The sequence below is a fragment of the Thermoanaerobacter sp. CM-CNRG TB177 genome, from assembly GCF_018588165.1.
Lineage (GTDB): Bacteria > Bacillota > Thermoanaerobacteria > Thermoanaerobacterales > Thermoanaerobacteraceae > Thermoanaerobacter > Thermoanaerobacter thermocopriae.
In genome coordinates, this window is record NZ_JAFCAC010000055.1 from 1 (window position 1) to 42,952 (window position 42,952).

Annotated in this window: 47 protein-coding genes, 3 tRNA genes, 1 pseudogene and 1 riboswitch; of the genes and pseudogenes, 23 read left to right on the forward strand and 28 right to left on the reverse strand. The window is 37.6% G+C overall.

The annotated features are described in order from the left end of the window. Together I4N53_RS05610 and I4N53_RS05615 are read right to left on the reverse strand one after the other, a co-directional pair. A partial coding sequence (locus tag I4N53_RS05610) for an AAA family ATPase (protein ID WP_214495800.1) occupies positions 1–525 on the reverse strand: 525 nt, incomplete at its 3' end. 305 nt (positions 526–830) lie between these two features. After that, positions 831–3,317 (reverse strand): O-antigen ligase family protein, encoded by a 2,487-nt coding sequence (locus I4N53_RS05615; protein WP_214495801.1) that lies wholly within the window; start codon positions 3,315–3,317, stop codon positions 831–833. Positions 3,318–3,513: 196 nt separating this feature from the next. Here I4N53_RS05615 and I4N53_RS05620 point away from each other — a divergent pair, with 196 nt between their 5' ends. The 5 genes from I4N53_RS05620 (at position 3,514) to I4N53_RS05640 (ending at position 8,760) form a co-directional block, all read left to right on the forward strand. Then, complete coding sequence (locus I4N53_RS05620; RefSeq protein WP_214495802.1) at positions 3,514–4,524, forward strand: ABC transporter substrate-binding protein; 1,011 nt, start codon at positions 3,514–3,516, stop codon at positions 4,522–4,524. 84 nt (positions 4,525–4,608) lie between these two features. Continuing rightward, positions 4,609–5,355, forward strand: a complete 747-nt coding sequence (locus I4N53_RS05625) for an ABC transporter ATP-binding protein (protein ID WP_013150004.1) — start codon at positions 4,609–4,611, stop codon at positions 5,353–5,355. After that, complete coding sequence (locus I4N53_RS05630) at positions 5,348–6,160, forward strand: ABC transporter permease (RefSeq protein WP_013150003.1); 813 nt, start codon at positions 5,348–5,350, stop codon at positions 6,158–6,160. Before I4N53_RS05625 ends, I4N53_RS05630 begins: the two co-directional genes overlap by 8 nt. 71 nt (positions 6,161–6,231) lie before the next feature. Continuing rightward, positions 6,232–7,863, forward strand: coding sequence for an NAD+ synthase (locus I4N53_RS05635; protein WP_214495803.1), 1,632 nt, complete (start codon positions 6,232–6,234; stop codon positions 7,861–7,863). 33 nt (positions 7,864–7,896) lie between these two features. Further along, a complete protein-coding gene (locus tag I4N53_RS05640; protein ID WP_214495804.1) occupies positions 7,897–8,760 on the forward strand; it encodes a DMT family transporter in 864 nt (287 codons plus the stop codon). A gap of 45 nt (positions 8,761–8,805) precedes the next feature. Here I4N53_RS05640 and I4N53_RS05645 read toward each other — a convergent pair whose 3' ends face one another. The 15 genes from I4N53_RS05645 to I4N53_RS05715 form a co-directional block, all read right to left on the reverse strand. Then, the gene (locus tag I4N53_RS05645) at positions 8,806–9,219 is read right to left on the reverse strand and encodes a F0F1 ATP synthase subunit epsilon (RefSeq protein ID WP_013150000.1); all 414 of its coding nucleotides are present in this window, start codon (positions 9,217–9,219) and stop codon (positions 8,806–8,808) included. A 10-nt stretch (positions 9,220–9,229) separates the two neighbouring features. Continuing rightward, on the reverse strand, positions 9,230–10,615 hold the full coding sequence (gene atpD / locus I4N53_RS05650) for a F0F1 ATP synthase subunit beta (protein ID WP_012994740.1): 1,386 nt from the start codon (positions 10,613–10,615) through the stop codon (positions 9,230–9,232). A 14-nt stretch (positions 10,616–10,629) separates the two neighbouring features. Continuing rightward, entirely contained in the window at positions 10,630–11,514 is an 885-nt protein-coding gene (atpG, locus tag I4N53_RS05655; RefSeq protein ID WP_013149998.1) for an ATP synthase F1 subunit gamma, read from the reverse strand. Beyond that, entirely contained in the window at positions 11,514–13,034 is a 1,521-nt protein-coding gene (atpA, locus tag I4N53_RS05660) for a F0F1 ATP synthase subunit alpha (protein ID WP_214495805.1), read from the reverse strand. The genes atpG and atpA overlap by 1 nt, the downstream gene beginning before the upstream one ends. Positions 13,035–13,057: 23 nt before the next feature. Continuing rightward, on the reverse strand, positions 13,058–13,591 hold the full coding sequence (gene atpH, locus I4N53_RS05665; protein WP_013149997.1) for an ATP synthase F1 subunit delta: 534 nt from the start codon (positions 13,589–13,591) through the stop codon (positions 13,058–13,060). Next, positions 13,579–14,070: a F0F1 ATP synthase subunit B gene (atpF, locus tag I4N53_RS05670; RefSeq protein WP_013149996.1), complete on the reverse strand. Its 492-nt coding sequence runs from the start codon at positions 14,068–14,070 to the stop codon at positions 13,579–13,581. The genes atpH and atpF overlap by 13 nt, the downstream gene beginning before the upstream one ends. A gap of 38 nt (positions 14,071–14,108) precedes the next feature. Then, positions 14,109–14,330 (reverse strand): ATP synthase F0 subunit C, encoded by a 222-nt coding sequence (gene atpE / locus I4N53_RS05675; protein ID WP_012994735.1) that lies wholly within the window; start codon positions 14,328–14,330, stop codon positions 14,109–14,111. A 73-nt stretch (positions 14,331–14,403) separates the two neighbouring features. Continuing rightward, the gene (locus I4N53_RS05680) at positions 14,404–15,060 is read right to left on the reverse strand and encodes a F0F1 ATP synthase subunit A (RefSeq protein WP_013149995.1); all 657 of its coding nucleotides are present in this window, start codon (positions 15,058–15,060) and stop codon (positions 14,404–14,406) included. A 290-nt stretch (positions 15,061–15,350) separates the two neighbouring features. After that, the gene (gene yihA / locus I4N53_RS05685; RefSeq protein ID WP_028992013.1) at positions 15,351–15,929 is read right to left on the reverse strand and encodes a ribosome biogenesis GTP-binding protein YihA/YsxC; all 579 of its coding nucleotides are present in this window, start codon (positions 15,927–15,929) and stop codon (positions 15,351–15,353) included. Then, positions 15,919–18,255: an endopeptidase La gene (gene lon, locus I4N53_RS05690; protein ID WP_214495806.1), complete on the reverse strand. Its 2,337-nt coding sequence runs from the start codon at positions 18,253–18,255 to the stop codon at positions 15,919–15,921. The genes yihA and lon overlap by 11 nt, the downstream gene beginning before the upstream one ends. Before the next feature lie 94 nt (positions 18,256–18,349). Beyond that, positions 18,350–19,624, reverse strand: coding sequence for an ATP-dependent Clp protease ATP-binding subunit ClpX (gene clpX / locus I4N53_RS05695; protein ID WP_214495807.1), 1,275 nt, complete (start codon positions 19,622–19,624; stop codon positions 18,350–18,352). A 21-nt stretch (positions 19,625–19,645) separates the two neighbouring features. Beyond that, on the reverse strand, positions 19,646–20,233 hold the full coding sequence (gene clpP / locus I4N53_RS05700) for an ATP-dependent Clp endopeptidase proteolytic subunit ClpP (RefSeq protein ID WP_012994730.1): 588 nt from the start codon (positions 20,231–20,233) through the stop codon (positions 19,646–19,648). A 5-nt stretch (positions 20,234–20,238) separates the two neighbouring features. After that, complete coding sequence (gene tig / locus I4N53_RS05705; protein ID WP_214495808.1) at positions 20,239–21,537, reverse strand: trigger factor; 1,299 nt, start codon at positions 21,535–21,537, stop codon at positions 20,239–20,241. Between the two features lie 725 nt (positions 21,538–22,262). Next, positions 22,263–22,625, reverse strand: a complete 363-nt coding sequence (locus tag I4N53_RS05710; protein WP_214495809.1) for a sigma factor-like helix-turn-helix DNA-binding protein — start codon at positions 22,623–22,625, stop codon at positions 22,263–22,265. A gap of 133 nt (positions 22,626–22,758) precedes the next feature. Then, on the reverse strand, positions 22,759–23,823 hold the full coding sequence (locus I4N53_RS05715) for a hypothetical protein (RefSeq protein WP_214495810.1): 1,065 nt from the start codon (positions 23,821–23,823) through the stop codon (positions 22,759–22,761). A gap of 89 nt (positions 23,824–23,912) precedes the next feature. Here I4N53_RS05715 and I4N53_RS05720 point away from each other — a divergent pair, with 89 nt between their 5' ends. The 11 genes from I4N53_RS05720 to I4N53_RS05770 all read left to right on the forward strand — a co-directional run bounded on the left by I4N53_RS05720 (position 23,913) and on the right by I4N53_RS05770 (position 30,013). Then, positions 23,913–24,101, forward strand: coding sequence for a helix-turn-helix domain-containing protein (locus tag I4N53_RS05720; RefSeq protein ID WP_214495811.1), 189 nt, complete (start codon positions 23,913–23,915; stop codon positions 24,099–24,101). Further along, complete coding sequence (locus I4N53_RS05725; protein WP_214495812.1) at positions 24,102–24,686, forward strand: CHC2 zinc finger domain-containing protein; 585 nt, start codon at positions 24,102–24,104, stop codon at positions 24,684–24,686. Further along, positions 24,662–26,386: a hypothetical protein gene (locus tag I4N53_RS05730; protein ID WP_214495813.1), complete on the forward strand. Its 1,725-nt coding sequence runs from the start codon at positions 24,662–24,664 to the stop codon at positions 26,384–26,386. The genes I4N53_RS05725 and I4N53_RS05730 overlap by 25 nt, the downstream gene beginning before the upstream one ends. Before the next feature lie 110 nt (positions 26,387–26,496). Next, positions 26,497–26,667, forward strand: a complete 171-nt coding sequence (locus I4N53_RS05735; RefSeq protein ID WP_214495814.1) for a hypothetical protein — start codon at positions 26,497–26,499, stop codon at positions 26,665–26,667. Further along, a complete protein-coding gene (locus I4N53_RS05740; protein WP_214495815.1) occupies positions 26,664–27,299 on the forward strand; it encodes a hypothetical protein in 636 nt (211 codons plus the stop codon). The genes I4N53_RS05735 and I4N53_RS05740 overlap by 4 nt, the downstream gene beginning before the upstream one ends. After that, entirely contained in the window at positions 27,283–27,729 is a 447-nt protein-coding gene (locus I4N53_RS05745) for an ImmA/IrrE family metallo-endopeptidase (protein WP_214495816.1), read from the forward strand. Before I4N53_RS05740 ends, I4N53_RS05745 begins: the two co-directional genes overlap by 17 nt. Further along, on the forward strand, positions 27,729–28,211 hold the full coding sequence (locus tag I4N53_RS05750) for a hypothetical protein (protein ID WP_214495817.1): 483 nt from the start codon (positions 27,729–27,731) through the stop codon (positions 28,209–28,211). The genes I4N53_RS05745 and I4N53_RS05750 overlap by 1 nt, the downstream gene beginning before the upstream one ends. After that, entirely contained in the window at positions 28,205–28,969 is a 765-nt protein-coding gene (locus I4N53_RS05755; protein ID WP_214495818.1) for a terminase large subunit domain-containing protein, read from the forward strand. The genes I4N53_RS05750 and I4N53_RS05755 overlap by 7 nt, the downstream gene beginning before the upstream one ends. Further along, a complete protein-coding gene (locus I4N53_RS05760) occupies positions 28,966–29,562 on the forward strand; it encodes a hypothetical protein (protein WP_214495819.1) in 597 nt (198 codons plus the stop codon). The genes I4N53_RS05755 and I4N53_RS05760 overlap by 4 nt, the downstream gene beginning before the upstream one ends. Before the next feature lie 14 nt (positions 29,563–29,576). Beyond that, entirely contained in the window at positions 29,577–29,768 is a 192-nt protein-coding gene (locus tag I4N53_RS05765) for a hypothetical protein (RefSeq protein WP_214495820.1), read from the forward strand. 50 nt (positions 29,769–29,818) lie between these two features. Then, positions 29,819–30,013: a hypothetical protein gene (locus tag I4N53_RS05770; protein ID WP_214495821.1), complete on the forward strand. Its 195-nt coding sequence runs from the start codon at positions 29,819–29,821 to the stop codon at positions 30,011–30,013. A gap of 32 nt (positions 30,014–30,045) precedes the next feature. On the opposite strand, the gene I4N53_RS05775 is transcribed toward I4N53_RS05770, so the two are convergent. After that, a complete protein-coding gene (locus I4N53_RS05775; protein ID WP_214495822.1) occupies positions 30,046–30,231 on the reverse strand; it encodes a helix-turn-helix domain-containing protein in 186 nt (61 codons plus the stop codon). Between the two features lie 157 nt (positions 30,232–30,388). Here I4N53_RS05775 and xerC point away from each other — a divergent pair, with 157 nt between their 5' ends. Then, positions 30,389–31,585 carry a tyrosine recombinase XerC gene (gene xerC, locus I4N53_RS05780; RefSeq protein ID WP_214495823.1) on the forward strand — a complete coding sequence of 399 codons (1,197 nt, stop codon included), beginning with the start codon at positions 30,389–30,391 and terminating at the stop codon, positions 31,583–31,585. Between the two features lie 234 nt (positions 31,586–31,819). Here xerC and I4N53_RS05785 read toward each other — a convergent pair whose 3' ends face one another. The 3 genes from I4N53_RS05785 to I4N53_RS05790 form a co-directional block, all read right to left on the reverse strand. Further along, positions 31,820–31,999: a DUF4926 domain-containing protein gene (locus tag I4N53_RS05785; protein ID WP_214495824.1), complete on the reverse strand. Its 180-nt coding sequence runs from the start codon at positions 31,997–31,999 to the stop codon at positions 31,820–31,822. A 17-nt stretch (positions 32,000–32,016) separates the two neighbouring features. Beyond that, positions 32,017–32,124, reverse strand: coding sequence for a hypothetical protein (locus I4N53_RS12655; protein WP_370623304.1), 108 nt, complete (start codon positions 32,122–32,124; stop codon positions 32,017–32,019). 380 nt (positions 32,125–32,504) lie between these two features. Then, a tRNA-Leu gene (locus I4N53_RS05790) sits at positions 32,505–32,589 on the reverse strand. Positions 32,590–33,184: 595 nt separating this feature from the next. Here I4N53_RS05790 and I4N53_RS05795 point away from each other — a divergent pair. From I4N53_RS05795 to phoU, 6 genes and pseudogenes are all read left to right on the forward strand, one after another. Further along, positions 33,185–34,354 (forward strand): ABC transporter substrate-binding protein, encoded by a 1,170-nt coding sequence (locus I4N53_RS05795; protein ID WP_013149988.1) that lies wholly within the window; start codon positions 33,185–33,187, stop codon positions 34,352–34,354. A gap of 68 nt (positions 34,355–34,422) precedes the next feature. Beyond that, complete coding sequence (locus I4N53_RS05800; protein ID WP_041591693.1) at positions 34,423–35,307, forward strand: branched-chain amino acid ABC transporter permease; 885 nt, start codon at positions 34,423–34,425, stop codon at positions 35,305–35,307. 10 nt (positions 35,308–35,317) lie between these two features. Beyond that, positions 35,318–36,286, forward strand: a pseudogene (locus I4N53_RS05805) (branched-chain amino acid ABC transporter permease). Next, a complete protein-coding gene (locus I4N53_RS05810) occupies positions 36,261–37,028 on the forward strand; it encodes an ABC transporter ATP-binding protein (RefSeq protein ID WP_013149985.1) in 768 nt (255 codons plus the stop codon). Before I4N53_RS05805 ends, I4N53_RS05810 begins: the two are co-directional and overlap by 26 nt. A gap of 2 nt (positions 37,029–37,030) precedes the next feature. Next, positions 37,031–37,750, forward strand: coding sequence for an ABC transporter ATP-binding protein (locus I4N53_RS05815; RefSeq protein WP_013149984.1), 720 nt, complete (start codon positions 37,031–37,033; stop codon positions 37,748–37,750). A 243-nt stretch (positions 37,751–37,993) separates the two neighbouring features. Further along, complete coding sequence (phoU, locus tag I4N53_RS05820; RefSeq protein ID WP_013149983.1) at positions 37,994–38,647, forward strand: phosphate signaling complex protein PhoU; 654 nt, start codon at positions 37,994–37,996, stop codon at positions 38,645–38,647. Positions 38,648–38,716: 69 nt separating this feature from the next. Here phoU and thiM (I4N53_RS05825) read toward each other — a convergent pair whose 3' ends face one another. The 7 genes from thiM (I4N53_RS05825) to I4N53_RS05855 form a co-directional block, all read right to left on the reverse strand. After that, entirely contained in the window at positions 38,717–39,517 is an 801-nt protein-coding gene (thiM, locus tag I4N53_RS05825) for a hydroxyethylthiazole kinase (protein ID WP_028991754.1), read from the reverse strand. A 127-nt stretch (positions 39,518–39,644) separates the two neighbouring features. After that, the gene (gene thiW / locus I4N53_RS05830; RefSeq protein WP_214495825.1) at positions 39,645–40,136 is read right to left on the reverse strand and encodes an energy coupling factor transporter S component ThiW; all 492 of its coding nucleotides are present in this window, start codon (positions 40,134–40,136) and stop codon (positions 39,645–39,647) included. After that, complete coding sequence (gene thiM / locus I4N53_RS05835; RefSeq protein ID WP_214495826.1) at positions 40,129–40,923, reverse strand: hydroxyethylthiazole kinase; 795 nt, start codon at positions 40,921–40,923, stop codon at positions 40,129–40,131. Before thiM (I4N53_RS05835) ends, thiW begins: the two co-directional genes overlap by 8 nt. A gap of 1 nt (position 40,924) precedes the next feature. After that, positions 40,925–41,560, reverse strand: a complete 636-nt coding sequence (thiE, locus tag I4N53_RS05840; RefSeq protein WP_013149979.1) for a thiamine phosphate synthase — start codon at positions 41,558–41,560, stop codon at positions 40,925–40,927. A 3-nt stretch (positions 41,561–41,563) separates the two neighbouring features. Further along, entirely contained in the window at positions 41,564–42,358 is a 795-nt protein-coding gene (gene thiD, locus I4N53_RS05845; protein WP_214495827.1) for a bifunctional hydroxymethylpyrimidine kinase/phosphomethylpyrimidine kinase, read from the reverse strand. Between the two features lie 56 nt (positions 42,359–42,414). Beyond that, positions 42,415–42,517: riboswitch (TPP riboswitch) on the reverse strand. A 136-nt stretch (positions 42,518–42,653) separates the two neighbouring features. Continuing rightward, positions 42,654–42,729, reverse strand: a tRNA-Lys gene (locus tag I4N53_RS05850). A 79-nt stretch (positions 42,730–42,808) separates the two neighbouring features. After that, positions 42,809–42,885, reverse strand: a tRNA-Arg gene (locus I4N53_RS05855). Positions 42,886–42,952 lie beyond the last annotated feature (67 nt).

Below are 42,952 nucleotides of genomic sequence, written 5' to 3' on the forward strand. Positions count from 1 at the left end.
ATTGGCAAAATGGTCATATTCGTCTATTATTAGATAAATCTTTTTACCTACTTTCTCTACTTCTTCAATTAGTTGGTTTATTATTGATTTTATATCTGATTTCTTTTTGATATGCTCTTTTATTTCGTCTATGTCTTTAAACATGTTTCGGTATTTGTTTAAAAAGCTGCTTATTGAATCAATTAGGTTTTGTTTAAAGGATTTTTCTAATCTTTCTCTATTGCCTGTATCTAATCCTGAAAAGTCAAGCTCTAATACCATATAACTGTTCTTTAGCTTTGTTGGCTTCTTTCCTATATATAAGTCGCCAAATAGTTTCTCAAAGTCTTCCTCATTGTTTATGTCATAATAGTTCTCTAATGTGGAAAGAAAGAGACTTTTCCCAAATCTTCTCGGCCTTATGAAAAACAGGTATTTGCTGTTTAGATTCTCTATCTTCTCTATATACATCGTCTTGTCTACGTAAAGATATCCTTCTTCTCTCATCGCTCTGAAATTGGACATCCCATAGGGTATTTTCTTCATTCTTACCACTCCTAATTTTCCTTATTTTGCGCTTTTTAACTGAGATTTTTCGTGGTACTTTACTACTTAGAAAGATAAAATGAAAGTAATGGTTCAAAATAATAAAGAAGTAATATTTTATCAGTTAATTAATTATACCATACTTTACAAAAAAAGACACACTTTATAGTGTATCTCGATGTCCAATTTACTGGGGAGTCGTGAGATGACAAAGTAAGAACTGATGAAAACATATAAAAACCTTTGCTGACTTTATCATACCATTTCTATTATGAGTAATCAAGATAAAAAAGAGAGATACACTTTTATTGTATCTCTTGAAGTACCTTTTTGGATTCTTCTATTATCTTTTTGGTCGTTTCAGTCATAGGTTTGGGCTCTAAGGATTTGGAGTTTGCTTTGTCAAACATTTTTTGCACATCAACCGCTTTTTGCAAAAATTCCTTTGCCTTTTCTTTATCTCCATTGTTTAAATAATACATACCAACCTTGTTATAAGCATCAGCTAATTGCTGATAATTTTCTGGCCTCAATGGTTGTACTTCTACCGCTTTTAATACGTATTTAAGGCCAAGGTCAATTTGTCCATGTGCAAGGTAGAAAGCCCCTAATTGTGCATTAAGTTGAGAATTGAAAGGCTCTAACTGCACGGCTTTTTCTTCCTCAAACATCGCTTTTTGAAGCTTTACAGCATCCTTTAACTGGTCACCAAGGGCAGTTAAAATTTGCCCGTATGCCATTCTGTATTTTGCATTCCATGGGTCATAGGATACTGCTTTTTCGTAATTTTGTTCTGCCAAAACAAAATTTTGTTGTCTCAAAAAGTTATCCCCTTTTACAGCATAACTTAACGCTACTGACATAGAACCAGACATAAACATTACAACGAAGGCTACTAGTATTGCTAAATAGTTTAAGTAAATCTTTTTGTCTTTTATTTTAAATTTTAGTATATCCAAAGAATTTATTACACCAATTAATGCCCAAAGTGCAATAGATACCGCAGAAAGCGACAGGTCAAAATCCATTGCAGCATGAGCATAAAGACTTACTACGCTTACTATAACAGCAGCAATTAAAATTCTGCCTTTGTCCTCTAAATATCCTTTATATACTCTGTACATGCTCCTGAAAAGTGACACTAACAAAAATACTATAGCGATAGCTCCAATAATACCGGTATCTAAAAGCACCTGCATGAAATAGTTATGGGTTTGTGTAGTCCAATACAGGTAAGATTGGTATTTAAAATATAGTGATGACCATGCGCCGCCACCTGCTCCAAATATAGGATAATCTTTGAAAATTTTAAACCCGTCTTTATAAAATTGCATCCTTTGTGAACTACTGCGGCTGGTAAAGTCTATATCTTGTACACGGGATGCAATATCCTCTGGCAAGTATTTATATTTTAACATTATGTTTTGTATTTCATGAGGAGCATTTTTAGGATATATTTGTGCTTTTGTAAAAGTTACTGACGTATTTTGGAAGTTATTCACAAATGTTATGGCAAGCCTTTTTGTGTCTTTCAAAGTAGTAAATTCTATTGTTTTTTCTCCTACGAAATTGTCTTTGTCGTAAAATTCTGCAATTTTAGTAGATTGGTCATTTTCATTTCTACTGTTTATTATTATACCGTAAGCCCAATCCTTATTTGAGGGATTTTTAGCTGTAACTTCGTATTTTAACACATATATTCTATCAGGTTCTGCACTTACAAACCTTGTCACACTTTTTATACTGTCAGGCTCCTCTGCATCATGTTTTAAAGTCAAAGGGACTTGTGTCGTAAAAACTATATACCCTGCCGCTAACACAAAAACTCCAGTTACTGCAGCAATAGCTATTCCTGCTCTTACATTTATTTTATTGACAATACTTACAATAAAGCTTATTGCGTATGTAATAATTAGTGAAGCAAAAACCCCAATCAAATACCATTTGATTAAGGTAGAAGCTACACCGCTGGCAACTGCCGAATTAAACTTTACTATAGGAAGTGCTGAAGCAATCACAACTCCCACAAAATATATAAAAGGTTCTATTCTTTTGCCCCTTGGCATCAAAAGCATGAGGATAATGCCAAGGAAGGGAAGCATAAGCCATGCGCCGCGAGACAAGGTAAACACATAAGCATAAAACTGTGTATAAGCGGTCACTCCGTATATTGCCTTTAAATATTTATTATCAGTGTAAGAAATTAAAGCTAGATTGACAAGGAAAAAAGCCATCAAAAATGAAGCTGTTGTATTGGGGTATTGAAAAGTAGAGTTTATCCTGCCTCCTACCCATGAACCGTTGTAATGAATGAGATTAACTGAAGACCCAAGTCCCACAATTGCCACAACAAAAGAGCTTAAAACTAGCACGTTTAACAACATAAAAATTTTTTTGTTATCTCTTACGGTTCTACTAGCCATAAAATATATGAACAAATAGTCAAAATATCTCAAAACTTCACCTATGCTCGCTCTTATATTTACCGCAAAAAAAGTAGAGATTATGTATGCCCCTACAAGAGATAAAGCAGCATAATCTAGGATAGTACTCACTATAGGTTCTTTTTTCACAATTTTAAAGCTAACCCATATAATAAATACTGCAGAAGTCAATGCAATCGTAGGGAACATTTCTTTTTCAAAGTACATGCCTCTAAAAAAAGGTGGATAAAATACAAGAATTAAAAGGAGTATGTAAAATACTGTATCTATGCCTATTAAACTTCTAGACACATTTTTAGCTTGTTTTTTTATTGTCTTTCCTTTTTTTGCAGCTACTTTTTGTGCCATCTTCAATCCCCTTCTCTTGTAGCATTTTAATCCATTAAGACCACAGTATATACATATTCGACAAAAATTTCACTTTTCCTTCTTTTTATCAAATATCATTTACAAATTTAAAATCGCAAAAAGGCACAATTTGTGTCAATCACACATTTTAACTGCAAGAATATAATAAAGTGAAAATAGAAAAAGGAGGATGGATATGAGGCTTAAGTACTTAATTGTATTCCTTTTAGTATTAGCCTTAACAGTTTCTTTATTTGCAGGATGTACAAATAAAAGTCAAAAACTTACAAAAATCAATTTCATAGAGACAGTTCATTCTATCTTTTACGCTCCCTATTACGTAGCTGTAAGCCAAGGCTTTTTCAAAGAACAGGGGCTAGAGCTTGTCATTACAACTGCTCAAGGGTCAGACAAAGCTGCAACAGCTGTTTTGTCTGGCACAGCAGACATAGGGCTTCAAGGGCCCGAAACGACTGTATACGTACTTAAAGAAGGAAGAGATGATTATCTTGTAAATTTTGGTCAATTGACAAGAAAAGATGGATCTTTTCTCTTGGGAAAAAAGCCTGAACCGGACTTTAAATGGGAAAATTTAAGAGGTAAAAAGGTAATAGGCGGGAGACCCGGTGGGATGCCTCAAATGACACTGGAATACATTTTAAAAGAACACGGCATAAACCCAAAGACAGATTTGACCCTTATCACCAATCTTCAATTTACAGCCACAGCCGGTGCCTTTATGTCCTCTGATGCAGATTATGTGGCATTATTCGAGCCTACGGCTTCTTTAGTCGAAAAGGAAAAGGGAGGATACATCGTTGCATCAGTTGGCGCCTCCAGTCATGAAGTTCCTTATACCACTTTTAATGCAAGAAAAAGCTATATTGAAAAACATCCTGATATAATACAGCGTTTTGTGAATGCAGTATATAAAGGGATGCTATGGGTAGACTCTCACTCCTCTAAAGAAGTAGCGGAAGCAATTAAGCCTTTCTTCCCAGATGCTGATGTAGACCTTATGGCGACAGCAATTGATAGGTACAAAAGTCAAAACACCTGGGGCACCACTCTAAAAATGAAAGCTGAGGACTTTGATTTCCTACAAAATATACTTTTAGATGCAGGTGTAATAAAAGAAAAGGTGGACTCTCACCTTCTAATCAACAATACTTTCGCTGAAAAAGCTGAAAAAATGATCAAAAAGTAAAGTTTTAAATTGTGCTCAATATGTCCGTCCCATATTGAGCACAACTCCCATTTTATTAACTTCGCATAGAAGGGAGTGTCTTTTATGAATAAAATAATGGTCAGCCTCAAAGACGTATCCTTTAATTATCACACCTTAGAGGATGAAACGGAAGCTTTAAAAAATATTTCTTTTGATGTGTACGAAGGAGAATTTGTAGGGATTATAGGCCCTTCTGGTTGTGGTAAATCTACTCTTCTTTCGATTATTTCCGGCCTTTTAAAGCCTTCTTACGGAAGTATAGAGGTAAATGGAAAAATAGGCTATATGCTTCAAAAAGACCACCTCTTTGAATGGCGAAATATATGGCAAAATGTGCTACTTGGACTTGAAATACAAAAAAGCCTAACAGAAGAATCCAAAAAATACGCAGAAGGTTTGCTTATAAAATACGGCCTTAGAGAGTTTAAAAACTATTATCCCAATCAATTGTCAGGAGGAATGCGGCAAAGAGCCGCTCTCATAAGAACATTGGCTTTAAAACCTGATATACTTTTATTAGATGAAGCTTTTTCTGCTTTAGACTACCAAACAAGACTTGCTATATCCGATGAAGTGTATAAAATTCTTAAATACGAGCAAAAAACTGCGGTCATAGTAACCCACGATATCTCAGAGGCAATTTCTATGTGTGACAGAATTATAGTTCTATCAAATAGGCCTGCCCATGTTAAAAAGATTTATGACATTATTTTAACCTGTGAAGACCGCTCTCCAATAGGGTGCAGAAAAGCCCCTGAGTTTAGAGAATATTTTAATTCTATTTGGAAGGAGTTGGATGTCCATGTATGAAGCAGCAACCCCTTATATTTCAAAAGAGCACAGGGAATTTTTAAAAAAGGTAAAGAGAAAAAACATATTGGTGCGAATCACTCAATTTACAATACTAGTCCTCTTTTTTGCAGCATGGGAAATTGTAGCAAGATACAAAATTGTAGACCCTTTTTTGGTCAGTCAGCCTTCAAGAATGTTAAAAACTATGATGACTTTAAGCCAGAATGGTTATTTTTTTATGCACATATGGGTTACTTTGAGTGAAACGATAATAGGTTTTACTCTTGGCACAATAATTGGCATGATAATCGCTATACTTTTGTGGTGGTCAGACTTTTTGTCAAAAGTTGCAGAACCTTATTTAGTAGTACTCAATAGCCTCCCTAAAATTGCATTGGGTCCTATATTTATAGTTTGGATGGGAAATGGAGAAGCTCCAATAATTACAATGGCTCTCGCTATTTCACTGATAGTCACTATAATAAGCTTACAAACGGGTTTTAAGGAAGTTGACGAAGAAAAAATAAAACTTTTAAAAACTTTTGGTGCCACAAAAATGCAAATACTTACAAAATGTATTCTTCCTGCCAGTGTTCCAACGATTATTTCCGCCATAAAAATAAATATCGGACTTTCCTGGGTGGGAGTAATTACAGGAGAATTCTTAGTTTCTAAGGCAGGTTTGGGATATTTGATTGTCTACGGCGGTCAAATTTTTAAGTTGGATTTAGTAATGACAAGTGTCTTGATCCTCTCAATACTATCTGCCTTGATGTATATTTTTATAGTGTATCTTGAAAAAAAGCTGATAAGGTGGAGATAGAAAACAGTGTTTTTTGTCTTTTTATGTGCTAAAATATGTATTGTAGTACTATAACTGCGGGGTGAAAACTAATGAAAATCGCATTGGCACAAATAAATCCAGTTGTAGGAGATATAAAAGGAAACTTCGAAAAGATAGTAGAGTTTATAAATAGAGCAAAATACCAAAAAGCTGACCTTGTGGTGTTCCCTGAACTAGCTACTGTAGGCTATCCTCCTAAAGACTTTTTGTTTATGCAAGATTTTTTAAAGGCCAATGAAAAATATATAAATGAAATAGTTTTACCTGCTACTTATCAAATTGGAGTAATACTGGGTACTGTAAGGCAAGACACAGAAGGCAACCTTTATAATTCTGCTTTTTTTATTTATGACGGTAAAATAGTCGAGGTTTTTGACAAGACTTTACTTCCCAACTATGACGTGTTTGATGAAAAAAGATATTTCAAACCAGCACAATTAAGAAAGGTAGCTTCTTTTAAAGGAATAAAATTAGGAGTTAATATATGTGAAGATATATGGAAAGATTATGTTTTTGAACCAAATGTAGATTATTCTGTTGATGTTTTAGAAGAGCAATATAAGTTAAAGCCTGATATTTTTATAAATATTTCGGCATCTCCCTATTACCTGGGTAAACAAAACATGAGAGTAGAAATGATAGAGAAAAAGATAAAAAAGTACGCAATTCCTTTTATCTATGTGAATCAAGTTGGTGCAAATGATGAGTTGATATTTGACGGTTCTAGTTTTGTAGTAAATGAAGAGGGCAAAAGAGTGGTACAACTTAAAGCTTTTGAGGAAGACATTAAAATTGTCGATATTGATGAGTTGAAAAATTTTAAAGAGCTCCCCGAAATGAAAGAGGATATATCATGGGTATATAATGCTCTTGTCCTTGGTGTAAGAGATTATTGTAAAAAATCAGGTTTTAAAAAGGCAGTAGTAGGCTTAAGCGGTGGAATAGACTCGGCAGTAGTTTGTGCTATCGCAGTAGAAGCTTTAGGAAAAGAAAATGTTCTTGCCGTCTCAATGCCCTCAAGATACTCCTCTGAAGGGAGTAAAAGTGATGCAAGAATACTGGCTGAAAATTTGGGAATTGAATTTAGAGTAATCCCAATAGAGCCCGTGTTTGAAAGTTATTTATCCGTTTTCAATGGTGATAACAGCGCCATAGGTGACCTGGCAGAAGAAAATATACAAGCAAGAATAAGAGGTAATTATTTAATGTTTATATCAAATAGGGAAGGGCACATTGTTTTAACTACCGGAAATAAATCAGAATTGGCAATGGGATATTGCACTCTTTATGGAGATATGAGTGGAAGCCTTGCACCAATTGCAGATGTCCCTAAGACGATGGTATATGAGCTTGCGAAATATATAAACAGAAAAAAAGAAATAATTCCAATTTCTATAATTGAAAAAGCCCCTTCTGCAGAATTAAGACCTAATCAAAAAGATGAAGATTCATTACCTCCTTATAAGATTTTAGATGAAATACTGAAAATGTATATAGAGGAAAACAGGTCAGTAAAAGAAATAGTAGAAAAGGGATATGATGAAAAATTGGTAAAAGATGTTATAAATAAAGTCAACAGAATAGAGTACAAAAGAAAACAAGCAGCACCTGTACTCAAAGTCACCACCAAAGCCTTTGGAATAGGAAGGCGTATGCCAATTGTTCACAACTTTAAACTATAGCTTTATTTTAGTAACATACGAGGAGGAGATAGCTTGTCAACGCAACTTAAAAGCGACATTGTGCTTATCTTAGTAACTATGGTGTGGGGAACTACATTTATAATAGTCAAAAATGCTATACAGACACTTCCGGTATACAACTTTCTTTTTATACGTTTTTTATTAGCTTTTTTGCTTCTTACAATAATTTTTCATAAAAAATTAAAAACCATTGACAAAAAAACATTGGCTGTTGCTTCGGTAATTGGGGCAATGCTTTTTTTAGGTTATGCCTTTCAGACAATGGGACTTAAATACACTACAGCATCCAAATCAGGGTTTATAAGCGGCTTTAGCGTAGTATTAGTACCAATTTTAGAAGCAGTGTTTCTTAAAAGAAAACCTTCAAAATCTTCAATTTTGGGAATTGTACTTGCTTTTATAGGACTTATACTGCTTACTGCAAATATTGATTTATCTATTAACATAGGTGACTTTTTGACGCTTTTGTGTGCTTTTGCGTTTGGAATGCAGATTGTTTTAATAGCAAAATATGCCTCCACCTTGGATACATACTTGCTCGCTACTATTCAAATAGGAATAGTTGCACTTTTAAGCGGCATTATAACTTTGTTACTTGAAAAGCCTTTTGTACCTACATCTTTCAATGTATGGGCAGCAATTGTAATAACTGGTGTTTTCGCTACGGCCTTTGCTATTGTTGCACAAAATACAATGCAAGCCTATACTACTGCTACCCATGCCGCTTTGATATTTGCATTAGAACCAGTTTTCGCTGCAATAGCTGCTTTTTTAATTGGGGGTGAAGTAATGTCTTTTAGAGCAATACTAGGTGGAATTTTTATGTTTACCGGTATAGTTCTTTCTGAACTACCTGAAAAAGAAACAGGCAAATAACAAAACCTCCTACTGCTTTTAAATTACCAGTAGGAAGTTCTATATTTACATACGGTGATATTTACTTGCAATGTTGAGCCTCGTTAATGCTCTTTTTAAAGCGGCTTCCGCCAAAAGATGTTCATGTTTACTTCTTCTTTGTCTGAGTTTTTCTTCTGCCCTTTCTTTAGCCGCTTGAGCACGAGCTATATCAATTTCTTCAGGCCACTCCACTGCACTGGACAAAATTGTCACACTATCTCTTTTAACTTCCATAAAGCCACCGGAAATAAAGGCTTCTCGCCACTGGCCATCTTCTTTGATCTGCAAAGTACCTGTACCTATGGCTGCTGTCATGGGGATATGGCCTTTTAAAATACCTATTTGACCAGTGGTTATAGTAACTATTATCTCTTCCACATCCCCTTCATAAAATTTTCTATGAGGAGTTAAAACCTCGAGGTGAAAATTTTTATCCATTCATTCCACCTCATTTCATCTTTTCAGCTTTTTCATAGACTTCGTCAATGTTTCCTACCATGTAAAAAGCGGCTTCTGGAATATCATCCATTTCTCCCTCTACAATCTTTTTAAATCCTCTGATGGTCTCTTTCAGTGGCACATATTTACCAGGTATTCCAGTAAAAGTTTCTGCTACAAAGAAGGGCTGGGATAAAAATCTCTGTATTTTTCTCGCTCTGTAAACAATGAGTTTGTCTTCGTCTGTCAGCTCTTCCATGCCCAATATGGCGATTATATCCTGTAGTTCTTTATATCTCTCCAAGATTTCTTGTACCTTTCTTGCCACAGAATAATGCTCTTCTCCTACTATATGGGGCTCTAATATGCGGGAAGTAGAATCCAATGGATCAACAGCAGGATATATTCCCATTTCAGCAATACTTCTTGACAAAACAGTTGTCGCATCCAAGTGAGTAAAAGTGGTAGCCGGAGCAGGGTCAGTTAGGTCATCGGCAGGTACATAAACAGCTTGAACTGATGTGATGGAGCCTTTTTTGGTAGAAGTAATTCTCTCTTGCAAAAGCCCCAACTCTGTTGCCAAAGTAGGCTGATATCCAACTGCAGAAGGCATTCTTCCTAAAAGTGCCGAAACTTCTGAACCTGCCTGAACAAATCTAAAGATGTTATCTATAAATAAAAGTACGTCTTGGTGTTCTTCATCTCTGAAATACTCTGCCATTGTAAGCCCTGCAAGAGCTACTCTCATCCTGGCACCCGGTGGCTCATTCATCTGCCCAAATACAAAAGCGGTCTTGTCGAGAACTCCTGATTCCTGCATTTCATGCCATAATTCATTTCCTTCACGGGACCTTTCACCAACGCCTGTAAAAATTGAATAGCCACCATGCTCTATCGCAACATTTCGTATAAGCTCCATTATCAAAACAGTTTTGCCAACACCAGCCCCACCAAAAAGCCCTATTTTGCCCCCTTTCGGATAGGGAGTTAGTAAATCTATAACTTTTATACCTGTCTCCAAAATTTCAGTAGCAGGGCTTTGCTCTTCAAAAGGAGGTGCTTTTCTGTGAATCGACATGTATTTTACATCATTGACTTCCCCTAATTCATCAATCGGCTGCCCTAACACGTTAAACATCCTACCTAAGGTTCCTTTTCCCACAGGAACCATTATGGTATTACCTGTATCTATACATTCCATTCCTCTTTGTAAGCCATCAGTTGGAGCCATCGCAATACATCTTACTATATTGTCACCTACGTGCTGTGATACTTCAACAATTAATTCTCTATCCCCCATAGGTATTTTTATAGCATTGTTTATAGGTGGAAGTTCTCCTTCAAATTTTATATCAACAACAGGACCAATGACCTGTGTAATATATCCCTTCTTCAATCTATCATCTCCTTTTATACAGATGCCCCTGCTATTATTTCTGAAAGTTCCTGAGTAATAGAAGATTGCCTCATTTTATTGTATTCCAATGTAAGTCTGTTTATCATCTTGTCAGCATTTGACGTTGCACCATCCATTGCTACCATCCTTGAAAAATGCTCTGAAGCAAAAGCTTGAACGAGTATGCTGTATATTAGACCTTTTAGATACTCAGGAACAAGTACGTTAAAGACTTCTGCAGCAGAAGGTTCGTATACCATGTCACTATCAATTACTACTTCCTTCTTTTCAGGTTTCCCTTCCTTAGCTAATTCCATAAAATTATCAATATCCAAAGGTAAAAGCCTCAAGGCTCTTACCTTTTGCACAAGTCCTTGCATTTCAGTATAGACAATAGATATTTCGTCCACCAGTCCTTTATCATATGCATTTAGTATGAAATCTGTTATTTCCCCTGCTGCAGCTGTTGTTGGATTTTGAGCAGTATATAGAAATTCTATGTCTACATTGTATCCTTTTTTCACAAAGTAGTGTCGCCCCACTTCACCTATTACAACAATTGAGTCTACCTTTTCCCTGTCAATTATTTCTTGGGCTGTTTTTATGACATTGTGATTGTAAGTGCCGCAGAGGCCTTTATCTCCTGTTATGACTATCAGAGATTTTCTCTTATCCTTTTTGTCTTGCTCTTTTTTCTCAAGATACCGAGAAGTAACTTCCCCGGTGTGAAGCAATATATCCCTCATAGTAAGCAAAACCTTATGATAATAAGGTCTTACATTGTCTAACATGACTTTTGCCTTTTGAAACTTTGAAGCTGATATCAAATACATAGCTCTTGTAATCTTTCTGGTCTCTTTGACGCTTTTGATACGTAAGGCTATATCTCTTTTTCCCATCAGCTATCACCCTTTGGGGCGTACTTTTGTTTGTATTCCAAAATTGCAGCTTTTAACTTTTCCTCTGTCTCAGAGGTTAAATCTTTTGTTTCCCTTATTGACTGTTTTATTTCGGGATAATTTATATCTAAAAATTCTAAAAGTCCTTTTACAAAAGGTCTCACTTCTTCTACCTCAATATCAGTTACATATCTATTCATCACAGTATATATGGCAATTACTTGATCTTCGACCGGCATTGGCTGATATTGAGGTTGTTTTGTGATTTCAATTATCCTTTCCCCTTGTCTTAAAACGTCAAGGGTCGCTTGGTCCAAGTCAGAACCAAAACGAGCAAAAACCTGTAATTCTCTATACTGAGAAAGTTCTAGCCTTAAATGGCCTGCCACTTTTTTCATCGCCTTTATTTGTGCAGCACCGCCTACTCGGGATACAGATAATCCCACGTTTATAGCTGGCCGTATCCCTGCATGGAAAAGCTCTGATTCAAGATATATCTGTCCATCCGTAATCGAAATTACATTTGTTGGAATATATGCCGATATATCCCCTGCCAACGTCTCAACAATGGGAAGAGCAGTCAAAGAACCTCCGCCGTATTCATCTGCAAGTCTCGCAGAGCGTTCAAGAAGCCTTGAGTGAAGGTAGAACACATCACCAGGGTATGCTTCCCTTCCCGGTGGCCTTCTCAAAAGCAAGGATATAGTTCTATAAGCTATTGCGTGTTTGGACAAGTCATCATAAACTACTAATACATCTTTACCCTGGTACATAAAATGTTCTCCTATGGCACATCCTGCGTAAGGTGCAATATACTGAAGCGCAGCTGAGTCACTGGCAGTTGAGGCAACAACTGTTGTATATTCCATAGCGCCGTGTTTTTGAAGCATATCTACAATCCCTGCAATAGTTGAGGCTTTTTGTCCTATAGCAACGTATATACAATATACACCTTTGTCCTTTTGATTTATTATAGTATCTATGGCTATTGCAGTTTTGCCTGTCTGTCTATCTCCTATTATTAACTCCCTCTGCCCTCTTCCTATTGGAATCATGGAATCTATGGCCAAAATGCCTGTCTGTAAAGGTGTATCAACAGATTTCCTCTTGATGATCGGTGGAGCTGGATATTCAATAGGGCGTTCTGCCTCATAGTTTATTGGCCCTTTGCCATCAATGGGTTGCCCTAGAGGATTTACTACTCTTCCTAGCATTTCTTTCCCAACAGGCACTTCCATGATTTTTCCTGTTCTTTTTACTGTATCCCCTTCTTTAACTTTTTCAGGGTCTCCAATGACTACAGCACCAACTGTGTCTTCTTCAAGATTTAAGACCATTCCCACGACTCCGCTTTCAAACTCCACCATTTCTCCCAACATAGCATTGTCAAGGCCATAAATTTTGGCAATTCCATCTCCTGACTGAATAACATGACCAATTTCTCGTGTTTCAATGTTGAAATCAAAATTTTTTATTTTTTCTTCTATAACTGAACTTATTTCTTCGGGTTTTATGGCCATATTTTCACCTTCTTAAACTGAGTTTACACTGCTTGTTTAATATTTTTAAGAAGTGCATTAAGCCTTGCTTTTATCGAACCATCAATTACAGTGTTTCCAATGATGAGTTTTAAGCCACCTAATATATTTTTATCGACTAATGGCTCTATGTTTACGCTTTTTGACAGCTTTTTTTCTAATCTTTCTTTAAGCCTTTGCAATACGTCCTTACTCAGTGGATGGGCGGAAATAACTTTTACATCCACTATATTAAAATAATCTTTATACAAACTCGTAAATTGATCTATAATTTCCCCAATCATGTTTTCTCTTTGTTTTGATATTATGACTTTTATAAAATTTACTATTTCTCTATCAAAATCTTTCAAAATTTGTTCTACAAATTTTATCTTTTTGGTTTTATCAATGCTTTTATTATTAAAAATTTGTTTTACCTTGTCAATTTGCAAGATTTCCATTACTTTCATTAACTCGTCGCGATATTCCTTCAATTTATTTTGCTCTTTTGCTACATTAAAAAGGGCATAAGCATACCGCTTAGCAATCACTTGTGCCATGATGCCCCAGCCTCCTCGATTACTTCCTCTATGATGTCTTCATCATTAATTGGAATCTTTTTCTCCAGCACACGAGAAGCGGCATCAATGACCAGTTGAGATAATTCTTCTCTTAAATCGTGCATTGCTTTAACCTTTTCCAAACTCGCTTCTTCCTTAGCTCTCTCTATTATAGCCTTAGCTTCTTTGTTAGCATCATCTATTATTTTGTTTGCTCTTTCTTCCGCAAATTTTTGCGCCCTTTCAATAATGGCTTTTTTCTCATTGTCTGCATTTTGCAATATTTCCTCATATTTTGCTTTTAAATTGTAAGCCTCCTGTTTTTCTCTTTCTGCTTCTTCCAAAGAAGACTTAATCTTGTTTTCTCTATCTTCAAGAAATTGCGTAACAGGTTTAAATAAGAGCCTTTTTAGTATATAGTAGAGAACAAGTATGTTGATTATTGTAAAAATGAAAGTCCAAATGTTAAAAAAGCCCAACTTTTTTCCCTTCTTTCATCAGGAAATCTCTTTTGAGCTTATGGCTTTAATATTATTATGAGGAATGCTACCAGTAAGCCATAAATAGCTGTTGCCTCAGCAAGAGCACCACCTAATAAAAGAAGCTGCATAATCCTCCCACCTGCTTCGGGTTGCCTTGCCACAGCCTCTACTGCCTTCCCTGTAGCAATACCTATACCAATACCTGCTCCTATACCTGTTAATGCAGCAATACCTGCGCCAATAACTGTCAAATCCATTTAAATCATCTCCTTTTCATTATTAATTTATTATAATTTTTAATTCTTTGTCGTTTATTATTAAGTTTGTCATTCATTCTTCTATCGCTTCTTGAATATACAGCATTGTCAAAAACACAAACACCAGCATTTGTAAAAGACCATCAAAAAGGTCAAAGTATATGCTAAATACCGCAGGAAGTACTATTGGGACGGCTCTTTCTATAAGTCCCATTATTGTAACAGCTGCAAATATATTGCCAAAGAGTCGGGCTGCCAGTGACAAAGGTCTTGTAAATAAATCTAAAACATTAATAAAAAAATTTATTGGAGACTTAAAAAAGTATTTTGCATACCCTTTAACTCCTCTTGCTCTTATGGAAGCTATAACAACAGTAACAATTGACATAAGGGCAAGAGCAGAAGTCGCACTTATATCTTTAGTAGGAGGTGCTAATCCAAAAATGCTTATAGTGTTGGCCAAAATCAAAAAAGCTGCTACAGTTCCTAAATAAGGAGTATAATCTTTCCAATAGTCCCCTAAAGAATTCTTTACAAATTTATTAAATCCCTCTATTATAAGCTCTACCATATTCTGTGTACCTTCAGGCACTAGTTTCCATCCTTTTGTAACTGCAGAAGTAGCAACAATCAATACAGCCATTATAATCCACTCAACTACTACTGTCATTGTAACAGGTATGCCGCCAAATAGAGGTATTGTAAACACTACCGGTGATTGTATTTGCACTTAATTCGCCTCCTTTTTCTTAACCCCCCAACACATATAATTATAAACCCGTAATGTAAAATCTTCAACCCAAAAATTTCTGATACAAAATATTTCGCATATCAAAATATTTTCTGTCAATATTTTAACTATCAACAGAATTTCACCCATAAATTATACCTCTTATAAATTTTTAATACAAATTGTTTATAACATTTAAAATACACTATCTGTAACTAATTTGTCAAAATTTTAAATAATTATTCTTCTCGTCAATTAAATTTCTCGCAAAATCGCTCAAAATCTCATTTTTACACATTCTTTTCAAAAATTGATAACACTTGTGATACTCCAATCTTTTCTAACGCAGAAAATATTACAACCTCTTCTCGATTAATGTTAAAAATTTTACAAACATCTTTCACCGCTTTTTGGGCTTGTGATTTGCTTACTTTATCCGCTTTAGTTAGTACTACAGTAAAAGGTAAATTTTTATATTTAAACCAATTTATCATTAATAAATCGTCTTCAGTTGGAACTCTTCGTATGTCTATTAAAAGTAATCCATGTCGTAAATTGCGAGAGGTGTTGAGAAAAGTTTCTATATTATGCGCCCATTGTTTTTTCATTTCTTTTGAAACTTTTGCATAGCCATATCCAGGCAAATCTACTAAATAAAATTTGTTGTTTATCAAATAAAAGTTTATACCTCGAGTTTTGCCAGGTCTTGAACTTGTTTTTGCAAGATTTTTTCTATTTAGTACTGTATTTATCAATGTAGATTTGCCCACGTTTGACCTCCCAGCAATTACTATTTGGGGAAGATCGTCTTTTGGATACTGCTCCTCATTAAAAGCAGATCTGGTAAATTCCACAGTTTTAATTTTCATAACAGCCCTCCTTAACCAATGCAAAGTCGAGGACCTCATCAATCCTTTCCACAAACTTGAATTCCAATTTTCGCTTTACACTTTGAGGAATCTCATCTAAATCCCTTTTATTTTCCTGAGGAAGTATTACTTTTGTTATCCCTGCTCTATTGGCTGCTAAAACTTTTTCTTTTACTCCCCCAATTGGAAGGATTTTGCCCGTCAAAGTTATTTCTCCTGTCATCGCTACATCTTTCCTCACAGGAACTTTTTTAAGAGCGGAAACCATAGCTGTCACCATAGTTATTCCTGCTGAAGGACCATCTTTTGGAATTGCACCTTCAGGTACGTGTATATGTATATCAACATTTTTGTAAAAATCTTTATCTATATTTAGTTTATTGGCATTTGCCCTTATGTAACTAAGACCAGCTTGGGCAGATTCTTTCATTACATCTCCTAATTGTCCAGTAAGATTGAGTTTTCCGCTTCCTGGCATTATAGAGGCTTCTACAGTTAAAATTTCTCCTCCTACCCTTGTCCATGCAAGTCCAAAAACTATCCCTATTTCGTCTTTTTGGTTCGCTTTGTCAGTACGGTAAATAGGTTTGCCTAAGTAAGACTGTAAATTTCTTTTTCCAACTTTTATTACTTGTGCGTTTTCTTCCACTATCTTCTTTATAGCCTTTCTTACAATTTGTGATAGATTTTTTTCTAAACCTCTTACTCCTGCTTCACGAGTATATTCCGAAATTATTCCGTAAATAGCAGATTCTTGGATTATTATCTTGTTATCTGGCACCCCATGTTCTTTTAAAATTCTAGGTATTAAATAGTCTTTTGCAATGTGAAGTTTTTCTTCTTCAGTGTATCCAGAAACATATATAATTTCCATTCTATCTAAAAGAGGTGCAGGTATAGTATCTGTAGTGTTAGCTGTTGTTATAAACAGGACCTTTGAAAGGTCAAAAGGTAAATCAAGATAATGGTCTCTAAAAGTGGAGTTTTGTTCTGGATCAAGGACTTCAAGCATTGCAGAGGCAGGGTCACCTCTAAAATCTGAACTCATTTTGTCTATTTCATCCAACAAAAACACCGGATTTTTTGACCCAGCTATTTTTATGGAATTTATAATACCCCCTGGTATAGCTCCTACATAAGTACGCCTGTGTCCCCTTATTTCTGCCTCATCTCTTACCCCACCAAGAGATAATCTAACAAATTTTCTGTTCATTGCTCTGGCAATAGACCTACCTAATGAAGTCTTACCCACACCTGGAGGACCTACAAGGCATAAAATTGGACTTTTAATTTTGTTGTAAAAACTTCTAACTGCTAAAAACTCTATTATCCTCTCTTTTACTTTCTTCAATCCATAATGGTCTTCATCCAATATTTTCTGTGCCCTTTTCAAATCTAAAATATCTTCTGTTTCATAATTCCAAGGCAAATCCAATATCCAATCTAAATATGTTCTCACCACAGAAGCTTCTGCCGAACCAGGCGCCATCTTGGAAAGGCGTTTTAATTCCTCTTTCGCCTTTTTTCTAACCTCTTCGGGTAAATCTTTTTCCTCTATTTTCTTTTCATACTCCTCAACTTCTTGATCAATCTCATCTGTCTCTCCTAATTCAGCTTTTATAGCTTTTAATTGTTCTCTTAAATAATATTCTTTCTGCAATTTATCAATTCGACTTCTAACTTTTGCATTTATTTCTTTTTCAATGCTTAATATTTCTAATTCTTTCATCAAAAATTCTAAAAGAGTTTCTAATCTTTTATTTACATCAAAGCATTCCAAAAGCTGTTGACTTTGATTCGTATTTAAAGATATATGAGCAGCAATCATGTCTGCTAGTCTTCCAGGTTCTTCTATATTTAATACACTATACAAACTCTCTATAGGCAGTCCCGAAGTCATATTTACATATTCTTTAAAAGCTGAAGTAACGCTTCTCATTAAAGCCTCAAGCTCTGGCGTTTTCTCAATTTCTTTTTGCTCTTCCTTTTCTATCACTTCCACTTCAAAAAAATCATCATCTCTTGTTATTTGTTGAATTTCAGCACGACTTATCCCTTCTACCAAAACCCTTATAAGTTCTCCTGGCAGTTTTAACATTTGCTTAACTTTTGTAATAGTTCCAACTTTGTAAACGTCGTCAACAGTCGGGTCTTCCACCTCCACTTCCTTTTGTGTTGTAACAAATATTAGCTGGTTTTTCATAAAAGCTTCTTCTAATGCCCTAATTGACTTTTCTCTTCCTATATCAAAATGTAGTACCATGTACGGAAAAATAGTTAATCCTCTTAAAGGAATCATTGGTAATATATACTTTTTTTCTGTCATATCTTCACCCTCTTTTATGCAATATAATCCAACCCCCCTTTCCCTTCACTTTTTTAGTATGCGAAGGAAAAGGGGGATTAATGTAAAAATTTCATTACGAAACAGATTCTGTCTTTTTTATTTTCTTTTTAGCTTTTTGAGCATCTGAGTAAACCAATGTCGGTGGAGCTTTCTTTAATACCGTCTCTTCAGTAATAATGCATTTTTCTATATTCTCACTAGAAGGTATCTCATACATTACGTCCAGCATTATCTCTTCTAAAATAGCTCTTAAGCCTCTTGCGCCTGTTTTCCTTTCTAATGCCTTATCTGCTATAAGATTTAAAGCTTTTTTGTCAAACTCCAGTTTTACGCCATCTAATTCAAACAACTTTTCATATTGCTTTACTAAAGCATTTTTAGGCTCTGTCAATATTCTCACTAAGTCTTCCTTATCCAAAGGATCCAACGTAACTACTATAGGAACCCTTCCTATAAATTCGGGTATCATACCAAATTTTAGAAGGTCCTCAGGCATTATATGGCTTAAAATTTCACCAATATTCTTCTCTTTTCTGCTTTGCACATCAGAGCCAAATCCCAGAGTCTTTTTCCCAATTCTCGACTCTATTATTTTTTCTAGGCCTTCAAAAGCACCACCACATATAAACAATATATTAGTGGTATCAATTTGTATAAACTCTTGGTGAGGATGTTTTCTCCCACCTTGTGGCGGCACATTTGCAATGGTTCCTTCTAAAATTTTTAATAAGGCCTGCTGTACGCCTTCTCCTGAGACATCACGAGTAATAGAAGGATTTTCTGACTTTCTTGCTATTTTATCTATTTCGTCAATGTAAATTATACCTTTTTCCGCTTTTTCTATGTCATAATCTGCTGCTTGTATAAGCTTTAAGAGTATATTCTCTACATCTTCACCTACATACCCAGCTTCAGTTAGAGAAGTTGCATCAGCTATTGCAAAAGGAACATTTAGAAGTTTTGCCAGTGTCTGAGCCAATAAGGTTTTACCAGAACCTGTTGGACCTAAAAGTAAAATATTGCTCTTTTGAAGTTCTACATCGTCTGGCTTTATCCTGCTGTTAATTCTCTTATAATGATTGTAAACAGCAACAGCTAAAGCTTTTTTAGCTTTTTCCTGCCCAATTACATATTGGTCAAGAAATTCTTTTATTTCTTTTGGCTTGGGAAGTTCTCCCATTCCCATATCCATGTCTTCTTCAAATTCTTCATTTATGATTTCTTGGCAAAGTTCGATACACTCATCGCAAATATACACACCAGGTCCTGCAACTAGCCTTTTTACCTGGTCCTGTGTTTTCCCGCAAAAGGAACATTTTAGTTGTTTTTGGTTATCATATTTGGCCATAATTTCACCTCTTTAGGGGCATCATCTTTTATTCCTGATAAGAACCTCGTCTATAATGCCATAAGCTTTTGCATCCTCCGCATCCATGAAGAAGTCCCTTTCAGTATCCGCCTTTATCTTTTCAATAGGCTGCCCCGTATTTTCTGCAAGTATTCTATCTAACTTATCTCTTAACTTTAATATCCTTTCCGCGTGAATCTTAATGTCAGTGGCTTGACCATGCATTCCTCCTAAAGGCTGATGTATCATTATTTCGCTATTAGGAAGTGCAAATCTTTTTCCTTTCGCACCTGCTGCTAATAAAAATGCAGCCATGGATGCCGCCATTCCGACACATAAAGTTACTACATCCGGCTTTATATACTGCATAGTATCATAAATGGCAAAACCTGCAGTTATTGAACCTCCTGGGCTATTTATATAAAGCCAGATGTCTTTGTCAGGGTCTTCAGCTTCCAAGAACAAAAGCTGTGCAATAACCAAACTTGCTGTAGTATCATTTATTTCTTCTCCTAAAAAGACAATCCTGTCCTTTAGCAAACGTGAAAATATATCGTAGGAACGTTCGCCTCTATTAGTCTGCTCTACAACAATCGGTACAAGGCTCATAATCATCACTCCTCTTTACTTATTATTTTACACTGACTAAAAATAAAGTCAATCGTCTTATAATAAGCTATATCTTCTTTTATGCTGTTTATCTGGCTTTCAGTAAGACTTTTCTTGAATTCTTCCAAATTTATTCTGTAATTCGCTGCCATCTCTTTTAATTTATTTTCTAATTCCTCCTCTGTAGCTTCAATATTTTCAATTTTAGCTATTTTGTCTATGACAAGCTGAGTTTTTACTCTGTTTAGAGCTCCCTCCCACATTTCTTTTCTTAGATCTTCTAATGTCTTCCCTGTAATTGATAAATACCTGTCTAAATCTAATCCCTGATATCTCAAATTGTAATCTAACTCCCTCAAAGAAGCGTCTATCTGTCTTTCCACCATAACATCTGGTATATCAACTTTTGCGTTTTCTACAACTTTCATTACTGCTTTCTCTTTCATTTCATTTTCTGCTTGTTGCCTATTTCTTTCTTCTAATTTTTTCCTTATATCAGCTTTTAATTCATCTATTGTTTCAAATTCGCTTACATCTTTTGCAAATTCATCGTCTAACTCAGGTAATTCTTTTTTATTTAACGCCTTGAGGGTAACTTTAAAAGCGGCAGATTTGCCTCTTAATTCTTCCACTCTATAATCTTCAGGGAAAGTAACATTTACATTAAAATTCTCATTTACATTGTGTCCTATTATTTGGTCTTCAAACCCTGGAATAAAAGTATTACTACCTAATTCTAATTGGTAATTTTCGGCTTTACCGCCTTCAAAAGGCTTGTCATCAATAAATCCTTCAAAGTCTATTACAGCAATATCTCCTCTCTCAGCCGGTCTTCCTTCTACAGGCACAATCCTCGCATTTTGCTGTCTTAATTTTTCTAATTCGTATTCTACATCCCCGTCGTACACATCATACTCTATTTTTTCAATTTCTATGCCTTTATATTCGCCTAACTCTACTTCAGGCATTACAGGCACTGTTGCCTCTAAAATTAAATCTTTCCCTTTACCAATTTGTAAAATATGGATATGTGGGTAATCAACAGGTTGCAAATTAAACGTTTTAAGAGCCTCATTATACGCCTCATCAAAAACATATTCTACAGCATCTTCATAAAGGACTCCTTCGCCATAATATCTTTCTACGATTACTCTCGGAGCCTTTCCTCTTCTAAAACCAGGTACATTAAATTTAGATGCGTTTTTCTTAAAAGCAAAATTTAATCCCTCTTCAAATTTTTCACTTGGAATTGTAAGTTCAATCGTGGCAACACTTTTCTCTAATTTTTTAAGACTCACACCCATTAAATAAATCCTCCTATTCTCTTTCTTTGGTATAAGGTCTTCTAAACTTATAATATTATAACATAAAAAAACGGTGAATCAAACACAAGTTATTGTAAATTTTATACAAAAAAAATAATGCTTACTGCATTATTTCTTTCAAAAATATATTATTCCTCGAAATTTTTACTGGTGCGGGCAAAGGGACTTGAACCCCCACGGGAAACCCCACCAGATCCTAAGTCATATATTCTTCTTTCAATCCCATTTTTTCTAGTTTAAAAAACCTTGATTTTTCAGGCTTTTAAGGCGTTTCATCTTACATATTTTGCCATTTCATTCACTCTTTTTTGGGGATTTTTTATCCTAATTGCATTACTATTGCATTACTAATGCATTAAAACCACAGTTATTTCAGACATTTTATTTGTTGTTTTTCCATTATCTGTATTTGGAAAGAGCTCAATTTGAGCACTTTCCATTTCCGAAATTTTTCCAGTTGTTGTTTGAGGATAAATGTAATACATCCATGCATTGCAGGATTACCCCCTATGCTGGTGAGCGGAATTGTATTCCGTTCATCTTGATTGTGGACGCCATATAAAGAAGTAGGAAAAATATCGTCAGTCAGAACCCAGCAAAATCAAGCCCTTCAGGCATGACTATATTGATTTTTTATCGTCATGATATCGTCATTTATCGTCATTGGCCAGCTTTTTGCTAGGATGTGGTATCGTCATTTCGCTTTATCTGTGCTTTTGATTTAACCTCTCTTCAAGCTTTTTTAATGCTTTTCTGTGTATCCTATGCACTTGTGAATAGCTGTAATTCATTTCACAGCTTATTTCTTCCCATGTTTTATTTTCTTTGTATCGTAAAAGTATAATTTGCTTTTCTACACCCTGTAGGTGTTCAATAGCCTGTTCTATTTTCTTTTGTTTCTCAAGGTTTTCCTGTATTTTTGCCTTATAGAGGTTTTGCAGTTCCTCTATCTCTTCCAATAAGCCTTGTTGCTTGTATTTTTTAGCGTCTGCTTCTAACCGTGATAACATCTCCTTGTACTTTTTAGTATTCTGCAAAATCCAATAATAATCCTTTAACAACTCCACTACCATCCCACCTACCTCTAAAGGGAAAATCAGCAAGCGTCCAAAGGATATCCTGCACTTTAAGGGGATAATGTGAATGCCATATAAAGAAGAAGAAAAGGAACAGCAATACCAAAACTTTCAAGTTGCCAGGTTACTGGGATATGGTCATGTTAGCGAAGAAGCTTTCATAATCGATTTTGCCTGCCATTATTCTTTTAATTGCGGCATTCCCATCACGATAAAAAAGCCTATAATTTTTGTATGCCCATTCTGGATATTTTTCATTCCACAAATGCATTAGTTTTTCCCATGTAATACCTTCTTTTTTGTTGTCCACCACGAATTCAGCTAACTTTAAATGTTTTTTGCTTAAAGGTTTTACTATCTTTGAACCCAGTATTTTTTTGCGGAGTTTGCCGTATTGTTTGGCCAATTCTTGAGGCGTTAACCTTGCATCGAATTTCAGCGTTATAAAGCATATGCCCATAGAGTTTAAAGTTACAGTACTTCTTATTTTGGGGATTAAGGGGACTAATCCTGTAAGGATAAAGGCTACTGCTTGCCCTTCCTGCCACATTGGGCAGTAGTGTTTTATCAGCCTTTCGGCAACGGTTTTTAAGCAGCCAAGGACACCTTCCATATTGATGGGGACGTATTCGGTCCACCCAGAGCTTGAGGGATATTGAAGCAAGACAGGCCCTTCAAACTGCCAGCGGCTATTCTCATCGAAACAATGTACTATTTCGCCATTACTTTTTATTTCAATTTTGCTGATTTTCCTTTTGGCATTTATTGTTGACTGGCCATCCTTTTTGGCCATCTCTTTTATCCATTCATCTATTTTTTCGATGGGTATAAGCTGATTGTTTAGGTATTTGCGACGAAAATCCTTCAGAAAAGGCAAATTCCCAATCTCATAGGCAATAACCTTTGAGTATATCAAATCCTCTTCGGTAAAAGAAGGTGTTTCTTTGGGGATAAACAGCTTGCTGGCATCATATACCCTTACCCCACTTTTGGCCCCTGTATCATGGACTTCTTTGAGGCTTTTATATTCCTTTATAAGGTAAGACATAGCATCATCGTAGCCATCCAGCACTTCTTGAACATAGCCCTTTTCCACTAATTTGTCCCATATAATATCGGGGATTGGTGCTTTTTCTTTTTTTTCAAGGAAAGCCCTAACGTCTTCTTCGGAGCGAAATTTTTTATTCATGTTTCATTACCTTCCTACATGGATATTGATACATTAAGATTATAACAGAAAAAACTAAATTAAACAAGAGCAAAAAGGAGGATGAAAGCGTGGAGAACAGAGCTGTTTACAATGTAAGAGAAATTGCGAAACTTTTAAACATCAATGTTCCCAGAGCCTATGAGCTGGCAAAACAAAAGGATTTTCCTGCTATTCGGATTGGTAAGCGGATTGTAGTACCAAAACAGGCGTTTGAGAGATGGCTGGAGTTACAGGCATGGAAAAAGGAGGAAGATTAAATGCAGGACATTTTCGAAGTGGTAAAAAAGGAGGTTACTCCACTTGAAGCCCTGAAAAGATACGGCCTTCACCCCATACGAAAGGGCGGACGTTACTGGCTCCTATGCCCTTTTCACAATGAACGCCACCCGTCCATGTTGGTGGATGAGAAGCTCCACTGCTTTGGCTGCGGGTGGCATGGGGATGTGGTAGATTTTGTGGCTGAATATTTCTATCTTCAACCCTTGGAGGCGGCCCAAAAATTGGCCGAGGATTTTGGCATATCCATCAAAACTAGGACTCACAGGAAAAAGAAAAAGGCCACCACACAGGCCCAAGAGAAGCACATCCACGAGGAGAGACTTTATCAATCGTACCTAGGAATTATCGACAAAACATTTAATTTCTTATCCGACTTATACCACCTGTACGGGCAGCTGAAAGCCAAAATTCCTGAAGACCTTGAGCAGGATGTAATAGCAGAAGCTTACCATAACCATACACTTGTTGGATACTGGTTGGACCTTCTGCTTGAAGGTACACCCCAGGAGAAACTCTATGTCGTAAAGGAGGTGGCAAAATGGATACCAGAGCAGAGGTTTTAAAAGCAATTAGGGCGCTGAAAGCGGATTTCCTTGCTAATATTATACCACAAAATGATGATACTGACGAGCAAGAAAACAAAAAGTCCAGCCAGGCCGACAAGCTTATACAGATTGCTTTGAGTGAGGCCTTACTATTCCACGATGAGTTGAAAGATGGCTATGCAGTATTACCCATTAACGGCCATAGAGAGGTTTGGCCTTTGAGGAGTAAGTTTTTCAAGCAGTACCTTGTCAGGCGATTCTTTGAGAACGAAGGCAAAGCACCAAACAATGAGGCTATCAGGCAGGCCCTAAATGTTATCGAGGCCAAGGCCATGTTTGATGGCCCACAAATAAATCTTAACTTGCGTGTGGCAGAACACGGCGGAGCTTTCTGGTATGATTTGGCAGATAAGGCATGGAGAGCGGTGAAAATCACTCCAGAAGGCTGGGAAGTGGTTGATGTACCCCCCATCCTTTTCAGGCGGTACAAGAACACGGCCCCCCAGGTACTACCCCAGCATGATGGAACCTTGGAGATGCTAAAGAAATATATCAATTTGCATGACGAGGAAGATTGGACTTTACTTATAGCGGCTATCGTCCAGATGTTTATCCCAGACATACCACATGCTATTCCAGTCTTTTATGGGGATAAAGGCGCAGCAAAAACCACAGCACAGCGAGTTATCCGCAAATTAGTTGACCCTGCTGTAAGGGATACCATAGCCCTGCCAAACGACAAGAATGAGCTGGCCCTCTTGCTAACGACAAATTATGCGCCATGTTTTGATAACCTTGACGGCTTGAGTGCATGGCAGTCAGATATGCTTTGCCAGGCGGCGACTGGTGGTGGTATTTCAAAAAGAGAGCTTTATACTGACATGGAAGAGGTAATTCTCTCTTTTAGGCGTTGCCCTATGCTTAACGGAATTAACTTGGTGGCGTCAAGGGATGATTTGCTTGACAGGAGCCTACTCTTCAGGCTGGAGCGAATTGACGAAAGCAAGCGCAAAACAGAATTCGAATTTTGGCAGGAGTTTGAGCAGGACAGGCCTTATATCCTGGGAGCCATATTTGATACCCTATCAAAAGCTATGGCAATATACTCAAATGTAAAGTTACCAGCCCTGCCAAGGATGGCAGATTTCGCGATGTGGGGATATGCTATTTGGGAGGCCATCGAACCAGGCAGTGGCCAAAAATTCATGGCAGCATATTGGCGGAATATAGCCCAGGCTGTTGAAGAAGCCATTGTTAGCGACATTGTTGGCAATGCTATCGTTGAATTTATGGCTGATAAGGATGAGTGGCAGGGAACGGCTAGCGAGTTATTAGAGGCCCTGAATGAACTACCCAGCGTGAATGAAAAGGACAAAACGTGGCCGAAGCGACCTAATACTCTAGCCCGGAAACTGAACAGGATTAAATCGGCGTTGGCTGATTACGGGATATTGGTGGACAGCAGCAGAACAGAGGCACAACGAACAATTACTTTGCGAAAGAGAGAAAAAATATCGTCAATATCGTCATATCGTCAGGAACCCAGCAATGAAGCGGCTTTCAGGGATGACGATAACCTGACGATACCTGACGATAAACAAAAAATATCGTCATGCCCGGAACCTTTGAAAACACTGCATTCTGAGGATAATGACGATGATGACGATATTTTCGCTGACTTTATAGAAATTGAAGATGATGGAACATTTCCGTTTTAGGAGGTGAAGCATATGCGGGCCCCACCAATTCATCGTTCTTGCGGATGACTCCAAAATCAGCCGATAAGCCCCTTTTAAAGGGGATACTGCAAAAATAATGCAATGGGAGGATGATTGTTGTGTATCCTAATGAGTTTTTAAGGCATGTTAATTTAAGCTTGAGGAAACAAGCAGCAAAAGCAGAGGAAGAAAAGGAACAGCTGAAAAAACAAATCCAAAAGTGGCTTACTACCTTGGAGAGACTACAAACAGAATTACAAAAAGGGAGGGATGACAAATGATAGGCAAGAAAAATGCTACCTTTGATATTAACGAGTATGAACCCCTTAAAAAGGCCAGAGAAGCTTATGAGGAAACAAAGGCTAAAATTCAAAAAATGCAGAGTGAATTACAGAAAGCTAAACCCTTAATGCAGGAAGTTGAACAAGAGGCGTTAAGAATGGCAGTACTGGTTGAATTGGGAGAAGTTGAAAAAACAAAAGCTGAAGAGGCAAAGAAAAGAGCTGATAAGCTGACAAAAACCGTTAAAGAGCTGGAGGCGGCACTTGATAGAGCAAAGATGGAACTCAAAGTTAAGGCTGACATCGTAAAGCAAAAGGACAGAGAAGCCAGGGAAGCAGTTGCGGAAAGCTTGAGGAACGAGCATAAAAAGGCCATTAAGAAGCTGGCCAGCCTTCTTGCAGAGGCAGTAAAAGTAAACGAAGAGGCCAAACAAATTGAAGAGCAATGGCTTTTAGTGAGCAGGCGAGGAGGTGAATTCGGCGGCTTACCAGGCATGTTACCAGCATTAAGCTGGCAAGAGTTAACCCATCAAAAATTTTTCAGGTTAGCCCCAAACAGCGGCGGCACATTCCTGGATACAAAATATTCACTATGGCTGAAGGAGCTTGAACGCTATGGCTACACAGACTAAGAAATGGTACAGAGAAATAGAGGCCAGCCAGGTGAACCTACATGTTTACCTGGCGGCCCACACTATGCTTGAATACGTGAAAGAGGATTTAAACTTACCACAGATGGAAATTAGGTGGATTATAGAAGACGACCCCCTATTTGGGAAAATAGATAAACTACTATCGGATATTGCTGGCGTTGAGCCTACATCATTCGAAACAGAGTCCATTTCAGGATTCACTAAAAGTTTTCACCAAAATGTAATTTGGATATACGCAAACCTTACCCCAAAAGAGGCGGCCCTAACGGTGGCACATGAGGCCAGGCATTTGTGGCAGTTAAAACATTATCGCCCACCATTTACCCCCCAGGAACGGGAAGCAGCAGAAAATGATGCCATGGAATACGAAAAGAAGGCGTACAACGCAGTATTTGGGGAGGTGGATTAATGCCCAGGAAATGCACGATATGCGAACACCCACAAGTTGATGAAATAAACAGGTTATTGCTTGAAACGCAAAATATCGCAAAAATTGCGGAACAGTACAACGTCAATTATCATGCCCTTTACAGGCATAAAAGCCATATACCCACCACAATGGTTAAGGCACAGGAGGCCCAGGAGGTGGCAAAAGCTGATACCCTGCTTGACCAGGTTGTGGAGTTAAGAGATAGAGCTTTAAGCATACTTACCAAAGCAGAACAAGCAGGCGACCTTAAAACAGCCCTGCAAGGTATCAGGGAAGCAAGGGGATGTTTAGAGTTGCTGGCCAGGTTACAAGGCGAACTACAGGAAGGTACCACAATAAATATACTGGTTAATCCTCAATGGATAGAGTTGAGAACGCTTATCCTAAAGACATTGGAACCTTATCCAGAAGCACGTTTAAGGCTAGCACAGGCCCTTAAGGAGGCAGAAAATCAATGCTGATGAGTGATTTGGCCCAGGCATTAGACCCAGTAATATTCGCCAAAGAGGCCCTAAAATTCAACCCAGACCCATGGCAGGAACAGGCCTTAAGGTGGAGCGGTAAAAGGTTGTTGCTTAATTGCAGTAGGCAAAGCGGCAAAAGCACCACAGCGGCAATACTGGCCCTGCACAGAGCTTTATTCTACCCCAAAAGCCTAATCCTTTTAGTTAGTCCATCCTTAAGGCAGTCAAGCGAGCTTTTCAGGAAGGTACAGGATTTATTTAAGGCATTGCCATCAGAACAGCAACCCGAGCTTGTGGAGGATAACAAGCTATCATTGACCATGAAGAACAAAAGCAGGATTGTATCTTTGCCAGGAAGTGAAGGCACGATAAGAGGTTTTTCAGGAGCGGCCCTAATCATCGAGGACGAGGCGGCCAGAGTACCAGACGACCTATATTTTGCAGTTAGGCCCATGTTAGCGGTTAGCGGTGGTAGGCTGATACTGATGAGCACCCCCTTTGGCAAGAGGGGACACTTCTTCAAGGAATGGACGGAAGGCGGCGATACATGGGAGCGAATTAAGATAACGGCCTATGATTGCCCAAGGATAAGCCATGAATTCCTTGAAGAGGAACGTAGAAGCATGGGGGATTGGTGGTTTAAGCAGGAGTACCTATGCGAGTTTGTGGAGACGGAAGACAGCGTCTTCACCTATGACCAGGTTGTAACGGCCTTAAACGATGATATAGAACCCTTGTTTGGAGGTGGTGAATGATGTTTATTATCGGCCTTGATTTAGGCCAGGCTCAAGACTACACGGCCATTGTTGTGGTGGAGAAAAAGGAATATATGTATGAACCAAAGCCAGCGGAATACCATGTAAGACACATTGAAAGACCACCATTGGGCACACCCTACCCCGACATTGTGGAGCGAGTGAAGACCATTTTCACCAGCCCACAGCTAAAAGGCAAGACCACATTGGTGGTTGATAAAACAGGCGTAGGAAGCCCCGTTGTGGATATGCTTAAACGAGCAGGCTTAAATCCGTTGGTGGCTATCACCATCACAGGAGGCAATACCGTGAACAAGGATGATGATGGCTACCACGTACCAAAGAGGGATTTGGTAACCAATCTTCAGGTACTCTTCCAGGAAGGCAGGATAAAGGTGGCCAAAGAGCTTAAGCTATCATCCATCCTTGTGGAGGAACTGTTAAACTTCAAGGTGAAGATTGACATAAAAACAGCCCATGATAGCTATGAGGCATGGCGTGAAGGAGTACACGACGACCTTGTACTTGCCACGGCTTTGGCTTGCTGGTATGCCGAATTTAGACACCCAATTCCCAGGATTCGGAGGTTATAAAAGGAGGGAAAATAATGGCCAAGAAAGACCCAAAAGAAAGTTTTATGTGTTTGTATGGCACCAGGGAGATATGTTTATGGAAAAAAGGGATTTATCTTTCACCCCTGGAGGGATGTAATCCGGATTGCCCTATAAGGCAGACCACACCAAAGCCACAGATAAAGACAAAACATCTTAAGAAGAGCAATACCGTAGTAATTCAATAATTGCATTAAAATTGCATTACCAGCCCCTGCAAGGCTTGATACAGGCGGCTTTGAAGGATGACACAGGATATACTATCTTGTGGAAGGGAGGTTATCGAAAAAATGAAATACATAAAGCTGATGTGGCGGGAACTAAAACAAAACAGGCTAATGCAGATAACTTATTTGTTGGTACTGGTACAGGTAATCTTGACGGCAATACTCACTTTCAGGTAATGGCCATAAAAAGGCACCCCTGGCCTTAAGGGGGAACATCCTAGCCAGGGGATGCCAAAGATTATTCCTCTTTATCCTGCTTGTTGCCATCAAGGCCAAGAAGGCGGTTTAATTCACTTTCAGGAATGCGCCAAAAATTAACTACCTTTATACCCTTTAACTTGCCAGAGCGAAGCCAGTTATAAACAGTCTCACGAGAAACTTTAAGCAATTCGGCCAATTCTTCTGGAGTGTAGAGTTTTTCCATAGAATTTCCTCCTCATGTATCTTTGCTTATAGTTTAGCACAAATACCGAAGGATAACAATATTTTAAAAGTTGGTTGACAGGCATACAAAATTGTACTAAAATATAAGCAAACATACCAAATTAAACAAAACTAAAATAAAAAAGGAGGCAGGGGAAATGTCAAAAAAGCGGGGGAACGGAGAGGGAACAATATACAAGCGTTCAGATGGGCTGTGGGTAGCACAAGTAACCGTTGGCTATGACCCCCAAACAGGCAAGCCAAAGCGAAAGAGTTTTTACGGCAAGACAAGACAGGAAGTTATCGGGAAGCTGACTGAAATTATACAGGAATTGCGCACAGGAACCTTTATAGAACCTTCAAAGGCCACATTTGGCGAATGGCTGGACAAATGGCTTGAGGAGTACAAAAAGGGCCAGCTAAAGCCCACCACATACGAAAGTTACAAGGCGATTGTCGATATACACATCAAACCAGCATTAGGTGGTATACCATTGGCCAAGCTACAACCCCACATGCTACAGGCTTTCTATAACGAAAAGCTGGAAAATGGCAGAGCTGACGGAAAAGGTGGCCTATCAACAAGGATGGTACACTATTGCCACACCATCATCCATCAGGCCCTAAAGCAAGCAGTAAAAGAAGGCTTATTACCCAGAAACCCAGCAGAGGCCACAAGCCCACCAGCGGTAAAGAACAAACAGATGAGGCCCTTAACAGAAGAGGAACTGCTCAAATTCCTTGACGTGGCCAAAGATGATAGACTGTATGCGGCCTATGTTGTGGCGGCCACCACAGGCTTAAGGCGTGGCGAATTATTAGGCCTATGCTGGGATTGTGTAGATTTGGAGCAAGGTGTCATTGTGGTTAAACGGCAGTTGCTTATATTGAAAAACAGCCTAACCCTTGAAGAGACTACCAAGACCAAGAGCGGACAAAGAACAGTAGTTTTAACCGATGATGCCATCAGGGAGCTTAAAGCCCACAGAAAGCTACAGGCCCAGGAAAAGCTATTATTAGGAGAAGCCTATCAAGACCACAACCTTGTATTTTGCAAGCCAGACGGAACACCACTTGACCCAAGGGAATTCACAAAGCATTTTCAAAGACTACTTAAAAAAGCTGGACTGCCACAAGTTAGGCTACATGATTTAAGACATACACATGCTACCCTACTTTTAAAGAGGGGGATACCAGCCAAGATTGTGCAGGAACGTTTAGGCCACAGTAGCATAACAATAACCCTTGACCTTTACAGCCACGTAACCCCTGAAATGCAGAGGCTTGCAGCGGAAAGCCTAAATAGCCTTTTAAACAAAGAAAAAAGCCTTGTCCATAAGCAAGGCAACAGATAAAAACAGCTTTTATCCATCAGCAGGGACAACCCCCTGCCTTATTTTTTGGTGGTAAATGAGGACATAAAACAAGCGAAATAATTTCGTCTGTTTTACCATCTATTCAACAAGAAATTCAAATAGCAGAAAAAATAAATGATGAAGTGAAAGAAATAATAAAACATACTCATCTAGCAGATAATAAATAAGAAGGCATAAAAATACCACCTCAACCCTGTTCGGTTGGGTGGTTGGTTAATGTGCAGGCATTTCCCAAATTACTTCGCTAATTTTGTCTTCCTCGATTGTTTCTAACTCACCATCATCAAATTCAACTTCATATGCTTTTGGTAATCCAATTACATCAAAAATATGCACTACAGTCCCCTCTCGTCCATCTTTTGTTTTAATAACATCAAGTTCTCTTATTCTCATGCTAACCACTCTCCAAATCATTCATCAACAAACAATGTTATCAATCTGAATTTGCCTGTTCCCTTTTCTTCAATCCATCCAGTTTTTACTTTCGCAGTGTTACCATTAGGTCCTGTTAACTCCATAGTTATTTCATATTAGTAAAGCAACAGCTGCTAAACTTGGAGTATCCCAACACATTGAATTAGCTAAAATAAATGACAAAGAAAAACAAAAATTTTTAACTACTGACGATATTATGACGATTCATGACGATATTAAATTTTTATCGTCATTCTAAAAGCCTTGAAAATACTGCATTCTGACGATATGACGATAATGACGATACTTCTCTTACTTCTTTATAAAACACAAAGACCTGCACAGTAATAAGCTGGTGTATGGCCAGTAAAGGAACAAACGATTGGGTATGTATTTTTGTTTTATTGCATTACTATTGCATTACTAACACCCGTTTATAGTGAATTCCAAAACTTTCAAAACCTTGGAACCATTGATTTTACTGTGGTGCGGGCAAAGGGACTTGAACCCCCACGTCGAAAGACACCAGATCCTAAGTCTGGCGCGTCTGCCAATTCCGCCATGCCCGCATATTAAAATTGGTGTGCCATTAGGGACTCTAACCATCATCAGCTGATTAAAAGTCCATGCAAGGCCATTTTATCAAAGTTTTTTTAATATGTCAAGAGCGCTTCTAAGCCTTTTTCCTTTGCATATTGACAAAACAAAGAAAAGCAAGTATAATTAATGCAGGAAGTAAATAGAAAAGGAGGCAAAGGCGCCTTTAGAAAAAAGGTGCCTTTGCCTTTTTAATTATCAGCCATCAAATTTAAATCTCCATCAAAATTTTATACTAAATATTATCCCCTAAAAAACCTTTTTAAAATATGCAGATCATTTTTATTATACCACAAATTAATTCAAATTTGAAAAAAGGATCACAAGGAGGTGAAAATGGTTACTAATAGGACGTACCTAATGTATACTGAATATTTTAAGAAAAATAAAGAAAAATGTAAAAATCGTAGATATGTTTTTAAAATGATTATAATAGTCAGCAGAATCTGCAGTGGATTCGCACCCTTTTAAAAAGGAGAGGGGTGTAGCAGGACAGGTTATGTGCTTATAGCAAAAATGGAAGATTATTTTTAAAAAACAGAAAATTTTAAAGGAGGATGGTAAGCCGTGCGTAAAGGCATTGTGAGGAGAGTAGCAGCAGGTTTATTATCGTTTTTACTTTTATTTGCTTCGGCGTGTGGAAGTAAGTCTGAGAATAACGATGTTATAAAAATTGGAGCAAACTTAGAGCTGTCGGGAAATGTTGCCACATTGGGTCAATCAGGCTTAAATGGAATTATGTTAGCAGTAGATGAAATTAATAACGCTGGTGGAGTTCTTGGAAAAAAGATTGAAATAGTCAAGTATGACAATAAGTCCGATAATACAGAAGCCGCTTCGGTTGCGACTCGGTTAATTACCCAAGATAAAGTAGTTGCTATTATTGGTTCGATGACTTCTGGCAATACCCTCTCTTATGTTAACATTGCCGAAACTAATAAAGTTCCTGTGATCTCGCCTTCGGCAACTAACCCTGATGTTACAGTAGATCCTAAAACAGGCAAAGTAAGGGAGTATATTTTCCGGACTTGCTTTATAGACCCTTTTCAGGGAACGGCAATGGCGAAGTTCGTTTTAAATGAATTAAAGCTTAAAAAAGTTGCTGTTTTAAAAGATAATACAGCTCCTTACTCGGTGGGTTTGGCTAAGTTTTTTGTAGAAGCTTTCAAAGCTGGCGGTGGCGAAATCTTAGCTGATGAAAACTACACTACTCAAGATCAGGATTTTCGCGCGGTATTAACCAAGATTAAAAATTTAAAGCCTGAATTTATTTATGTACCTGGTTATTACGAGCAAGTGGGGCAAATTGTAAAGCAAGCACGGGAGCTTGGTATTAATGTTCCTATGGGCGGTGGTGATGGCTGGGATTCGCCAAAGCTTGTTGAAATTGCAGGTGCTGCTGCGCTTAATAACACCTTTATTACCAATCACTATTCGTCTTTAATGCCTGATCCAAAAGTTCAGGACTTTGTTAAAAAGTATAAGGAAAAATACGGCAGCGAGCCGGATGCAATGGCTGCAGTAGGTTATGATACGGTACTTGCTTTAGTTGATGCCATTAAACGGGCTGGTGAAGCTACACCCGAAAAAATCAAAGAAGCTTTAATGACCACCAAGGATGTAGAAGGAGTTACTGCCAAAATCTCCATAGATGAAAATCACAATGCTGTTAAAGGCTTGGTGATTTTGGAATACAAAGACGGTAAGCAAATCTATAAGGCTTACGTAAATCCTTAAAAGATTAAAGGGGGGAGAATATTCCTCCCCTTAAGAAAATGAATTTAATTAAGGTAGGGGTGGATAAGATGAATGAATTTATCCAGCAGTTAATAAATGGAATATCAGTAGGAAGTATTTACGCTTTAATTGCTTTAGGATACACTATGGTTTATGGTATTATAAAACTCATCAATTTTGCCCACGGTGATGTTTACATGCTTGGTGCCTTCGCAGGACTATATGCGACGTTGGTTTTAAAAATGTCATTTGTTCCAGCGTTAATTTTTTCCATGATTGTGTGTGCTATTTTAGGCATTATTATCGAAAGATTGGCATATCGTCCTTTAAGAAACTCGCCTAAAATTGTAATTTTAATTACTGCAATAGGTGTTTCCCTTTTTTTAGAATATACCACGATGTTTTTCCTGGGACCACAGCCTCGAGCATTTCCGGAAGTTTTTAAGCATGCTTCGTATACATTGCTTGGCGGAAAGGTTACCATATCAAATCAGGAAATTTTAATTATTGCGGTCACGGTTATCTTAATGATTTTACTACAGTATATAGTTCATAATACGAAAATTGGAAAAGCAATGCGGGCAGTTTCTTATGACATGCAAGCTGCTCGTTTAATGGGAATAAATGTGGATACGACAATATCCATCACCTTTGCTCTTGGTTCAGCTTTAGCTGCGGCAGCAGGGGTACTGGTAGGGATATATTACAATAAAGTATTTCCCTTAATGGGAATTATGTTTGGTTTAAAAGCCTTTGTTTCAGCGGTTTTAGGAGGAATAGGAATTATACCTGGAGCAATGGCCGGAGGCTTTATTTTAGGGATTACTGAGTCCTTAGTAAGTGGGTACGGCAGTTCTTTATATCGGGATCCTGTGGCTTTTGTGATTTTGATTATTATCCTATTAGTTAAACCTTCTGGCTTATTTGGGAAAAACGTTCGGGAGAAAGTGTAGGTGATACAGAATGCTGAAAAATTGGTTTACAAAGGAAAATCTTGCAGTAACGTTGTTGCTAGTAGTGCTTATGGTAGGAGTTTAGGTTTTGTATTCAGCAGAAATCATTAGTCCTTTTGTGATGTTAAACTTAATTATTATCGCAATCAATATTATTCTTGCCGTAAGTTTAAATCTAGTGGTTGGTTTTACAGGACAATTTTCTATTGGCCATGCGGGATTTATGGCATTAGGTGCTTATGCCTCGGCTATTATGTCTTTAAATTTTAATGCTCCTTTTATTGTATCCTTGTTAGTTGGAGCAATAGTGGCTGGTATTGGCGGTATTATAATTGGCATACCTACCTTGCGGTTAAGAGGTGATTACTTGGCTATTGCTACTTTAGGACTGGCTGAAATAATCCGGGGGGTAATAACAAATATTGATTATTTAGGCGGAGCTTACGGTTTAATGGGGATACCACAGAGGACTAATTGGCTGTGGGCTTTTGGGTGCATGCTGGTTACAGTTTTAGTTATCAAAAACTTTATTCAATCCAGCCATGGTAGGGCGTGTATTTCAGTCCGAGAAAATGAAATTGCGGCGGAAGCCATGGGAATAAATACTACAAAATATAAAGTTATAGCTTTCACTATGGGTTCATTTTTTGCTGGAATTGGCGGAGCACTCCTTGCTCATTATATTACCTTTATTGAACCAAATGCTTTTAACTTTTTAAAATCCTTTGATATACTTGTGATGGTAGTTTTAGGAGGTCAGGGGAGCCTCACCGGTTCAGTAGTAGCGGCAATTGTATTGACGTTAATTTCTACATTTTTACAGAGTTTAGCAGAACTGCGGCTTATAATTTATGCCATAATCTTAATCTTGGTAATGTTATTTAGACCCCAGGGACTTCTTGGAACCCATGAGTTATCCTTTAAGCTTTTGCAGAGAAAGAGAGGTGTTAGTCATGGCAGCCATTCTGCAGACGCATAGCCTGGGGATTAGTTTTGGAGGATTAAAAGCAGTTCAGGATTTAAATCTTACCTTAAATGAAGGAGATTTAGTTGGGTTAATCGGACCAAACGGTGCAGGTAAAACGACGGTTTTTAACCTTTTAACCGGGATTTACCTTCCAACCACAGGTGACATAATCTTTAAAGGCGAAAGCATAGTAGGGTTAAAGCCTTACCAAATTGCTGCTAAAGGCATAACCCGTACTTTCCAAAACATTCGTTTGTTTGGCGAACTTTCGGTCTTGGAGAATGTTTTAATTGCCAGGCACTTGCATGTTCCATATAATATGATGCATGCTATATTCCGTGTTGGGAAGTTTTACCAAGGAGAAAAGGAAATGCGGGATGAAGCTTACGAGCTATTAAAAATCATGAACTTAGCTCATAAGGCAGAAGAAAAGGCCAAAAACTTACCTTACGGAGAACAGCGTCGATTAGAAATTGCCCGGGCGTTGGCTACTCACCCTTCATTATTACTTTTAGACGAACCAGCAGCAGGCATGAATCCTCGAGAAACGACGGAGTTAATGGAATTAATTGGCTTTATCCGGAGTAAGTTTAACGTGACTATTTTGCTCATTGAGCACGATATGCATTTAGTAATGAACATTTGCGAGCAGATTTACGTTTTGGACTATGGAGTTAATATTGCTCACGGGACGCCTGAAGAAATTAAAAACAACCCTCGGGTTATTGAAGCATATTTAGGAGAGGGGGCGTAACTATGAGCGAGAAGGAAGTATTAAGAATTGAAGAGTTAAATGTGTTTTACGGGGCCATTCATGCTTTAAAAGGAATATCGCTTACCGTAAACGAAGGAGAAATAGTAACCTTAATCGGGGCAAATGGTGCGGGGAAAAGCACTACTTTAAATACAATTTGCGGATTGGTCAAGCCTAAATCAGGAAAAATAATTTTTGAAGGTAAGGATATTACTGGTAAAACTGCTCATGACATCGTAAAAATGGGCATAAGCCAGGTGCCTGAGGGCCGACGGGTTTTTGCTAACATGTCAGTATTGGAAAACTTGGAATTAGGTGCTTATCTTTTAAAAGATAAAGCAGAATTTAAACGCAGGCTTAGCAGGGTTTTTGAACGGTTTCCGCGGCTTGCAGAAAGAAAGGGACAACTGGCCGGCTCTTTATCTGGCGGAGAACAACAAATGTTAGCGATGGGACGAGCATTAATGTCAGCACCTAGGCTTATGCTTTTAGATGAACCTTCAATGGGCTTAGCTCCTCTGTTGGTTAAAGAGATTTTTGCGATCATTAAAGAACTAAACGAGCAAGGAACTACTATTCTTTTAGTGGAACAAAATGCACATATGGCTCTTTCTATTGCTCATAAAGGCTATGTATTAGAAACAGGAAAAATTGTCTTATCTGGCCCCGCCCGGCAGCTGGCGGAAAACCCGCAGGTAAAAGAAGCTTATCTTGGGGGTTAAAGGGGGGGCAGAGAAGGCATATACTATCACTAATGGTACCCATTCTTGCAATGAAACAAAGGCGTTTCATTTGTATGAATATGCTTTTGTTTCATTTTTTAATATTTTATGCTTTTATAATTAATCATTATTTTATCTACGTAAGAAAATGGCATTTTAGTTCTTATAAGGCCATCTGGTTGTAGCAAGACTAGAGGATGGAAGACTACATCACTGGAAAATTCGATTAAAGGAGGTGAAAGGGTGAATCGCACTCATTTTGAAAAAGAATTAGAGGGACTTCATTATGACATATTAAAAATGGGTAGCCTTGTAGAAGAAATGATAGCGAATGCCATTACTTCTTTAGTAAACCATGATACAGAATTGGCTCAAAAGGTCATAGATGATGACGACAGAATAGACAAAATGGAAGTAGAAATTGACAATAAATGTGCAAAGATTATTGTAACCCAGCAGCCAATCGCAAGGGATTTGAGAATAGTTTTGACAGGGCTCAAAATTGTTACAGACTTAGAAAGAATGGCAGACTATGCAGTAGATATAGCAAAAACTACTTTGAGGATTGCTCATCAAAAATATATAAAGCCATTGATAGATATTCCTAGAATGGCTGAAATCGTAAGAGAAATGGTAAAAATGTCATTGGATTCTTACGTTCGCCAGGATTTAGACCTTGCAAGGACGATTGGTGAAAAAGATGATATAGTAGATGCCCTTTACAAACAAGTATTTATGGAACCATTAACTTATATGATGGAAGACCCAAGAAACATCGACCAGGCGAGTCAGCTTTTGTTTGTAGCTCGTTATCTTGAGAGAATTGCTGATCATGCTACTAATGTATGTGAATGGGTAATTTATTTAGATACGGGAGAGCATATAGATTTAAATTAAAAATATTAGGCTGTTGAACAATTTGTATTTCTTCAACGACTTTAAAAAAATCTTTATTTTCTTTATAATCTACACCTTCAAAACTTCAAACTTAGCATGTTTTTTTATTATATCTGGGTTGATGATGTAAAGATTATTTATAAACTTAGCTCTAAAAGTACCAGGCAGTTTACTTTCCTTCTCTGCTAGTTCACCTGCTATATTAACAGCTAAAAGTGCTGTAAGGGCAGCTATAATTTTATCCTCGCTTACTGCAGATGTTGCTGACATTATAGCTCCAAGAGTACAACCTGCACCAGTTATTTTGGTAAACAATGGTGTACCATTTTTTACTATTACTACTTTTTTGCCATCACTTATATAATCTTCTTTGCCAGTTGAAACTACTACTGTATTTGTTTTTTGTGCAAGTTTTATACATGCCTCCATAACACCATTATCATCAAGTGAATCTACACCCTTAACATTTGCATTTTCGCCTGAAAGTGCTTTTATTTCTCCACCGTTTCCCTTAATAATGCTGATACTTCCAAGTTTTAATAGCATTTTTACAAAATCAATTCTACTCTTTATCGCTGCACATCCTACCGGGTCAAGGATAACAGGTATTTTATGTACTGATGCAGAGGAAACCGAATTTATTATAGCCTGCTTTATTTCATTATTTATTGAGCCTATATTTACATACAGAGCATTTGAAATCGCAGTAAAATCATATGCCTCTTCTGGCGACATTACCATTGCAGGTGATGCTCCAAAACTCAAAAGTGCGTTTGCATTATCATTCATCACAACATAATTTGTGATGACATGTATAAGTGGCATTTTTCTTTTTACGTCGTTCAAGACTTTTACAACTTCATCAATCATAAATCTTCTCCTTTCTTTTAAACAAGTTTGTGTTACAGTATAATATTTATATTTTCGAAATTTTGTATAATCAATTCCATAAGCTAAATTTACTAACACTCTATTTAGTCAGTGGGGCAGTATATATTCAATTGGAATAATTCAATTTTTTGTATTTTGCTAAAATCATTACTACTACATATCCTATAACCGAGCCTATTGTACTGGAAAGCGAAAATGGAATGACAAACATAAAAGCCGCGCCTGAATTTCCCAGTATATACCTAGCAATAGGATAAGAAAGCAATGCCCCTATAATGCCTGTCCCTATAACTTCTCCTATAGAGGCAAAATAAAACTTACGTGTAAATCTATAAAGATATCCAGCAATGAATGCACCAACCATTCCTCCTGGAAATGCCAAAAGCGATCCAACACCAAGGATGTTCCTCAATAGTCCTATAATAAAAGCAACTTCTAATGCTCCCCAAGGTCCCAAAAAAACTGCTGAAATAACGTTAATAGCATGTTGAACAGGTGTAACTTTGGCAACACCTACACTAAACCATACATATTGAGAGGTAAAAGTACCTATAGCAATAATAAGTGCCATAAAAACCATACGATGTATTTTATTCATACTCCACCTTCTTATCTTTTTCTATTATCTCCGGCGTGAGATTATATATCTCATCAAAAAATGTCACTTTAAAACTGCCGGGCCCTTTGACATTGCTGCTTTGAGCGGCTCTTTCACCTGCTACTCCAAAAGCTATAAAAGCTTCTACTGTAGCTTCAAAATAATCTTCACATACTCCGCAGAAGCTTGCTACTACAGAGGTAAGCATACAACCTGTACCAGTAACAGTGCCCATCGTAGGATGTCCATTTTTCACATACGCAATTCTTTTCCCATCAGTAATTATGTCAGTACCACCTGACACTGCTACTACAACGTTGTACGCGTTTGCTAAATCTTTTGCAGCTTCAGAAATATCATCTGCTCCGCTTTGAGACTCTACACCACGTATCTTCCCACCTTTGCCTGCAAGTATTGAAATCTCAGCACTGTTTCCCTTTATCACAGAAATTTTTACCTCTTCTAATATCTTTCTTGAACTTTCTGTCCTAAGCTTCGTAGCTCCCGCTCCAACAGGGTCTAATATAACTGGTACTTTAAATCTATTTGCGGCCTTTCCTGCCTTTATCATCGCTTCTACTTGTTCATTTGTAAGAGTGCCTATATTTAAAACTAAAGCATCTGCTGCACTTACCATTTCTTCTACTTCTTCCAAGGCATGGGCCATGACTGGCAGTGCCCCAATAGCCAATGTTATATTAGCACAATCGTTGACAGTAACTACATTAGTGATATGGTGAACTAAAGGTTTTCTCTCCCTTAAAATTTTCAACAATTCTTTTTTCATTTCAAATCCTCCTATCATTTATCGCTTTTGCTATAACCTCCAAAAGTTTTCTAGTATTGTTTTCTATATCCCCATAAAATACAGCTGAAACTGAGGATATCCCATCTACTCCTGATTTTAACATGACTTCATAAGCATTATCCTTCGTTATACCACCTATTGCAACGACTGGAATACTAACAGCCTCTTTTATCTTTTTTAACCCTTCTATTCCAATAGCTTCTGCTTCCGGCTTTGTTGGAGTCTTAAACACCGCGCCTACTCCTAAATAATCCGCTCCATCCTTTTGCGCCTTTAAAGCTTCTTCCACTGTGCTTGCTGATACCCCCACTATTTTATGAGGACCTATCATTCTCCTTACAACATCTGCCGGCAAATCTTCCTGTCCAACGTGAACTCCATCTGCATTTACTGCCAAGGCTATATCCACTCTGTCGTTTATAATGAGGGGGATTCTATTTCTTTTTGTCACTTCTTTAACTTTGAGTGCAATTTCATAAAATTCCCTACTTGATATATCTTTTTCTCTCAGTTGAATTACTGTTGCACCGCCTTTTATCGCTAGTTCCACTGCTTCAGCTATATCCATATCCTTTATGTAAGACCTATCTGTTATAGCATAAAGGGTTAAGTCCATATCTCACACCATCCTTATTTCTATATTCCAAAAATGATTAGTAGGACCTACTCCCTGCCCTATAGCTAACGAATGTTTTATGGCCCCTGTAATGTATGTCTTCGCTCTTTTTATTGACTCAACTAAATCATAGCCTAAAGCGATATTGGCAGCTATAGCTGAGGAAAATGTACAGCCTGTACCATGAGTGTTTTTAGTATCGATTCTTTCTGAGGTAATTTCATAAAACTCTTTTCCATCGTAAAATACATCTAAAGCATCTCCTGTAAGATGTCCACCTTTTACTACCACTGTTTTTGCACCAAAATCTAGAATTTTTTTGGCCGCTTCCTTCATATCCGATACATTTTTAATTTCTTTTCCAACTAATTCTCCCGCTTCCATAAGATTTGGAGTAACTACAAGGCTTAAAGGAATCAATTCCTTTTTCAAAGCCTCCACTGCTTCTGGCTTTAATAAATAGCTTCCACTTTTTGAAATCATAACAGGGTCCAGCACAACATTTTTTACATTGTAATCTTTTAGCCCTTTTGCAACCATTTTAATTATGTCTTCATTAGACACCATACCTATCTTCACTGCATTCGGATATAAATCCTCAAAAATTGCCTTCATCTGCAAATACACCATATCAGGGCTTATATCCTCAATTCCCAAAACTCCCATGGTGTTTTGCGCTGTTATTGAAGTAATAACACTCATGCCGTATACTCCATGGGCTGAAAAAGTCTTTAAATCTGCCTGTATACCTGCTCCTCCTCCAGAGTCAGAACCGGCAATAGTGAGAGCTAATTTCATAAGCACACCTCCAAATAATAAAATAAGCCCACCTGTGTGGTGAGCATTTTTCAAATGTTTTAAAAATCATGCTTCCCTACGCAGGCATTACCCTGACAGGTTCAAAGGGTCGGGAACGAATCCCCTCTCAGCCCTTTTCGGGCTCCCCTAGCATTTGTTATATTTAGTTTTTCTTAAATTGTCTAAATTATTTATACCATAAAATGCAAAAGATTGCAATAATTATTTTGAAAAAAGTTTTTACCAAAAAAGGTATCGACAAAATGTCGATACCTTTTAAACTCTCAAAAATAACTGGTGCGCCATCAGGGACTCGAACCCCGGACCCGCTGATTAAGAGTCAGCTGCTCTACCAACTGAGCTAATGGCGCACGTTACATTTATTAATTTATTTTTTGAATTGTTATTGAAATATCCTTATTATTTTAACTTGTTAGCTTAGCTTCCAACTGGTGCGCCCTGTAGGATTTGAACCTACGACCTCCAGGTTCGAAGCCTGTCACTCTATCCAGCTGAGCTAAGGGCGCCTATAAAATTAAATGGAGCGGACAACGAGACTCGAACTCGCGACCCTCACCTTGGCAAGGTGATGCT

Bases quoted from the DNA above. Each gene is read 5' to 3' on its own strand.
- I4N53_RS05615 (WP_214495801.1), bottom strand. From the start codon at position 3,317: ATGGCACAAAAAGTAGCTGCAAAAAAAGGAAAGACAATAAAAAAACAA.
- I4N53_RS05620 (WP_214495802.1), top strand. From the start codon at position 3,514: ATGAGGCTTAAGTACTTAATTGTATTCCTTTTAGTATTAGCCTTAACA.
- I4N53_RS05625 (WP_013150004.1), top strand. From the start codon at position 4,609: ATGAATAAAATAATGGTCAGCCTCAAAGACGTATCCTTTAATTATCAC.
- I4N53_RS05630 (WP_013150003.1), top strand. From the start codon at position 5,348: ATGTATGAAGCAGCAACCCCTTATATTTCAAAAGAGCACAGGGAATTT.
- I4N53_RS05635 (WP_214495803.1), top strand. From the start codon at position 6,232: ATGAAAATCGCATTGGCACAAATAAATCCAGTTGTAGGAGATATAAAA.
- I4N53_RS05645 (WP_013150000.1), bottom strand. From the start codon at position 9,219: ATGGATAAAAATTTTCACCTCGAGGTTTTAACTCCTCATAGAAAATTT.
- atpG (WP_013149998.1), bottom strand. From the start codon at position 11,514: ATGGGAAAAAGAGATATAGCCTTACGTATCAAAAGCGTCAAAGAGACC.
- atpA (WP_214495805.1), bottom strand. From the start codon at position 13,034: ATGGCCATAAAACCCGAAGAAATAAGTTCAGTTATAGAAGAAAAAATA.
- atpH (WP_013149997.1), bottom strand. From the start codon at position 13,591: ATGGCACAAGTGATTGCTAAGCGGTATGCTTATGCCCTTTTTAATGTA.
- atpE (WP_012994735.1), bottom strand. From the start codon at position 14,330: ATGGATTTGACAGTTATTGGCGCAGGTATTGCTGCATTAACAGGTATA.
- yihA (WP_028992013.1), bottom strand. From the start codon at position 15,929: ATGAAAATTAAAACTGTGGAATTTACCAGATCTGCTTTTAATGAGGAG.
- lon (WP_214495806.1), bottom strand. From the start codon at position 18,255: ATGACAGAAAAAAAGTATATATTACCAATGATTCCTTTAAGAGGATTA.
- clpX (WP_214495807.1), bottom strand. From the start codon at position 19,624: ATGGCCAAATATGATAACCAAAAACAACTAAAATGTTCCTTTTGCGGG.
- clpP (WP_012994730.1), bottom strand. From the start codon at position 20,233: ATGAGCCTTGTACCGATTGTTGTAGAGCAGACTAATAGAGGCGAACGT.
- tig (WP_214495808.1), bottom strand. From the start codon at position 21,537: ATGGGTGTGAGTCTTAAAAAATTAGAGAAAAGTGTTGCCACGATTGAA.
- I4N53_RS05715 (WP_214495810.1), bottom strand. From the start codon at position 23,823: ATGAATAAAAAATTTCGCTCCGAAGAAGACGTTAGGGCTTTCCTTGAA.
- I4N53_RS05725 (WP_214495812.1), top strand. From the start codon at position 24,102: ATGCAGGACATTTTCGAAGTGGTAAAAAAGGAGGTTACTCCACTTGAA.
- I4N53_RS05730 (WP_214495813.1), top strand. From the start codon at position 24,662: ATGGATACCAGAGCAGAGGTTTTAAAAGCAATTAGGGCGCTGAAAGCG.
- I4N53_RS05735 (WP_214495814.1), top strand. From the start codon at position 26,497: ATGATTGTTGTGTATCCTAATGAGTTTTTAAGGCATGTTAATTTAAGC.
- I4N53_RS05740 (WP_214495815.1), top strand. From the start codon at position 26,664: ATGATAGGCAAGAAAAATGCTACCTTTGATATTAACGAGTATGAACCC.
- I4N53_RS05745 (WP_214495816.1), top strand. From the start codon at position 27,283: ATGGCTACACAGACTAAGAAATGGTACAGAGAAATAGAGGCCAGCCAG.
- I4N53_RS05750 (WP_214495817.1), top strand. From the start codon at position 27,729: ATGCCCAGGAAATGCACGATATGCGAACACCCACAAGTTGATGAAATA.
- I4N53_RS05755 (WP_214495818.1), top strand. From the start codon at position 28,205: ATGCTGATGAGTGATTTGGCCCAGGCATTAGACCCAGTAATATTCGCC.
- I4N53_RS05760 (WP_214495819.1), top strand. From the start codon at position 28,966: ATGATGTTTATTATCGGCCTTGATTTAGGCCAGGCTCAAGACTACACG.
- I4N53_RS05765 (WP_214495820.1), top strand. From the start codon at position 29,577: ATGGCCAAGAAAGACCCAAAAGAAAGTTTTATGTGTTTGTATGGCACC.
- I4N53_RS05775 (WP_214495822.1), bottom strand. From the start codon at position 30,231: ATGGAAAAACTCTACACTCCAGAAGAATTGGCCGAATTGCTTAAAGTT.
- xerC (WP_214495823.1), top strand. From the start codon at position 30,389: ATGTCAAAAAAGCGGGGGAACGGAGAGGGAACAATATACAAGCGTTCA.
- I4N53_RS05785 (WP_214495824.1), bottom strand. From the start codon at position 31,999: ATGAGAATAAGAGAACTTGATGTTATTAAAACAAAAGATGGACGAGAG.
- I4N53_RS12655 (WP_370623304.1), bottom strand. From the start codon at position 32,124: ATGGAGTTAACAGGACCTAATGGTAACACTGCGAAAGTAAAAACTGGA.
- I4N53_RS05800 (WP_041591693.1), top strand. From the start codon at position 34,423: ATGAATGAATTTATCCAGCAGTTAATAAATGGAATATCAGTAGGAAGT.
- I4N53_RS05810 (WP_013149985.1), top strand. From the start codon at position 36,261: ATGGCAGCCATTCTGCAGACGCATAGCCTGGGGATTAGTTTTGGAGGA.
- I4N53_RS05815 (WP_013149984.1), top strand. From the start codon at position 37,031: ATGAGCGAGAAGGAAGTATTAAGAATTGAAGAGTTAAATGTGTTTTAC.
- thiM (WP_028991754.1), bottom strand. From the start codon at position 39,517: ATGATTGATGAAGTTGTAAAAGTCTTGAACGACGTAAAAAGAAAAATG.
- thiW (WP_214495825.1), bottom strand. From the start codon at position 40,136: ATGAATAAAATACATCGTATGGTTTTTATGGCACTTATTATTGCTATA.
- thiM (WP_214495826.1), bottom strand. From the start codon at position 40,923: ATGAAAAAAGAATTGTTGAAAATTTTAAGGGAGAGAAAACCTTTAGTT.
- thiE (WP_013149979.1), bottom strand. From the start codon at position 41,560: ATGGACTTAACCCTTTATGCTATAACAGATAGGTCTTACATAAAGGAT.
- thiD (WP_214495827.1), bottom strand. From the start codon at position 42,358: ATGAAATTAGCTCTCACTATTGCCGGTTCTGACTCTGGAGGAGGAGCA.